General features: G+C 46.4%; 53 protein-coding genes and 1 pseudogene (2 of these 54 cut by a window edge). 45 read left to right on the forward strand and 9 right to left on the reverse strand.

Annotation, left to right across the window (positions count from 1 at the left end; genetic code table 11):
• From AB432_RS14415 to AB432_RS14435, 5 genes are all read left to right on the forward strand, one after another.
• Window positions 1-1,007, forward strand: the 3' portion of a protein-coding gene (locus AB432_RS14415) for a class I SAM-dependent methyltransferase (RefSeq protein ID WP_048032862.1). The gene continues 259 nt to the left of window position 1, outside the view; 1,007 of the gene's 1,266 nt are visible here — the last part of the coding sequence; its start codon lies beyond the left edge, outside the window; its stop codon occupies window positions 1,005-1,007.
• A 2-nt stretch (window positions 1,008-1,009) separates the two neighbouring features.
• Window positions 1,010-3,595: a metallophosphoesterase gene (locus AB432_RS14420; protein WP_048032863.1), complete on the forward strand. Its 2,586-nt coding sequence runs from the start codon at window positions 1,010-1,012 to the stop codon at window positions 3,593-3,595.
• Between the two features lie 291 nt (window positions 3,596-3,886).
• A complete protein-coding gene (locus tag AB432_RS14425) occupies window positions 3,887-4,816 on the forward strand; it encodes an acetamidase/formamidase family protein (protein ID WP_048032864.1) in 930 nt (309 codons plus the stop codon).
• Window positions 4,817-5,532: 716 nt separating this feature from the next.
• Window positions 5,533-5,727 (forward strand): hypothetical protein, encoded by a 195-nt coding sequence (locus AB432_RS14430; RefSeq protein WP_048032865.1) that lies wholly within the window; start codon window positions 5,533-5,535, stop codon window positions 5,725-5,727.
• On the forward strand, window positions 5,724-6,602 hold the full coding sequence (locus AB432_RS14435) for a PhzF family phenazine biosynthesis protein (RefSeq protein ID WP_048032866.1): 879 nt from the start codon (window positions 5,724-5,726) through the stop codon (window positions 6,600-6,602). Before AB432_RS14430 ends, AB432_RS14435 begins: the two co-directional genes overlap by 4 nt.
• Window positions 6,603-6,920: 318 nt before the next feature.
• On the opposite strand, the gene AB432_RS14440 is transcribed toward AB432_RS14435, so the two are convergent.
• Together AB432_RS14440 and AB432_RS14445 are read right to left on the reverse strand one after the other, a co-directional pair.
• Window positions 6,921-8,333 (reverse strand): alanine/glycine:cation symporter family protein, encoded by a 1,413-nt coding sequence (locus AB432_RS14440; RefSeq protein ID WP_048032867.1) that lies wholly within the window; start codon window positions 8,331-8,333, stop codon window positions 6,921-6,923.
• A gap of 43 nt (window positions 8,334-8,376) precedes the next feature.
• The gene (locus AB432_RS14445; RefSeq protein ID WP_048032868.1) at window positions 8,377-9,354 is read right to left on the reverse strand and encodes a glutaminase; all 978 of its coding nucleotides are present in this window, start codon (window positions 9,352-9,354) and stop codon (window positions 8,377-8,379) included.
• A gap of 267 nt (window positions 9,355-9,621) precedes the next feature.
• Here AB432_RS14445 and AB432_RS14450 point away from each other — a divergent pair, with 267 nt between their 5' ends.
• The 7 genes from AB432_RS14450 to AB432_RS14480 all read left to right on the forward strand — a co-directional run bounded on the left by AB432_RS14450 (window position 9,622) and on the right by AB432_RS14480 (window position 16,151).
• Entirely contained in the window at window positions 9,622-10,881 is a 1,260-nt protein-coding gene (locus AB432_RS14450; protein ID WP_048035810.1) for an ATP-binding protein, read from the forward strand.
• 4 nt (window positions 10,882-10,885) lie between these two features.
• Window positions 10,886-11,818, forward strand: a complete 933-nt coding sequence (locus AB432_RS14455) for a response regulator (protein WP_048032869.1) — start codon at window positions 10,886-10,888, stop codon at window positions 11,816-11,818.
• 152 nt (window positions 11,819-11,970) lie between these two features.
• The gene (locus AB432_RS14460; RefSeq protein WP_048032870.1) at window positions 11,971-12,720 is read left to right on the forward strand and encodes an alpha/beta fold hydrolase; all 750 of its coding nucleotides are present in this window, start codon (window positions 11,971-11,973) and stop codon (window positions 12,718-12,720) included.
• 7 nt (window positions 12,721-12,727) lie between these two features.
• A complete protein-coding gene (locus tag AB432_RS14465; protein WP_048032871.1) occupies window positions 12,728-13,327 on the forward strand; it encodes a TetR/AcrR family transcriptional regulator in 600 nt (199 codons plus the stop codon).
• Window positions 13,328-13,504: 177 nt separating this feature from the next.
• The gene (locus AB432_RS14470) at window positions 13,505-14,167 is read left to right on the forward strand and encodes a GntR family transcriptional regulator (protein WP_048032872.1); all 663 of its coding nucleotides are present in this window, start codon (window positions 13,505-13,507) and stop codon (window positions 14,165-14,167) included.
• An 11-nt stretch (window positions 14,168-14,178) separates the two neighbouring features.
• Window positions 14,179-15,516, forward strand: coding sequence for a serine hydroxymethyltransferase (gene glyA, locus AB432_RS14475; protein WP_048032873.1), 1,338 nt, complete (start codon window positions 14,179-14,181; stop codon window positions 15,514-15,516).
• Window positions 15,517-15,662: 146 nt separating this feature from the next.
• Window positions 15,663-16,151 (forward strand): MarR family winged helix-turn-helix transcriptional regulator, encoded by a 489-nt coding sequence (locus AB432_RS14480; RefSeq protein WP_048032874.1) that lies wholly within the window; start codon window positions 15,663-15,665, stop codon window positions 16,149-16,151.
• A 12-nt stretch (window positions 16,152-16,163) separates the two neighbouring features.
• Here the strand turns inward: AB432_RS14480 and AB432_RS14485 are convergent, their stop codons facing one another.
• Window positions 16,164-17,060 carry an NAD-dependent epimerase/dehydratase family protein gene (locus tag AB432_RS14485; RefSeq protein WP_048032875.1) on the reverse strand — a complete coding sequence of 299 codons (897 nt, stop codon included), beginning with the start codon at window positions 17,058-17,060 and terminating at the stop codon, window positions 16,164-16,166.
• A gap of 189 nt (window positions 17,061-17,249) precedes the next feature.
• On the opposite strand from AB432_RS14485, the gene AB432_RS14490 reads away from it, so the two are divergent.
• From AB432_RS14490 to AB432_RS14525, 8 genes are all read left to right on the forward strand, one after another.
• Complete coding sequence (locus AB432_RS14490) at window positions 17,250-18,236, forward strand: substrate-binding domain-containing protein (RefSeq protein WP_082195924.1); 987 nt, start codon at window positions 17,250-17,252, stop codon at window positions 18,234-18,236.
• Window positions 18,237-18,300: 64 nt separating this feature from the next.
• Window positions 18,301-19,269 (forward strand): sugar phosphate isomerase/epimerase family protein, encoded by a 969-nt coding sequence (locus AB432_RS14495; RefSeq protein ID WP_048032877.1) that lies wholly within the window; start codon window positions 18,301-18,303, stop codon window positions 19,267-19,269.
• An 11-nt stretch (window positions 19,270-19,280) separates the two neighbouring features.
• On the forward strand, window positions 19,281-20,339 hold the full coding sequence (locus AB432_RS14500; RefSeq protein ID WP_048032878.1) for a Gfo/Idh/MocA family protein: 1,059 nt from the start codon (window positions 19,281-19,283) through the stop codon (window positions 20,337-20,339).
• A gap of 23 nt (window positions 20,340-20,362) precedes the next feature.
• The gene (locus AB432_RS14505) at window positions 20,363-21,700 is read left to right on the forward strand and encodes an ABC transporter substrate-binding protein (protein WP_048032879.1); all 1,338 of its coding nucleotides are present in this window, start codon (window positions 20,363-20,365) and stop codon (window positions 21,698-21,700) included.
• A gap of 108 nt (window positions 21,701-21,808) precedes the next feature.
• The gene (locus tag AB432_RS14510; RefSeq protein WP_048032880.1) at window positions 21,809-23,119 is read left to right on the forward strand and encodes a carbohydrate ABC transporter permease; all 1,311 of its coding nucleotides are present in this window, start codon (window positions 21,809-21,811) and stop codon (window positions 23,117-23,119) included.
• 12 nt (window positions 23,120-23,131) lie between these two features.
• Window positions 23,132-23,959 carry a carbohydrate ABC transporter permease gene (locus AB432_RS14515; protein WP_048032881.1) on the forward strand — a complete coding sequence of 276 codons (828 nt, stop codon included), beginning with the start codon at window positions 23,132-23,134 and terminating at the stop codon, window positions 23,957-23,959.
• Between the two features lie 19 nt (window positions 23,960-23,978).
• The gene (locus AB432_RS14520) at window positions 23,979-24,470 is read left to right on the forward strand and encodes an SRPBCC family protein (protein WP_048032882.1); all 492 of its coding nucleotides are present in this window, start codon (window positions 23,979-23,981) and stop codon (window positions 24,468-24,470) included.
• Window positions 24,471-24,866: 396 nt separating this feature from the next.
• A complete protein-coding gene (locus AB432_RS14525) occupies window positions 24,867-26,159 on the forward strand; it encodes an NPP1 family protein (protein WP_082195925.1) in 1,293 nt (430 codons plus the stop codon).
• A gap of 215 nt (window positions 26,160-26,374) precedes the next feature.
• Here AB432_RS14525 and AB432_RS14530 read toward each other — a convergent pair whose 3' ends face one another.
• On the reverse strand, window positions 26,375-27,784 hold the full coding sequence (locus AB432_RS14530) for a sigma-54 interaction domain-containing protein (protein ID WP_048032883.1): 1,410 nt from the start codon (window positions 27,782-27,784) through the stop codon (window positions 26,375-26,377).
• A gap of 206 nt (window positions 27,785-27,990) precedes the next feature.
• Here AB432_RS14530 and pdhA point away from each other — a divergent pair, with 206 nt between their 5' ends.
• From pdhA to AB432_RS14555, 5 genes are all read left to right on the forward strand, one after another.
• A complete protein-coding gene (gene pdhA, locus AB432_RS14535) occupies window positions 27,991-29,058 on the forward strand; it encodes a pyruvate dehydrogenase (acetyl-transferring) E1 component subunit alpha (RefSeq protein WP_048035812.1) in 1,068 nt (355 codons plus the stop codon).
• The gene (locus tag AB432_RS14540) at window positions 29,055-30,038 is read left to right on the forward strand and encodes an alpha-ketoacid dehydrogenase subunit beta (protein WP_048032884.1); all 984 of its coding nucleotides are present in this window, start codon (window positions 29,055-29,057) and stop codon (window positions 30,036-30,038) included. Before pdhA ends, AB432_RS14540 begins: the two co-directional genes overlap by 4 nt.
• A 17-nt stretch (window positions 30,039-30,055) precedes the next feature.
• Complete coding sequence (locus AB432_RS14545) at window positions 30,056-31,357, forward strand: dihydrolipoamide acetyltransferase family protein (RefSeq protein ID WP_048032885.1); 1,302 nt, start codon at window positions 30,056-30,058, stop codon at window positions 31,355-31,357.
• Entirely contained in the window at window positions 31,358-32,803 is a 1,446-nt protein-coding gene (lpdA, locus tag AB432_RS14550) for a dihydrolipoyl dehydrogenase (protein ID WP_048032886.1), read from the forward strand.
• 131 nt (window positions 32,804-32,934) lie between these two features.
• A complete protein-coding gene (locus AB432_RS14555; protein ID WP_048032887.1) occupies window positions 32,935-33,285 on the forward strand; it encodes a VOC family protein in 351 nt (116 codons plus the stop codon).
• Window positions 33,286-33,318: 33 nt separating this feature from the next.
• Here the strand turns inward: AB432_RS14555 and AB432_RS14560 are convergent, their stop codons facing one another.
• Window positions 33,319-33,912, reverse strand: a complete 594-nt coding sequence (locus AB432_RS14560) for an NAD(P)H oxidoreductase (protein ID WP_048032888.1) — start codon at window positions 33,910-33,912, stop codon at window positions 33,319-33,321.
• Window positions 33,913-34,156: 244 nt separating this feature from the next.
• Here AB432_RS14560 and AB432_RS14565 point away from each other — a divergent pair, with 244 nt between their 5' ends.
• Both AB432_RS14565 and AB432_RS14570 read left to right on the forward strand, forming a co-directional pair.
• The gene (locus AB432_RS14565; protein ID WP_007721669.1) at window positions 34,157-34,501 is read left to right on the forward strand and encodes a winged helix-turn-helix transcriptional regulator; all 345 of its coding nucleotides are present in this window, start codon (window positions 34,157-34,159) and stop codon (window positions 34,499-34,501) included.
• A gap of 30 nt (window positions 34,502-34,531) precedes the next feature.
• Window positions 34,532-35,515 carry a serine hydrolase domain-containing protein gene (locus tag AB432_RS14570; protein WP_235617692.1) on the forward strand — a complete coding sequence of 328 codons (984 nt, stop codon included), beginning with the start codon at window positions 34,532-34,534 and terminating at the stop codon, window positions 35,513-35,515.
• A 64-nt stretch (window positions 35,516-35,579) separates the two neighbouring features.
• Here the strand turns inward: AB432_RS14570 and AB432_RS14575 are convergent, their stop codons facing one another.
• Window positions 35,580-36,968, reverse strand: coding sequence for an MFS transporter (locus AB432_RS14575; RefSeq protein ID WP_048032889.1), 1,389 nt, complete (start codon window positions 36,966-36,968; stop codon window positions 35,580-35,582).
• Window positions 36,969-37,178: 210 nt separating this feature from the next.
• On the opposite strand from AB432_RS14575, the gene AB432_RS14580 reads away from it, so the two are divergent.
• Complete coding sequence (locus AB432_RS14580; RefSeq protein ID WP_048032890.1) at window positions 37,179-37,658, forward strand: MarR family winged helix-turn-helix transcriptional regulator; 480 nt, start codon at window positions 37,179-37,181, stop codon at window positions 37,656-37,658.
• An 80-nt stretch (window positions 37,659-37,738) separates the two neighbouring features.
• Window positions 37,739-38,233 carry a YdhK family protein gene (locus AB432_RS14585; RefSeq protein ID WP_048035814.1) on the forward strand — a complete coding sequence of 165 codons (495 nt, stop codon included), beginning with the start codon at window positions 37,739-37,741 and terminating at the stop codon, window positions 38,231-38,233.
• Window positions 38,234-38,324: 91 nt separating this feature from the next.
• Here the strand turns inward: AB432_RS14585 and AB432_RS14590 are convergent, their stop codons facing one another.
• The 3 genes from AB432_RS14590 to AB432_RS14600 form a co-directional block, all read right to left on the reverse strand.
• Window positions 38,325-38,789 (reverse strand): GbsR/MarR family transcriptional regulator, encoded by a 465-nt coding sequence (locus tag AB432_RS14590; RefSeq protein ID WP_235617693.1) that lies wholly within the window; start codon window positions 38,787-38,789, stop codon window positions 38,325-38,327.
• Window positions 38,790-38,923: 134 nt separating this feature from the next.
• Complete coding sequence (locus tag AB432_RS14595) at window positions 38,924-40,315, reverse strand: M14 family zinc carboxypeptidase (protein ID WP_053079573.1); 1,392 nt, start codon at window positions 40,313-40,315, stop codon at window positions 38,924-38,926.
• Entirely contained in the window at window positions 40,308-41,504 is a 1,197-nt protein-coding gene (locus AB432_RS14600) for an MFS transporter (protein ID WP_048032891.1), read from the reverse strand. Before AB432_RS14600 ends, AB432_RS14595 begins: the two co-directional genes overlap by 8 nt.
• A gap of 211 nt (window positions 41,505-41,715) precedes the next feature.
• On the opposite strand from AB432_RS14600, the gene AB432_RS14605 reads away from it, so the two are divergent.
• The 16 genes and pseudogenes from AB432_RS14605 to AB432_RS14685 form a co-directional block, all read left to right on the forward strand.
• Entirely contained in the window at window positions 41,716-43,782 is a 2,067-nt protein-coding gene (locus AB432_RS14605; RefSeq protein ID WP_048035817.1) for a sigma-54-dependent Fis family transcriptional regulator, read from the forward strand.
• A gap of 284 nt (window positions 43,783-44,066) precedes the next feature.
• Window positions 44,067-45,317: an MFS transporter gene (locus tag AB432_RS14610; protein WP_048032892.1), complete on the forward strand. Its 1,251-nt coding sequence runs from the start codon at window positions 44,067-44,069 to the stop codon at window positions 45,315-45,317.
• Window positions 45,318-45,538: 221 nt separating this feature from the next.
• Window positions 45,539-46,204 (forward strand): annotated as a pseudogene (locus AB432_RS14620) (SDR family NAD(P)-dependent oxidoreductase).
• Between the two features lie 33 nt (window positions 46,205-46,237).
• Window positions 46,238-47,005 carry an electron transfer flavoprotein subunit beta/FixA family protein gene (locus tag AB432_RS14625; RefSeq protein ID WP_048032893.1) on the forward strand — a complete coding sequence of 256 codons (768 nt, stop codon included), beginning with the start codon at window positions 46,238-46,240 and terminating at the stop codon, window positions 47,003-47,005.
• A gap of 21 nt (window positions 47,006-47,026) precedes the next feature.
• Window positions 47,027-47,995: an electron transfer flavoprotein subunit alpha/FixB family protein gene (locus AB432_RS14630; protein ID WP_048032894.1), complete on the forward strand. Its 969-nt coding sequence runs from the start codon at window positions 47,027-47,029 to the stop codon at window positions 47,993-47,995.
• A 141-nt stretch (window positions 47,996-48,136) separates the two neighbouring features.
• Window positions 48,137-48,439, forward strand: a complete 303-nt coding sequence (locus tag AB432_RS14635) for an aldehyde dehydrogenase family protein (RefSeq protein ID WP_048032895.1) — start codon at window positions 48,137-48,139, stop codon at window positions 48,437-48,439.
• Window positions 48,440-48,497: 58 nt separating this feature from the next.
• Window positions 48,498-48,944 carry a zinc-binding dehydrogenase gene (locus AB432_RS14640; RefSeq protein WP_053079575.1) on the forward strand — a complete coding sequence of 149 codons (447 nt, stop codon included), beginning with the start codon at window positions 48,498-48,500 and terminating at the stop codon, window positions 48,942-48,944.
• A 60-nt stretch (window positions 48,945-49,004) separates the two neighbouring features.
• Window positions 49,005-50,909 carry an alkyl/aryl-sulfatase gene (locus AB432_RS14645; protein WP_048032896.1) on the forward strand — a complete coding sequence of 635 codons (1,905 nt, stop codon included), beginning with the start codon at window positions 49,005-49,007 and terminating at the stop codon, window positions 50,907-50,909.
• A 235-nt stretch (window positions 50,910-51,144) separates the two neighbouring features.
• On the forward strand, window positions 51,145-51,561 hold the full coding sequence (locus tag AB432_RS14650) for a PaaI family thioesterase (RefSeq protein WP_048032897.1): 417 nt from the start codon (window positions 51,145-51,147) through the stop codon (window positions 51,559-51,561).
• On the forward strand, window positions 51,558-52,736 hold the full coding sequence (locus AB432_RS14655; protein ID WP_048032898.1) for a CaiB/BaiF CoA transferase family protein: 1,179 nt from the start codon (window positions 51,558-51,560) through the stop codon (window positions 52,734-52,736). The genes AB432_RS14650 and AB432_RS14655 overlap by 4 nt, the downstream gene beginning before the upstream one ends.
• 171 nt (window positions 52,737-52,907) lie before the next feature.
• Window positions 52,908-54,089: a lipid-transfer protein gene (locus tag AB432_RS14660; protein ID WP_048032899.1), complete on the forward strand. Its 1,182-nt coding sequence runs from the start codon at window positions 52,908-52,910 to the stop codon at window positions 54,087-54,089.
• 25 nt (window positions 54,090-54,114) lie between these two features.
• Window positions 54,115-55,308, forward strand: a complete 1,194-nt coding sequence (locus AB432_RS14665; protein ID WP_048032900.1) for an acyl-CoA dehydrogenase family protein — start codon at window positions 54,115-54,117, stop codon at window positions 55,306-55,308.
• Between the two features lie 86 nt (window positions 55,309-55,394).
• Window positions 55,395-55,718 carry an FAS1-like dehydratase domain-containing protein gene (locus AB432_RS14670; protein ID WP_235617694.1) on the forward strand — a complete coding sequence of 108 codons (324 nt, stop codon included), beginning with the start codon at window positions 55,395-55,397 and terminating at the stop codon, window positions 55,716-55,718.
• A 50-nt stretch (window positions 55,719-55,768) separates the two neighbouring features.
• The gene (locus AB432_RS14675) at window positions 55,769-56,110 is read left to right on the forward strand and encodes a MaoC/PaaZ C-terminal domain-containing protein (protein WP_048032902.1); all 342 of its coding nucleotides are present in this window, start codon (window positions 55,769-55,771) and stop codon (window positions 56,108-56,110) included.
• Between the two features lie 18 nt (window positions 56,111-56,128).
• Window positions 56,129-57,373, forward strand: coding sequence for an acyl-CoA dehydrogenase family protein (locus AB432_RS14680; RefSeq protein ID WP_082195926.1), 1,245 nt, complete (start codon window positions 56,129-56,131; stop codon window positions 57,371-57,373).
• Window positions 57,374-57,500: 127 nt separating this feature from the next.
• Window positions 57,501-57,671, forward strand: the 5' portion of a protein-coding gene (locus tag AB432_RS14685) for a (Fe-S)-binding protein (RefSeq protein WP_048032903.1). It continues 1,875 nt past the right edge of the window; 171 of the gene's 2,046 nt are visible here — the first part of the coding sequence; the start codon lies at window positions 57,501-57,503; the stop codon falls past the right edge of the window.

Genomic DNA, 57,671 nt, shown 5'->3' on the forward strand with positions numbered 1-57,671 from the left:
TTTTTTCCGCTCCGATGAAGCAACACGACGAGCGGGATGCAGAAGGGTATGAGCATGTTTTTTTCATCAACATGATTCACATCGAACGCCTGCTGTATCTGACATTTTTTGAGAAGCACCTGAAGGATTTCACCTTTGAACTCAAGCACCACGCCGATAAAAGCTACGCTTTGACCATCACAACGAGAACGAGTCTGCATCAGCTTCTCCACGTCGTGAGCGTGCTCTGTCTATTCTTGAGTATGTTTGGAAAAGAGCACATCGATATATCCGATAACATCCTGGATAAATACATCAAAAGCATTCATGTCATCGACGCACCTTTTTACATACGAAGTCTGTTCGCTCGCAATTTCCTGACAACCAGAGAGCGCTATCGCAAGTACAAGACCGAGATCGAGAAGACGAGCCGCTACCCCATTCAATTGGAATATGGCAGCACCGGTTTGCAGAGAAGGAACTACATTTCGAGTAAGCTTCCTTTTACGAAATCCATTGTGGATATCGGATGCGGAGAAGGCTTTTATGCGATACCGTTCGCTACCAAGCTGCCGCAGTATTACTATGCCATCGATATCAATGAACAATCGCTGGAATTAGTCAGACGCAGGGCCGTGGAAAAAGAAATCTCGAATCTGATTTTGTTCCGCACGCTTGATCAGTTTTTACAGGATTACAACGGTGAACAAGTAGATGTCATTTTGACTGAGGTCATTGAGCACATGAGCAAAGAGGAAGCGAGAGTGTTCATTAAGCAAATATGCAGTCAATTGGATTTTGACCATTTTATCATTACGACACCGAACTCAGATTTTAATCAGTTCTATGAGCTGGAAGGTTATCGCCACGACGATCATAAATGGGAAATGGGACAAGAAGAGTTCCAAGCATGGATGACCGAGATCATGGAAGAAGCCGGGGTGCAGGGACAATTTGTATCCATTGGTGACGGCGTGAATGACATACACACCACACAAGGCGTCATTGTCCAGCGAAAGGGGGCGTAACGATGCTGATACAGACGCAGGTTCACACGATTTTTATGCTCGTCGGTCCCACCGAATGTGGGAAAACGACCTTTGCCAAGGAAGTACTCATGCCGAGGCTTTCTTTTGAAGATGAACAGAAAAACGCAAAAGCAAATGTCCAATACATTTCCTCAGACAGCATTCGCCAGGAACTGCTGGGCTATGATTACGACAAGTATGATCAGGTGATGCTTGAGGCCAGCGAGCAGGCATTTCAGCTCCTGTTTGAAAAGCTACGCTTGGTGACTTCGTTCCCAATCAACGCCGAATTCGTGGTTGTCGATACAACAGGACTAGCAGAAGACTTCCGTTCGAAAGTCCGCGAAATTGCAGCCGAGAACAATTACCGCTTGGAAGTGATCCTCTTTGATTATCGCAATCGGGAAGATTACTATGCATCCGAGCGGTCAAAAAAATGGATTACCAACCATATTCTCCGGTTAAAGCAAGAGGTGCTCCGGGCATTATCCAAAGAAGGGTACCACAACATTCACCGGATTCGGCACAAAGATTTTTACGTACTAGCAGATGGGGTGGCTAACCCTCGTTATGAGGTCTTGATTGAAAATAAGGATGCCTATCTGGCAACGATCCTTCCCAAAGATCAAACATACATCATCATCGGAGACATTCACGAATGCGTCCAAGAATTAAAAGGTCTCCTGCAAAACTACGGATTCAAGCTTGAGGGCAATCGTCTCATCACGACGGAAAAGGTACAGCATACCAAAATCATCGTAGCAGGGGACTGGATCGACAAAGGAGCGCAAACCAGGGAGATTATCGAGTTTCTATACGAAAATCAACAGCATTTCTTGTTTGTTCTCGGGAACCACGAAAATTTTGTCTACAAATACTTGCGTAAGGAACTAAAAGGGGTAGACCCACAGCTACTGGATACTTATTTTGATTCTACACACGTCCTAGAAAAAGACGCTGAATTAACAGAGAGGTTCAATCACTTGTATAGGCTGGCTCAGCCGTTTTATCGATCGAACGCACTGACTGGCCCGTCCTATTATGTAACACACGCTCCCTGCAAAAAGAAGTATATTGGAAAGCTCGATGCGAATTCGATGCGGCGCCAACGCAATTTTCGGATAGACCGCACGGCTTCATTGGAAGAGCAACTCGCATTTTTGACGGTTGAAGCGGTCAGTAATCATCCGTACCATATTTTTGGACATATCGCGGCCCAAAAAACGTTTCGCCTGAAGAACAAGCTCCATCTCGATACTGGATGTGTGCACGGAAATGCTTTAACGTCAGTCGTGATCACACACAAGCCGTTTTTCAAATCGTTTCAGTCTGAGCATCGGGTGATGACTGATGAGCTGCCGATCTTGTTCCATGCAGAAAAACAAGTATCCGTGGGAGATTTGGAAGAGGAAGAACTCCGTCGACTCCGTTACTGCTCGCAAAATAAGGTCAATTTTATTTCCGGAACGATGCCCCCGGCGGATAAGGATGTGGAGACTCAGGAATTGGAGTCGTTGAAGGCGGGGCTGGATTATTTTGCGAATCGAGGCATTCAGCAAGTCGTGTTGCAGCCGAAATACATGGGTTCGAGATGCAATCTCTATCTCCATCATGATCGCGACAAATGCTTTGCGATCAGCAGAAACGGATATGCCATCAATCAGGTTGATTTGACACCGATATATGACAAGCTACATGCAAGGTTCCGTGAATATATGGAGCAAAATGAAATGGCGATGCTCATCTTGGATGGCGAATTGTTGCCATGGAGTGCAATAGGGAAGGGCTTGATCGAAAAGCAGTTCAAACCAATCGAATCCGCGCTTCGCAGTGAATTTGCATTTTTGCAGGAATACGGTTTTGAAGAGGCGCTTCACCAACTTGTTCACATCTATGACGAGAGCGGATTCGAAAAAGACCAGTTCCACCTATCCAAGAGTGCGCTCACGGAAAAATTCGGTTCGAGCGTGTATCAAAACTACAAGTATGTGCGAGAAATCAAAGAGAGCTACGTTCCTGTCGACAAGCATTTGGAGGCCTATCACATTTACCAAAAACAGATGGAGCTCTATGCTGGAGAAGGGGAGCTTGTCTACAAGCCTTTTTCGATTCTAAAGGCTGTCTATTTGAATGGGGACGAGCAATTGCCGGATTGGAAGACATCTGATATGTATCGCTTTGTAAATGACGATCATTTTCTCGCCATCGATTTGTCTGAGCCGAATGCATATGAACAAGCGGCACGTTACTTTTCCACGATTACACTGGAAAACAAGATGGAAGGCATTGTGATCAAGCCAGAGTTCATCGATCAGAAGGTCGTGCCTGCCATGAAGGTTCGCAATCCGGAGTACTTGGCGATTATTTATGGCTACGATTACCGTTTCCCCCACAAGTACCGCAAGCTTTTCAATCAGAAAAATTGTACGCAAAAGCTCAAGACTTCGATGCGGGAACACAGGCTGGGTCAACGGATGCTTGGATTCAAATTCGACGATATTTCTCCAGAAAATACGGAGTATCAAAAAGTAGTTGCAACCATGCTCTTTGAAGTGGCGAAGGAAAAAGAGATCGATCCGCGCTTGTAAATGAAAAACTGTTCCGTAAAAATAAGGTTGTAGACTGTAAAATAAAGTAGTAGACCGAAAAATAAAGTGTTTCTGTAGTTCTTTATAACAAAACATAAGAACGACATGTAAATCGCATATGTACTTAAATATCAAAATTAGAGAGGCAGTCAGAAGGTCCTGACTGCCTCTTTTTACTTAGGCTATCGATTTCGTTAGCAAAATATTTCGAAAAGTAAACACAACCTCAGTGGGTTTTCCATACATTTCCTGATATATGATAATATGGGGTACAAATTAGGAGGTGTCTATATGGCGGAGTTTTTTATTCACCCAGATCGTTCAACTCTGCACGGTTCTTTTTCAAAGGAGTTCACTCCAATAGTATCAATCAATTCGGGTGACACCGTTCGCTTTGAGACTATTGAAGCCGGGTGGAATACTGGTCCATTTCAATTAGACGGTGTAAGAGAGAAATTCTGCGAAAGAGATCATCTACAAGACAGCGGACATGCCTTGATCGGACCTATCTACATTAATGGAGCAAAAGAAGGAAAAACCTTGGCTATTCGTATTAACGATATTAAGACCGGTAATTGGGGCTGGAGTAGCGGAGGTGGATTTCCGAATACTATTAACAAAAGATTGGGTCTTCACGAGGGACCAGAGTATGTTTTGATGTGGGAGTTAGATGCTTCTAACAATCTAGGGATTAGTAACAAAGGACATAAAATACGGCTCAATCCCTTTATGGGTATTATGGGCATGCCTCCAAATGAGGAAGGGATACACTCCACTTACCCTCCAAGGTTCTGTGGAGGGAATATTGATTGTAAAGAACTTATACCTGGTAGTATTTTATACTTACCGATAGCAGTAGAAGGTGGACTTTTTTCTGTTGGTGACGGTCATGCTGTTCAAGGTGATGGAGAGGTATCCAGTCCAGCTCTCGAATGCCCAATGCAGTTAGTCGATCTAACCTTCACAGTCATTGATCAATGTTTATCGTTCCCAAGAGCAGAAACTCCCCTTAAGAGAATTACCTTTGGATTCCATGAAGATGTACATGAAGCAGCGATGATTGCCTTAGAGGGAATGCTTGATTGGATGCAGGAATTGTATAATTTTGAGCGAAAAGAAGCGTTAAATTTGTCAAGCCTTCTTGTTGATTTGCGTATAACGCAGCTAGTCAATGGTGTAAACGGGGTACATGCCTTATTATCCAAAGAGGCCATACTATAGAAAATAAGATAAAAGAATCTTATCAAGCAAAACTGCCAGTTGGTTCAATAACTGGTGTCTAGAATTCTACTTTGATTTTATTCAGACTTGTACTCTAGTATTGCTAAAGATAAATTTACAATGGAGTATCAGTTATACTACTGAGTCTAACGTGAAAGCCAATAATTTTGAGTGTTTTTAGATAACTGATACTTATTCCTTTTTAGCCTTACAGGTATCTAAACCGGAAGGTTAACCCTGAAACTAAAGAGAAGACAAGAGATAGATTATGTGGAATAATTAGAATGTGCAGTGACCTTTAGGGTTAGCCACCGCAGATCGGCATGAAGCCAACAGATTGTATCTCTTGGACTTTTTATAAAGAGTTGGGGCACTCCACCATTATGGATGGCACTGCACTATTGACACAAACGACTAAGACAGGAATAATCCTGTCTTTTATTTTTTTCTTACGAAAAGTAGATTAAAGCACCATAAGGAAAATATTGGAAATTAAGCAGTAAACCCTTAATATAGTTTGGGAGCGATCTTTGACTCTTGTATTTAATGTGGGTATTGCACCGAATACTTCAATCCTGAGCTTTTAAGAAAGAATGAAAAGACTCCAATCCTTTTTGTATCACATTCAGTTCATAAGTTAAGCCGGCAGCCCCTCGTTTCGCTTGTAGTGTCAACCAGACTTAAATATGTTTCTCCAAATAGGTGGTTGCGGTACGATGTATATGGATACTAATGAACAGGGAGAGCCGGTCTGGAGTGCACATTATGTAATGCCGTACGGAGCGGGAGAGATTGACTTGAATAGTCCTTATTATTCGCGGAGCCCTGACATCCGTCTCATGGCAGCGAGTGAGACGTGCTGTTGCGCACATCGTTTTTTTGAAGATAAGGAGAGGACGAGCGGAACATGAATGTGGAAGTGTATACGTTAAATGCGTTTTCGAAAGGGGAGCGTGGTGGTAATCCTGCAGGTGTTGTCTTAGAGGATGGCCTGTCGCTGGATGCTGCAGATATGCAGCTCATCGCGAAAGAATTGGGCCTTTCGGAGACGGCCTTTATGGAAAAATCCTTGCTTGCGGATTACAAAATCCGCTATTTCACCCCCGCCAGCGAAGTTGATCTGTGCGGACACGCCACGATTGCTGCATTTGGACTCATGCATTCGCTGGGTTTGGCAAAGGAAGGGACCTTCTATACGATAGAAACCAAGGCAGGGATTTTGGATGTCGATATTAGCTCCGAGGGTCTTGTTTATTTGTCACAGGCTTTACCAAAATTTCTCGAAAGGATATCCTGTGAGGAAATAGCACCATCCTTGGGAATGGATACCAAGGATCTGGAAACCGGGTTACCCATCCAAATTGTTTCGACGGGACTGCGGGACATTTTTATCCCGATCCGCAGCAGGAAGCTCTTGTATGAGGTTCAGCCCAATTTTGACGCTATAACCGCCATCAGCGAAAAATATGATGTGGTTGGATATCATCTGTTCACGTTGGATACTCCAGACGATGCTGTTGCGGAATGCCGGAATTTTGCGCCGCTGTACGATATTCCCGAGGAAAGCGCGACAGGAACATCCAACGGTGCCCTGCTCAGCTATTTGTACCAACATGGCCAACGATCTTTGCAGGAAGTAGAGCATGTCATGTTCAGGCAAGGGTATTCGATGGATTGTCCTTCTGAAATCAAGGCAAGTTTGCGCCTGAGCGAGAGCGGTGAAATCAACCAAGTTCGAGTTGGCGGTGCAGTGGCTGGCATTGAACAAAGACATATCATGATATAAGCGGAATTAAATAGCTTGTTTTCAGCCACTATACTATAGGGGCAAATAGGCTAATTCTGCTAATGGCAAGGCGGGGATAGATAGCAGAGGATGTATGCGTGAGCAGATATCTGTCGTTTCCTTTGATTTTGATCGTTTTGCGTTCCTCGGGGCTAACGCAATGCTAGGTCGTTGCGTTGAAGATCGTGAGCGACACATAGTTGCATTGAGCTAACGGGTACGATAGCTCAATAAACCAGGCCAGTCTAATACTTTATTTTCTCTAAACAAAAACGAGAAGCTGCTGACTGAGCAAGCTTCTCGTTTTGATTTGCAGAGCTATTTGTTGGACGATGGAGCAGCATCCCAGGCTTCGATATTATCCACGCCTTCAATACTGTCCTTGTAGAACACAGGATCTTTTCCTGCTTTTTTCTGTTCCAAATAATCATGTAGAGCAGCATAGGCGACTTTTGATAACATGGCGATTGCAATCAGGTTGACAATGACCATGAAGCCCATGAACAAATCGGCCAAATCCCACACAAGCTGTACCTTTGCCACTGATCCGAACAACACCATAGCGAGTACACTCAAACGATACAGCAATAGCCATGCTTTGCTTGTCTTCAAAAACTCGATGTTGGTCTCGCCGTAGTAGTAGTTACCAATCAATGTACTGAAGGCGAACAGGAATACCATAATGGCAAGGAAGCCAGAAGCCCAAGAACCGATATGAATGCTCAGTGCTGCTTGTGACAGCTCAATGCCACTCAGTCCTTGTTGTGTGTATGCGCCGGACAGCAAAATGATAAAAGCTGTGCTTGTACAGATCACGAGGGTATCGAATAGAACACCGAATGCTTGAATCAAACCTTGCTTCACTGGATGGCTTGTTGTTGCTGTAGCCGCAGCATTCGGCGCACTACCCATACCAGCTTCGTTAGAGAACAAACCACGCTTGATGCCGTGCATGAGCGCTGCACCGAGAGAACCGCCGGCGATTTGCTCGAAGCCGAATGCGTTTTTCACAATCAGAGAAAGGACTTCCGGCATTTTCGAGATGTTCAGGATCACAATAAAGAGCGCCATCCCGATGTACAATACAGCCAATACAATGACGATGTACTCAGACATTTTCGCAATGCGCTTCACACCGCCGAAGATGATTGCCGCAAATACGATCGTCATGATGATACCGAGTACCAGTCGATCTGTCCCAAAAGAATTTTCAAAGGCAATCGTGATGGTGTTGGATTGCACGGCGTTAAATACGAGACCAAACGAAAGGGTGATAAGGACAGCAAACAGGGCGCCCATCCAACGTTTGTTCAACCCTTTTTCCATGTAATAAGCCGGACCGCCACGAAAACCGTTCTTATCCTTGATTTTATAAATCTGAGCGAGCGTACTCTCAACAAAGCTGGATGCAGAACCAATAATCGCAATGACCCACATCCAAAATACCGCACCAGGACCACCTAATGCGATCGCAATAGCAATACCCGTAATGTTCCCTGTACCGACACGCGCGGCCATACTAATAGCGAAAGCCTGGAAAGGGGAGATGCCGCCATCGTCTTTCGCTCTCCCTTCTTTAATGGAACGGAGCATTTCTGGCAACATGCGTACTTGCAAAAATTTGCCACGGAAGGTAAAAAACAAGCCTAACGCGATTAGCATGATAATGATAATATAGGACCACAAAAAATCGTTAATAGTAGCTGTTACATCGAGTAAGAATTGTTGCATCGTGTCACCTCGAATTTTGTTATGAATTTTTCCTTAGTATTCTCTAAAAAATCGTTACATCCCATTCCTGAGCCATATGTTTTAACAAAGAAACGCCCGCTACACTGTTTCCACAACCGTCAATGGAAGGTCCAAAAATACCGATTCCACAACCATCTTGAAACGGTGAACGTGGTTTGCGGTTAGGAGGAACCAGTGTCATGATTCCGCCTGAGACGCCACTTTTTGCGGGCAAGCCAACATTCGCGGCGAATTTGCCCGATGCATCGTACATGCCACAGGTGAGCATCAGTGCTTTGGCTAGACGGACGACATCTTTCGGGAGAACTTGTTCGTTGCGCATCGGATGGTAGCCATCGAGTGCCAAAAGGAGACCGATCAAAGCAATTTGCTCGGTGGTTACTTCAATCGAGCATTGGGTGAGATAGACCTCCAAAGCGTCTTCCACTTCGCACGCCAAATAGCCGGTATCCTTTAAATAGTGGGCGAGTGCCCGGTTTCTGTGAGAGTTTTCCCATTCGGAAAGAAACACTTCCTCGTTCACCATTGGTGTAACGCCTGTAATTTTACTGAAAAATGCATACAAGTAGCGCAGCTTATGATCCGGTGTCTGACCAGGGAGGAGTGAAGATGTCGTTATCGCTCCCGCATTGATCATCGGATTAAAAGGCTTACCTGGCTTGTTCATTTCCAGACGGATAATGGAATTGAATGCATCTCCAGTCGGTTCTACATCTACCCGATCCAACACGTAAGGGATACCATGGTAGCAGCAAGCAGCAATAAAACTGATTACTTTGGAAATACTTTGCATCGTGAAAGGAACTTCCCAGTCACCCGCTGTGTGCATTTTTCCTGTAGGCTCGATGATACAAATTCCTAACTGATTCGGATCTGTTCTGTACAAAGCAGGGATATAACTGGCACATTTTCCTTCAGATGCCTTGGAACGATATTGTTCCACCCATTGCTGTAATTCATCCACGAGTAAAACCTGTTGAATCAACGCCTGTCCCCCCAAAAATCGAATACACTGCTCTTACGCGAAGAGGAAGAGAAAGCGCTTCCATGCTTCGCGAAATACATATAATGAACACTTTACAACCACCCTACAAAATAAAACAAAAACTCACAGATTGATTCATGTGAGTGCTCCATTTTTTTTTGAGACTTGTCCTACAGGCGTATCCTCGGTAAAAATAGATAGGGGCATCAAGAAACAACATGGGAAGTGAAAAGCGTGCGTGTTCAAACACAAGTAAAACGAGATTGGTATATATTGGCGCTCATGCTTATTACGGTTCCGTTGGCAGGGGAGTTGAAATTTTATCCCGTCAATGAGACATTTCGAATTAGCTTTGGAGCTCCTACCTTTTTCTTCTTTTTATTACTGTTTCAAAGAATTCCATCTGTTCTCGCTGGTTTTTTGACGGGGATTACGGTCGTATGCTTTCGGATTGTGATTGACCTTATCGCCGGGAATCAATCAGTATGGGAGGCTTCTCTCCAAGCGCACTATTCTAGCTTTTTCTTTTATTTTGCTTATTCTGTTCTGTTTTATTTAACCGGAGTACGCCATTTTCACAACAGGACGATTTTGGTTGGATTGATGGGAATGGTCATCGAGGTATTGGCCGACCTGATTGAGGTTCTCTCGCAACATGTACTGTTAGATACCGTCCTCACATGGGGAGCGGTGCAAGAGATGCTCGTTATCGCTCTGTCCCACAGCTTTATCGTCATTAGTTTTCTCAACATGATGAAGCTGTACGAAGCACAGTCCCGAGAGCAGCAGACAAGAAAACAGAACGAGCGTATGCTGATGCTGATTTCCACCTTGTATGAGGAATCGATTCATCTGAAAAAAACACTGCAAAATGCCGAGAGTATTAGTATGAAGTCTTTTGAGCTATACCAAGGCTTGCAGGAGCTTCATAAGGAACAGGTGCCCACGAATGTAGAGAGATTTGCCAAGCAAGCATTGATTGTCGCAGGCGAGGTTCACGAGATTAAAAAGGACAACCAACGCATTTTTGCAGGGCTTCACAAGCTGATATCCGATGAAAGCATCACGGATTACATGGACATCCATCAGCTCGTGGACATTATCAAACGAAGCAATATGAAGTATGCAACTTTGTTGGAGAAGGACATACAAATCACAGCTTCTATTACGGGGACACATCCGCTCTATCACGTTTTCATGATGCTTTCCCTGATTAATAATTTGGTGGCAAATGCAGTGGAGGCCATCCAGCAAACAGGAGCGATTTCCATTGAAATTGAACGGATAGGTGATCTTGTGGAAATCAGAATCAACGATGACGGACCGGGAGTACCTCCACGGAGAAAGGCTTTGCTGTTCAAGCCTGGCTTTACTACGAAATACGATCAAACCGGCAACCCCTCTACAGGGATCGGACTGTCTTATGTACAACAATTGGTGGAACAATGGCAAGGGGAAATCTCCTTACAGGATGGAGTAGATGGGAAGGGGACAACATTTCTCATGCGGTTACCAATTGATCCGATAACGAAGAAAGAGTGAGAAGATGCTGTTTTATTTAGTTGATGACGATGATGCCGTTCGCCTCATGTTGACGGAAATCATAGAAGACGAGAATCTGGGCGAAGTCGTGGGGGAAGCATCTGACGGCTCGATGGTAGACGGTCATACATTAACCGCACGCAACGTAGATATTATGCTGATCGATTTGTTCATGCCCAACCGGGATGGGATTGAGACGATTCGCCAAGTGAAGCCGACATTCACAGGAAAGATCGTCATGATCTCTCAGGCAGAAACGAAAGATTTGATTGCCCAAGCGTATGCCCTTGGAAGCGAATACTACATTATCAAGCCTGTAAACAAGATCGAAGTCGTAACGATCCTCCAAAAAGTGATCGAGAAAATTCGTCTCGAGCGTTCGATACGGGACATTCACAAATCGCTGAATGCTGTCATGCAAGTGGACCAGCAGCCTTCCGGACAACTTCGTCCGTCACAGGGCAAACCACTTCGCGAGGCGGGGCAGTTTCTGTTAACGGAGTTGGGTATCGCGGGTGACAATGGAAGCAATGACTTGCTAGATATTTTGGACTTCTTGCATGGATACGAACAGACGCATACGTTTAAAAATGGATTTCCAGCCCTGAAAGAGATCTTTGTGGCAGTAGCACAGCACAGGCACGGAGTAGCTGTGGACGATCCACAGGTCGCCAAGGTTGTCAAAGCTTCTGAGCAGAGAGTCCGTCGAGCGATCTATCAGTCGCTGAATCATTTGGCGTCGCTTGGGCTTGCGGACCTCTCGAATTGGAAGTTCGAAAATTACGCTTCGCAGTTTTTTGATTTTACGTATGTGTGGAAGAAGATGGCGGAGTTAAAGAGCAATGCCGCATCGCCGGGTTCAGATATTCGGATCAATATGAAAAAATTCATTCAAGTGCTGTACGCAGAGGCGAAGCGCATTCAGTCGGAGGCGTAATTGTTCTTTGTCTGACGGTAGAGGTAAGTCCTGATCATGTTGATTAGGGCTTTTTGTTTTGTATGGGAGTATCTCGTTTTCATTGACTAAACGTTCATTCAATAATAAACTGGGATTGTATACCAAATCTGCAATTCACGGAGGGATCACCGATGGATTTGTACTATGAGGTTTCAGGGGAAGGAAAACCAGTCATTTTATTGCACAGTGGCGGTGCTGATTTGCGAGATTGGATGTATGTCGCGCCGATTTTGGCGAAGCATTATCAGGTCATCGCTTTCGACGGACGCGGATGCGGGAAATCGCCGTCTCCAACAGGAGTAGCGAACTACGTCGATGATTTGCTTGCCGTTATGGACCATTTTAAGCTGGACGAAGCCACGCTCGTAGGGCACTCAATAGGCGGACGAATTGCAACGGATTTTACGCTGACTTATCCGCAGCGAGTGAGCAAGCTCGTGCTGATTGCTCCTGATTTGACAGGGTATACACCGAGTCAGCCATTCACGGAATGGATGCAGAAAATCCAAGAAACGCCGGATGTTGACCGTATGGTAGAGCTTTCCTTATCGGCCTGCCCGTACCGCGTCGTGATGGGAAGTCCACAGAAGGATCTTCTGACAGAGATGGCGAAACATAATTTAGCAAAAATGTTCGAGTGGGCGACATGGGAGTCTGTATGGCCGCAGCCGCCTGCGATTGAACGGCTCGAAAAATTAGCCAATCAAACATGCTTGATAATCGGCAAGGAAGATGCCCTGGATGCGAAACGGATTACTGAATATTTTAAAGAAGTATTACCAGAGAGAAGGTTTGTTGAGATTACGGGTGCCGATCATAAACCAACGTTGACGCATCCTGAAGAAATCGCTCGCGCTATCACTGAATTTTTGGAGGATTGACTGAACCGTGCCGCGTACCCCAGCTGAAAATGAGCGAATTCGCCAAGCTGCAAAAGACAAAATCCATGCAGCCGCAATGACGCTCTTCATAAAAAAAGGCTACCACGCGACCTCAATCGACGATGTAGCCAAACAGGCCCAGATATCGAAGGGACTTCTTTACAACTATTACAAAGGAAAAGAAGAGCTTCTCGCCGCGATGGTTCAGGTACGGATCGAGGAAGTAAAAGAAGTGATGGAGGCTGCGACTCAGCTTGCAACGCCGCACGAACAACTGCGCCATATTGTCAACGGTGCGCTTGATAACGTCTACCAGCGGCCGGATATCTATCGTTTTTACTTGAATTTGCAAACGCAGCCCGAAGATGATCGGGTACTTGCTTCTTACAGAGAGCAATTAAATGAGGAGTCGCGCAGGCAGTTTGAAGTCCAGTGCCAGATATTCAAACAGTTAGGCGTAAAGCAGCCCAGATTGAGATCGCTCTATTTTTCTTCGGCGCTCCAAGGAGCAATGTTGATGATGACGACTTATCCGGAAGGGTTTCCGGTTGAAGAGATGAAGGAGCAGATGATTCGGGAGTATTGTAGTCCTCCGGAAGAATCATAGCGTTACGTTCAAAATTGAAGAGGATATCCCATTCGTAAATGATTGGTGGGGTAGCCTCTTTTTTCTGTACCGTTGGTATAACTGAAAAGCCCAAAACACAATCCGTTCAAACCGTCTCCATTATATATCTAAATATTTGAAATTGACAGAAATAATCAAAACCAATATATTGGTTTCATGGACACTAACCTCATCAAACAAATCGAACGCCCATCATTACGCGAACAGGTATACCAAGGCTTGAAGAAAGCGATTGTCATGCTAGAGCTAAAGCCAGGACAACGGGTCAACGACAACGAACTGGCGGCTTTATTTGGCGTGAGTCGAACTCCTGTGAGAGAAGCGCTCAAACGGTTGGAGGACGAAGGGCTTATTGAATCCGTTCCCGGCTCTCTCACACGAGTGACACCCTTACTTGAAAAGGAGGCGAAGAACGCGTTTCCAGTTGTTGCGGCCTTGCACGGGTTGGCAGCACGATTGGCGATGCCAGTTGAATCGGAGGTCATCCGTAGTCTGAAGCAATGGAATGAAAAGCTGCAGGTCGCACTCGAACAGCAAGATGTGATCAAAGCGATTGAAGCAGATGACGGCTTTCACGAGGTGATCCTCGAGGCTGCGGGGAATCGTGAAATTTACCTGGCACTTGAGCGAGTTGTACCGAAAATTCGGCGTTTGGAATTTGCTCGGTTCGGTTCTTTAGAAGGGGTGGAGTCAGTAGAACAGCACCGTAGAATCATCGAAGCGATTCGAGACAACAACAGTCAGCTAGCCTCTTCTTTGATGGAAGAAAACTGGATCAACCTTGGCAGATTGCTTACGAACCATTCCAATGATGAATAGGGGGTAATGGCATGAGTACGGTTGAAATGAAGGGGGAAGTACATGATTCGCGTGTTTTGCAATGGGCGCGTTCCATTATCGAAGAGAGTCCGTCCCACCGTCTGATTCAGCAAGAGATCGTGAATGCAGTAAACCGCAATGCGATTTGGCGAGGCGAGGAATGCTTGAATTTGCTCGCACCAGAAGCACCCACTACGCCCATCGTACGTCAACTGCTCGCTTCTGAGGTAGGTACTCGCGCTGCGGAAGGACATATCGGCAGCACGCAGAGATGGTTTGCTGGCACGAAATATATCGATGAAATCGAAGCGTTATGTGTTGAGCTGTTGAAAAAAGTATTCCAAGCCAATTTCGCTGACCATCGATTGGTAGCCAGCATGATTGGGAACATGACGGTCTATGCGGCGTTAACGCAACCGGGCGATACGATTATGACGATCGCGCAACCGTTTGGGGGACATTCCAGCAATCGGGTGGACGGGCCTGCTGGCATTCGTGGTTTGCAAATTGTCGATGTGCCAATGGACCCTGTTGAGCTTACTGTTGATCTGGACGAGTTCGCCAAAGTCGCACGGCAAGTTAGGCCAAAGCTCGTTACCCTAGGCGCGTCCATGACGTTATTTCCATTTCCACTGAAGGAGATGGCTGAGATCGTGAAAGAATGGGGTGGTCGCATTTATTTTGATGGTGCACACCAGTTGGGGTTGATCGGAGGCGGTCAATTTCAGGACCCGTTGCGAGAAGGGGCATGTGTGATGACTGGCTCGGCTGGGAAAACGTTTAGCGGTCCACAAAGCGGCATCATCGTCTGGAATGACCCGGAACTATCTGTACCGATAACAGATGCCATCTTCCCGGCACTTGCCGCTACACATCAAGTCAACCGGGTAGCGGCATTGGCAGCAGCGGCGGCAGAGTTTTTGGCATTTGGCACGGAATACATGGCACAAATTGTGACGAATGCACAAGCACTGGGTAAAGCATTCGATGATCGGGGAATACGGGTGCTTTGCGCACACAAAGGCTATACACGTACACATCAAGTCATTCTGGACGTAAAAGAGTTTGGTGGTGGTTACGAGGTAGGCAAGCGATTGGCTGAAGCGAATATCATCACGAACAAAAATTTGATTCCAGGTGACGGACCAGAGGATTGGGACTTCCCAAGCGGTTTGCGTATCGGGACGACAGAAGTCACCCGCTTTGGCATGAAAGAACAAGAGATGGACACGATTGCAGAGCTGATTGTAAGTGTGTTGTCCGGCAGGGAAAAGCCCGAGGTTGTCCAGTCAAAGGTGATCGAATTGCGCAGATCGTTTAGCAAGATGCAGTACTGCTTCCCAGAATAGAATAGGTAGGATAAACACCGTATGCCGGAGTTCAGGCCTTGGCATACGGTGCTTTTTCGAGTCGTAAGTAGACTCTCATTCTTGACAATGTCATTTCTTTTCGTAAATAATCGATTGATACCATCAAAGAATGGGAGTCTAAACGGATGAGTACAGACCATACAAACTCGGATGTTACCATTGATCATACGACGAAAGAGCTGGCTCTCGTATTTGGCCAGTTAAAGCGGATCGGACATGTTTTCAGTCCTTCGAAAGACCTTCGTCAGAGCGAATTGAATTTGCTTGTTCACTTGACCTACGTAAGTCCCCCAGGCACGAACGGCATCAGAGTTTCCGAGCTAGGCAAGCAGTTGAAAATAACGTCAGCAGCCGTGACGCATGTCATTCAATCACTCGAACAACTTGGGCTTATCACCCGTACCGTGGGACCCAAGGATCGACGCTCCATTCTCGTGGCCCCTACGAAAGAGGGCTTTGATTTTGTGGCAGCGAGAGAGCAAGAGCTGTTTAATCGTTTTCAGCAACTGCATGAGTATCTTGGTACGGATGATGCGCAGGCACTCATACGGATATTAACGAAATCAATCAGATTCCTGCATTCCTATCAGGATAGCGATGAATCACAACCATAGTTCGATGATGGACTATGGTTTTTTGTTGTTTTGATAAGAACCTTGCTCCAGCTCTTTGAGGAGCGAGTTTGCAGAGGGGCTCCAATGTAGCTGTTGTTCCGCGCGTAATCCAGATATCCTCTGGTTGATGCTCGCCCCCCAAGCGGCTGGTCCTAACGCTTTTGCCGCATCCTCATAGCTCCATGATTCCACTTTTTCTATCCCAGCTATTTTTGCGATCGAAGTTATGAGCTCTTTCGTCGTGATCATTTCCTTGGAAGTTGCATTGAATAATGAGCCTGGCTGTGCTCGTAAAAAAGCGCATTCGTATAGTCTCGCCAAATCATCAATATCGATAGTAGACCATGCTGTTTGCCCGTCATCGATATAGTTGGCTGATTGGGAGAGCTTCGTCCTTTGAATCGTTGCTTGGACGAGTCCACCGCCACGACCGTATACAAGTGTAGGACGTATGACGATCGTACGAATATTGCGCTCGGCTGCTCCTAACACTTCCTGCTCCTGGTTCGCTTTCCATTGGAGAAAAGGCAAAGGATTGAGAGGGGAGTTCTCATCCACGACATTATCGTACGTATCGTTATAGATCAGCGTTCCACTCGTATAAATGAATGGCTTCCCTGTGCCTTCCAAACCATCTAGCATGGCCTGAACCGCTGCTACATCCAATTTTTCCATATCAGATGTGTGCGAGATCGCCATATGAATGACACCATCGAATTTTTTAACACTTTCGGTTAGTAGTGTGGTATCCGCAAGATCGCCAACAATAGGGGTGAACCCTTGTGTGAGCAACAGCTCCGCTTTCTCTTCCGATCGAACAAGTCCAGCAACCTGATACCCCAGAGACTGAAAATGCTCGGCGACTACGGACCCGACGTAACCAGTTATTCCTGTAAGGAAAACATTCATGACAAAACCTCCTTAGCATATAATTAATTTAGTAACTAAATTATTTAATAACATTACGGTGATGTCAACAGCGTTTATAATTAACAGAATATTGACAAAACAAAAACAGGGTGTTATTTTCACATTAGGAAAACGTTTACCCGTTACATGGAAAGTGAGTGAAGAACCATTACTGTAACCATTAAAGACATCGCACAACTCGCCAACGTTTCCATCGCGACTGTTTCGCGCGTGCTGAACAATTCCAAGCCAGTCCGTCCAGAGCTGCGGGAAAGAGTTTTGAAAATCGTGCAAGAGACGGGCTTTCAACCGAATGCGATTGCCAGGAGCTTGGTCAGCAAAGAAACCCGCATCATCGGGGTGATGATTCCCGATATCTCCAACAATTTTTACTCCAATCTCATTTATGGGATCGACAGTGTCATTAGCGAGTACGACTACAGCATGTTCTTGGCGATATCCGATGAAGTAGTGGACAAAGAGCTGAAGTACTTGCGCCTGTTCAAAGAAAAACAAATCGATGGTGTCATTATCGCGAGTATTCACTTCCTGGAGGGCAATATCCAGACGCTGCAAGAGATTCAGGTTCCCCTAGTTGTTACCGGCCACGATTTGCCCGGCTATCAGATTCCGACTGTCAACGTCAACAATGTGCAAGCCTCCTATGATGCTACTGCTTATCTCATCTCACAAGGCCACACTAAAATCGCGTGTATATCAGGTCCACTGTGGGACCCGCCGTGCGGTCTGGATCGCATGGGCGGTTACCGAAAAGCCATGCGGGCACATGATTTGCCCATCCATGAAGGATTCGTCGTGGAAGGAGAATTCACAGCCAAGAGCGGTTACGAAGCCATGCGCCGTATTTGTGAGGAAAAAATTCGTCCGACAGCAGTTTTTGTTGCAACAGACCTGATGGCGGTTGGCGTCCTCAATTACTTGTACGACCATGGCATTCGTGTACCAGAAGACATCTCCGTCATGGGCTTCGACAATTTGGAGCTCGCCTCCCTTTCCCGCCCTATGCTCACCACCGTGCAAAATGACCCGTTCATGTACGGAAAAGCCGCAGCAGAGCAATTACTCAGACAAATCCGCATTGAACCCGTAGAGAAAATGAGCACCGTCCCACACCATCTCGTGATTCGCCAAACTGTAAGCGCTTTACTGGAATGAGGTAACAAGTCTCACCATATAAAGGAAGCAAACGAGTTTACGAATGCAAAAGGGGTGAAGAGACATGAAGCTTGGTGTATTTACCGTTCTATTTAGCGAGAAGTCGTTCGAAGAAATGCTGGATCATGTGAGGGCAGCAGGTTTAGAAGCGGTGGAAATCGGCACAGGCTGCTATCCGGGCAATGCGCACTGCAATCTGGATGAGCTGTTGGAAAATCCGGAAAAAAGACGAGCGTACAAAAAAGCAGTAGAGGATCGGGGATTGATAATCAGCGCACTCAGTTGTCACGGCAACCCATTGACACCAGAGAAAAGCTTTGCGCAGCAGTCCCACGATACGTTTGTGAAAACGGTACAGCTAGCCGAGATGCTGGAGGTGCCTGTGGTCAATTGCTTTTCTGGTACGGCAGGTGACCACGAAGGAGCGAAGTACCCAAGCTGGCCCGTTGCTCCTTGGCCCAATGAGTATCGCGACGTGCTCCATTGGCAATGGAACGAGAAGCTTATCCCGTACTGGCGCGAGTGGACTGCTTATGCGACTGAGCATCATGTCAAGGTTGCGTTGGAACTACATGGGGGCTTTCTCGTGCACACACCAGGCACACTGCTGAAGCTGCGGGAACAGGTAGGCGAGGGGATTGGGGCAAACTTCGATCCAAGTCACATGTGGTGGCAAGGAATTGATCCGGTAGCTGCGATCAAAATCTTGGGCAAAGAAAAAGCTATCTATCATTTCCATGCCAAAGACACGTATATTGACCAGGAAAAAGTGAACATGTACGGGTTGACGGATATGAATTCCTACGCCAATCTTCATGAACGTGCCTGGTATTTCCGAACCGTAGGCTATGGGCATTCCCAACAGACGTGGGCGGATATGATGAGTGCACTGCGTATGAATGGATACGATTATGTCGTGAGCATCGAGCACGAGGATGCCATCATGTCGATGGAAGAAGGTTTTCAGCGCGCTGTTCAAAACCTGCAGCAAGTCATCTTGCGAGAACCAGTCCAGAATCTATGGTGGGTGTAGGAGGGGAGAAAATGACGAGTCAACGCAAATGGAAAATCGGAATCATCGGTGCAGGGGGGATTACAGAAGCACACTTGGAGGCGATCAGAGAAGAGCCGCGAGCGGAGGTAGTTGCCATTGCAGATGTTTCCGCAGAAATGGCTGCCTATCGTGCGAAACGGCATGACATTCCACAGGTTTTCACCGAATATGAGACAATGCTACAAGAGTCTGATATAGATGCGATCATTGTTTGTGTCCCGAACTACTTGCATGCAGAGGCCACCAAAAGTGCGCTTGCAGCAGGCAAACACTTGCTGTGCGAAAAGCCGATGGCGATGAATGCCCAGGAAGCAGAAGAAATGATCGAAGCTGCAAAGAAAGCAGACAAAATCCTCATGGTCGCACAAAACAACCGATTCCGAAGCGATTCCCTGCAAGTCAAAGCATGGCTGAAGGCAGGCAAGCTGGGAAATATTTATCACGCCAAAACCGGTTGGGTCAGACGTAATGGGATTCCAGGATGGGGAAGCTGGTTTACGCAAAAAGAAAGGGCAGGCGGCGGTCCGTTGATTGATATCGGCGTACATATGCTCGATTTGACCTTATGGCTCTTGGATCATCCAAAGCCTGTATCCGTCCTCGGGCAAACGTACGCGCAATTTGGGCCTCACAAACGCGGCTTGTCAGAGTGGGGCACGATCGATGATACCGGTAAGTTTGACGTGGAAGATATGGCAGTGGCGATGATCACCTTTGAGAATGGATTGTCGCTTACGCTCGATGCAAGCTGGGCTTCTCACATCGAAGAGGAAAACGTTTTCCTTCAACTATATGGACAAGAAGGCGGGGCATCCCTTCGTTTATTGGATAACCAGTTCACGCTTTATCACGAGTGGAACGGCGTAACTGCCTCGACAGAATTAAAATCAAAGCCTCAAAAAGAGCGCGTACTCCTATTCCGTAATTTCGTAGACGCCATCGAAGGGAAAGCAGAGGTGCTCTGCACACCGGAACAAGCCTTGTACATCAACAGATTGATCGAAGCCATCTACGCATCCGCACAAAAAGGGGAAGCAGTCCGTTTCTAATATGAGCATAGGGGGTTACTTAGATGAAAGTTGCAAACAGACTTACATCCGTTGGACTTACCTTATTAATGGCCATCTCATTGGCAGCATGTTCTTCTACACCTCAGCAAGCATCTACGGATACAGCCCCATCACAGCCTTCAACACCAACCGCACCCAAAACAGAGCCAGCACAGCCCACAGACGAAAAAATCAAGCTTGTCTACGCACGCGGAAAAGACGCGACGGATTCCACCAAAAAGCTCGTGGAAGCTTTCCAAAAAAACCATCCAAATATCGAAGTAGAAATCCGTGAGATGCCTGCCGATTCCGGACAGAGTCATGATCAATACGTCACCATGTTCAGTGCGCAATCGTCCGAGATCGACGTGTTTGACCTCGATGTCATCTGGCCTGCTGAATTCGCACAAGCGGGTTATCTTCTGCCGCTCGACCGCCTGATGGAGCAAGATGGAATCGAGACTGGAAAATATATAAAAGGGGCCATGGATGCCGGGAACTTTGGCGGTCAGCAATGGACTATGCCCAAGTTTATCGACGCGGGACTCCTGTTTTACCGCAAAGATCTCGTATCCGAAGCACCAAAGACGTGGGATGACCTGATTGCCCAAGCGAAAACTACGAAGGGCAAGGGCGGCACGAAGTTCGGCTACCTGATGCAAGCCAAGCAATATGAAGGATTGGTTTGTAACTTTGTCGAGTTTAGTGCATCATACGGTGGGAAAATTTTGGATGAACAAGGAAAAGTAGCGGTCAACAATCCTGCTACGATCAAAGGATTGAAAAAAATGATCGAGGTCGTCAAATCTGATTTCGTCCCAACCAATATCACCACATTCATGGAGCCGGAATCACACACCGCATTCCTCGAGGGGCAGGCACCTTTTATCCGCAACTGGCCGTATCAGTTCGCGCTGGCGCAGGATCAGGCCCAGTCCAAAATCGTCGATCAAGTCGCGATCGCTCCACTGCCAGCAGGAGATGCAGGCTCGGCAGCAGCACTCGGCGGTTGGATGGGCGGAATCAACAAGTTCTCGAAGCACCCGAAAGAAGCATGGGAATTCCTCAAATTCATGACAGGTCCAGAGGGTCAGAAAATATCCGCGGTAGAAGGTGGGCTCGCCCCAACTTACCTGCCAGCCTACGAAGATGCCGATGTTCAAAAAGCCAGTCCGTTGTTTGCCAACAAAGACTTCGTCGATGGCGTAAGTGCTGCTGTATCTCGTCCAACGACTCCGATCTATCCAAAAATTTCGGAAGTAATCCAGATTGAAGTGTCCAAAGCACTCGCGGGACAGCAAACAGTCGAGCAAGCGGTGCAAAACATGGAAACGCAGATGAACGACTTGATGAAAAAATAAGCAGCAACATGTGGCGCTTCCAAGGAGGGCAAACCGGCTTCCTTGGAAGTTGCACAGCGATCAGTCTAACCCAAGCAAGCTTCTAGCGGGAAGGAAGGTGGTGAACGGATGAATCGATCAACCAAAAGGTCTCTTTCAGAAAAACAGATGGGGTATTTGCTGATTTTTCCTGCACTGCTCATCATACTTGTTATCGCGATTTGGCCTGTTATGCGATCCTTTTGGATCAGTCTGCACGATATCCGGTTGAACGACCCGACGAAATCAGAGATTCACTCTTCATATGGACTAGATATGGAACGCTACGTCAGTACGTTACCCAATTTGCTCCGGTATGTGAAGAGGGAGGCGGACTCTGCACAGGGGTCATCAAAGGAAAAACTGAACGCGCTCCAAGCGCAAATCGAACAAATGAACACTTCCCTCAACCAAACAGGCGAGGTCGCGAGCCGATACCAAATGATCGACCAGCTATTGCTTGACTTTAAACCAGTTCCCATAGAACTTAAATATGTGAGCCTCTCGAACGAACAAACAGAGTCTATCAAAACCAGCTTGGCGGAAGTCAGAGCGGTCCTTTTGCAAATGAGTGAACAAAAGCTGCTTTCGAAGCCAGAGGGTGCTCTTGGCGTGATCCAAGGCATTGAAGCTTCGATTATCGAGCCCAACTTTGTTGGTTTTACCTACTACAAGAAGTTTTTAACGGATGCTCGGATGTGGGGGGCTCTGTACAATACGGCGTTTTTTACCGTTATCTCCGTTGCCATTGAACTGGTGCTCGGCATATTGATTGCACTATTGATCAATCGACCTTTTCGCGGTCGGAGTCTTGTACGAGCAACCGTGCTAATACCGTGGGCGATTCCGACTGTGATCTCTGCGATGATGTGGAAGTTTTTGTACGATGGGCAAAATGGCATCGTCGCCTATCTTTTTGAGCAGGCAGGGCTGATCTCGGATATGGGAATGCTGCTAACAACAAAGGCTGGAGCCATGTTTTCCGTCATTTTGGCAGATGTGTGGAAGACGACGCCATTCATGGCCTTGCTTTTATTTGCAGGCTTGCAAACGATCCCGCAAAGCTTGTACGAGGCAGCTTCTGTCGACGGTGCCACCCGCACCCAGCAATTTTTTCGTATTACGCTTCCGATGCTGAAATCAACCATTCTGGTGGCGCTATTGTTTCGTACACTTGATGCGTTCCGCGTATTTGATTTGATTTACACGCTGACTGGTGGGGCACCCGGGAACTCGACTGAGACGATTTCCATCTACGCGTACAAAACGATGTTCGCTCAAATGAGCTTTGGGGAAGGCTCGGCGCTCGCAGTCATTGTCTTTTTGTGTGTGGTATTGATCTCCATCGGCTATGTCAAAATATTGGGAGCTGATCTGCTGAGTGATGGCAGCGGCAAATAAGGAGGTGATTGGATGCGCAAACACACGGGTCCCTTGTTTTACGTGGGTCTACTGTTATTCGTTTTTCTTGTGATGTTCCCGTTTTTATGGATTCTCCTCGCAGCATTGAAGCCACCAGCGGAGCTATTTGGGGAGCGAGCCTTTCATTTTATCATCCAAAATCCTTCGTTTGACAACTTTGTCCGCGTCTTTACGGAAAGACCGTTTGCCCGTTACTTGTGGAATTCGACTGTCGTGGCGACGTTAACCACACTCTACTCCATTACGATCGCTTCTTTTGCTGCATACGCAATTGCCTGGCTGTCCTTTCGGGGAAAGGCGATCATTTTGGGTGTCGTACTGGCTGTGTCCATGTTTCCGCAGATCGCTACCCTTTCACCTATTTTTATGTTCATGCAATCGATGGGCTTAACGAACAGCTACATCGGCCTGATCATTCCTTATACAACTTTCGCACTGCCGCTCGCAATCTGGAATCTGACCATCTTTTTCCGTAAAATACCGAGTGATTTGGGCGAAGCAGCCAAAGTAGACGGCGCGAGCATTTGGCAAACGATGACCAAAGTGTTTTTCCCACTCGCCATGCCCGGGGTTTTTACGACCGCCATCCTCGTTTTTATCGCAGCGTGGAATGAATTTTTGTTCGCCTTGACGTTGAATACACAGGAAGCGATGAAGACTGTGCCTGTGGGAATCGTCATGTTTCAGGGAATGTTTACAATCCCGTGGGGAGAAATATCGGCTGCCTCCATCATTGTGACGATCCCGTTAGTAGTGATGGTGCTGATTTTCCAGAGGCGGATTATCTCAGGATTGACTTCTGGGGCAGTCAAAGAATAAAAGGGAGTCATTCTATCATTTGTCCCGCAACTATGATTGTGATACGGTGGAAGCAGCTCTCAGAAAGCGAGTTGACGGACGCATGAATAATCTCACAAAATTTCAGATTAACAGGCCTGTCCATGAAGTGTTCGAAGCTTTCGTGGACCCGGCGAAAATCGGCAACTTCTGGTTCTCTTCCAGCTCGGCAAGGTGGGAAGTAGGGAAGAACATTACGTTATTCTACGATATTTACAATGCAGAAGTAGGGATTACCGTTCACGAAATCCAAGTGAATAAACGAATCGTTTTCCAGTGGGCGGGAGAAGAAAATACCGTAACGATTATGTTAAACGCGTTGGATGAAGCCAGGACGATCATTGAAGTGAACGAAGAGGGCTTTCAAGAAGATGATCCTATGCTCCTTCAAAAAATGATCGACAATAAAGAAGGCTGGGTGTACGTATTAAGCTGTTTGAAGGGGTATCTGGAGCATGGGATCAAGACATTAAGAGAAGGGCTTGTGAAATAGGTCTGGTCATAGCCCCAGGCTGGGCTTGCTGAAAAATAAAGAAATCGATTGTAACGATTAATCACGAGGAAGAACCGTCAAGAATGCACTGACGGTTCTTTGTGCTGGTTGTCGTCTTCTCGATACTATTCCTTGATTTCACTCCATCTGAACGATCCGTTTACGGCGTCGACGGTTGGCCAATCCTTGCTCGTATCGAGTTTGTAGGCGAGGTGTTTACTTAGAATTAAATCCGTTTATCAACTGGAATATTTTTCATTTACATACTGTTTTATCCATAATATTATCGAGTCAGTCAACGAATCGTTGATTACCAAAAATTTCTAGGAGGGATTCATAATTCATACTAAAAAAGCTATTGCTAAAGCTACTGCCGTTTCTGTTTTTTTACTTTCAATGCTGTTGAATGCTGGGAATGCAAGTGCAGATGTGATTAGTGCGCTGCCGCAGAATGCATCGCAATTAGAACTGGAGTTTGTACCGATATATGACTATGATAAAGATGGATGCTATGCGACCTCAGCAATAACTCCTGAGGGGAGGACGAATCCCGGTCTAGCCCTAGGTGGAGACGTGAACGGGAAATGCCGAGACCCTCGACAGCTCGAAAACTCAAATACCTATTCCAGATCCAAAACGAATAACGGTTGGACTGCGATTATGTATGCTAGCTATTTTGAAAAAGATCAGTCTACTCTTGGTCCAGCGGCGAGTGGACACAGACACGACTGGGAACATGTGGTGGTGTGGATTCAAGATAATCAAATCCAATATGTGTCCCGTTCAGAACATCGTGGTTGGAAAGTAGATCCTCGATCCAATGTATTGTTTGAAAACAATCACCCAAAAGTGGTTTACCACAAAGATGGAGGTTCCACTCATTTTATTCGTCTGGCAAACAGTAATGACGAACCACCTGAGAATTATACAGGTAAATGGTTTTCACCACCGTTAGTTGGATGGGATGGTTATCCGAACGTTCAAGTACGAAATACACTGATGCAAACAGACTTTGGAGACGCAACGATTAAAATCAATGATGAACGATTCAATGACGCCCTTAACAGTGCAAAACCTTCGGGGATTCCTTTTGATGCTTATGCAGATGATTCAAAGCGTAACTTTGTAACATTTTTTGAAGATGATTCAGGCACAGGTCAATCTTTTAGAGATTCAGTCTCAAGAAACTGGGTGGGAAGTTATCCAGGCGGAGCATACTTTGAAGATAAAATTTCTAGTGTCAAATTGGACCCACACACAAGGCTTGTGGGGTATCAACATTCGAATAAGGGTGGATATAGACATACGATCATTAATGATAGTAATGATGTGAAAACCTACGATCTCACTACCTTTAATGATACGATATCGTCGTACGAAATTGATCCACTTCCACAGCATAGTGTAACGTTTTTACAACATCCTTATAATAATAACGGCAATTCAGGATATTACTATACAGAAACAGTCTCACAACCGTCATTCGCCAATAGCCCAATTGGTAGTTCTTTTAACGATATGGCTTCAACTGTGATTGTAGGAGCATATACGAAAGTGGAGCTTTTTGAACATGCAAACTATGGTGGGGCTAAAAAAGAATATGTAAATGATACGAATGCTGAACAGGTATTTATCTTGGAAGGTTTTCATGACAAAGCATCATCATTTAAAATTAGCAATACACGCTGATTTGGAGAAAAGGTATGTTTCAAAGAAAGATTTGTAGGACAGAGCTCAAAACACCTTGCAAGTTTAAACAACCAGTCGTCGGAATTCAACCGGCAACTGGTTGTTTCGTTTCATCGGGAAACCTTCCAGGCAACAACTTCAATGTTGAACAGGTCTTGAATTACAGAAAGGTAGTAATCTATACGTTTGGCTTGTACCGGGTTTTTATTTTTGCACTATTTGATTCCGAGGCTACGTTTTTTTCGCACGAGCGTGGATATGTTCACTTGCAACTTATCCGCACATTGCTGCATGGTGTCGGTCTCTTTCAAGAGGCGTTGGATATACGCACGTTCAAACCGTTCGACTGCTTCTTTTAGCGGCAACAGCTCATCCATTTTGGCGAGATGGAGCGGCAGGGCTGTCTGCTGGGTATTGCGAATGGACGCAGGCAACTGATCAAATGTAATTCGCCCATTTTCACACATGTGGAAAGAACGTTCCACCACATTTTTCAACTCGCGTGTATTCCCCGGCCAATCATAATCCATCAGCGCCTCCAACGCATCTGTTTCGATCCGCATTTCTTGCTGGTACTTCCATTCGAGCTTTTTCAAATAGTAGAAAATGAGAGCCGGAATATCCTCGCGGCGCTCACGCAAGGGTGGAATGGTGAGGGCTAGTACGTTTAGCCGGTAGAACAAATCCTGCCGAAAACGCTTTTGTTCGACCATCGCTTCCAAGTCGCTATTGGTGGCAGCGATGATTCGCATGTTAACCTGACGTGATGTTTTTCCCCCGAGTCTGCGAATCCGCCCATCCTGCAAGACATTCAAGAGCTTCACCTGTAAAGGAAAAGGGAGGTCTCCAATCTCATCGAGAAAAATGGTTCCTCGATCCGCGAGTTCAAACAATCCCTCCTTCGATTGACTTGCCCCCGTAAAGGCGCCTTTCTCATAGCCAAACAATTCAGACTCGAGCAAATGCTCGGGAATGGCCCCGCAATTTATCTTAATGAATTCCCCTGTACGTCCGCTTTGGGCGTGAATGTAGTTCGCCATGACATCCTTACCGACACCAGACTCGCCTAGCAAGAGAACGGGGGAGTCGTTGGTCGCAAATCGTTTGGCGAGTGAAGTGATTCGATGCATGAGCCCACTGCGATAAATGATCTGCTCATCAAAGTCACCATCGGTTTGGATATGCTGCAACGCTCTTTGATACGCGGAACTGATTTGACGTGTTTCCTCCAGCTCCTTCTGAAGCTGATTCAACTCTGTTACGTCACGTACATTTCCTACCACAAACAATAATTCCTGGTTTGGATCGAGCAGCGGGGTAGCCGTATTGATCGCTTGCCTTCCGTTCGCATAATCGATCACGACACTATGCGTTTGTTTTGTCAAAATCGTACGTACAGCAGAAGAGTCAGGAACCAGATGCATTTCTTTTTGCTCCATAAAGCTAAAATTATTCAAGATGTCGGCTGGAACTCCCGTGATGTTCAAGTACGCCTCATTGTAGAGCAGGACGTAGCCGTTACGGTCACAGATCGCCAATCCATCGTGGGACGTACTGAATATGGTCGTCAGCAATTTTGCGAGCTCATGATTGTCACTGGCCTGGAAATACTTGGTTTGATACATCGAAGTCCTCCTAAATAGGCTTGTAAACGGAATAATCAGAATTAATCATTCGTGTGCAATAATGCATATGCAAAAATGATCATTCTCGAAGTGTTTTGTTGTGAAATCGCTTTCAATTGTTTGGCATGCTACTTGCTCTTCTATAGGGAGGAAAGCAGAAGCAAGATGAGCAGAATCACATGATCGAAAAAGAGAGGGATGATTCCATGTCTTCATTATATCAGGTATTGAGTCCAACGGGTGAGCTGGTAGGTGATCTCAAGGGGCAATTAGACGAGGCGACGATGATCAAGATGTATGAAAATATGGTGCTTGTTCGCCAGTTTGACCGCAAGTCGATTAACCTGCAACGACAAGGAAGAATGGGCACGTATGCTCCCTTTGAAGGGCAGGAAGCTTCGCAAGTCGGCAGCGCGATGGCATTGACACCTGGAGATTGGCTTTTCCCAACTTATCGAGACCATGCGGCAGCGATCGTCCATGGTCAAACCATGGCACGAGTGTTCCTCTATTGGATGGGTCACATGGAAGGGAGTATCAGCCCGAAACATTTGCACATCATGCCGCCATGTGTACCGATCGCGACTCAAATGGTTCATGCGGTAGGGACTGCTTGGGCGAGCAAGCTGCAAAGCGAAAAGCATGTCAGCATCGCCTACTTTGGTGACGGAGCAAGCTCAGAAGGCGACTTTCATGAGGCATTGAACTTTGCAGGCGTGTTTCAAACACCGACCATCTTCTTCTGTCAAAATAACGGCTTCGCGATCAGTGTTCCGTTTTCCCAGCAGTCTGCATCGAAAACAATTGCACAGCGTTCGGCCGCTTATGACATCCCTGGGATTCGGATAGACGGCAATGATATCTTCGCTGTTTGGCTGACCATGAAAGAAGCCATGCAACGTGCGTTAGAAGGTAAGGGACCGACGTTGATTGAAGCGGTGACATTCCGCTATGGTGCACATACAACCGCAGATGATCCGAAGAAATACCGGGATCAAGAGAGCTTGTCCGAGGAATGGCGTCAAGAGCGCGACCCACTCCAACGAGTGCGTGTGTATCTGGAGAATCAAGGGTTGTGGAACGAAACGAAGGAAGCAGATCTGATAGCACGGGTGAATGAACAGATCGACGCAGCTCTTGTCGAAGCAGAGAGCTATCCGAAGTCCAAACCGGAAGACATGTTCAAGCACGTCTACGCTGAACCATCGTGGATGGCAACCGAACAGGAGAGCGAGCTCGTCAAGCCATCGAAGCAGGAGGGAATCCCGGCATGAAACGCAAACTGACAATGATTCAAGCCATTACGGAAGCCACGGATCAAAAATTGGCAGATGATTCACGCATCATGCTGCTTGGCGAGGATATTGGCGTGAATGGTGGCGTGTTCCGGGCGACTGAAGATTTGATTCACAAGTACGGTCCGGACCGTGTAGTGGACACGCCGCTTGCTGAGGCAGGAATCATCGGGGCGGCGATCGGCCTTGCCATGAACGGGAAAATTCCTGTGGTCGAAATTCAATTCCTTGCCTTTATTTATCCGGGCTTTGAGCAAATTGTTTCTCATGCTGCGCGCATGCGCTATCGGACTCGCGGACAGTATCATGTACCGATGGTCATACGCACGCCGTACGGGGCGGGGATTCGCGGTCCTGAGCTGCATTCGGAGAGTGTCGAAACGTTTTTTGCCCATGTGCCGGGCTTAAAGGTTGTGGCACCAAGTACACCGTATGATGCAAAAGGCTTGTTGATTGCAGCAATGGAAGATCCTGATCCGGTTATTTTTTTGGAGCCGACCAAGCTCTATCGCGCATTTAAACAAGAAGTACCGGAAGAAATGTATCGTGTGCCGATCGGAAAAGCGAAGGTCGTCCAGGAAGGCTCGGATGTATCCATTTTTGCTTGGGGAGCGATGCTTCGTGTCGCAGAGGATGCTGCGAAACAGATCGAGCGCGAAAACGGCTTGAGCTGTGAAATCATTGATCTGCGCACGCTCTATCCATTGGATCGGGATACGATCATCGCCTCGGTCAAAAAGACTGGACGTGCAGTTGTCGTACACGAAGCGCATAAGACTGCTGGGTTGGGTGCAGAGATCATCTCCATAATTAATGATGAAGCATTGATCTACATGAAGGCTCCCGTGAAACGGATTACCGGATTTGACGTGCCGGTCCCGCAATTCAGCATTGAGGATGACTACTTGCCAACGACTGAACGCGTGAAGGACGGAATTATGGAAACGGCTACGTTTTAAGAGAAGGAGCGAGTCATATGGTTGAGTTCAAGCTTCCTGATGTTGGAGAAGGTATGCATGAAGGAGAAATCGTAAAAGTGCTGGTTCGCACGGGTGAATCCGTGCAACAGGATCAGCCGCTGCTGGAGGTGCAGACAGACAAGGTGAATGCCGAGTTGTCCGCGCCAGTGACTGGCATCATACGTGAAATTTTCATATCGGAAGGGGAAACAGTAGAGGTTGGAACTACCCTTCTCGTTATAGATGCAGGTACGGAAGCAAAGGCGGAAGAGACAAAGCTTCCAGAAAAGGTCGTAAACCCGGATAAGACAGTCAATTTTGCACCAGCTCGTGCTGATCACCGCCGCTCATTGGCTACGCCATACGTTCGGCAGTTGGCACGGGAGATGAAGCTGGATATCGAGTTGGTTACGGGTACAGGAGCAGCAGGGCGTGTGACGGAAGAAGATTTGCGCCAATTCGCCAATCGACTGCAAAAATCAGCACCAGCTAAGTTTCCGACGTCGGCTACTGGCAATGAGCGTCAGTTGGAGGAAAGTACAGTGCCGATTGGGACTGAACCAGTTGTTCAGCCGAAAACAGGTACCGCTACTCGTGCAGCCACCTCATCGCAGGGAGATATCGAACGGCTACCGCTAAAAGGCATCCGAAAAAAGATTGCCGAGCATATGGTGAAATCAGTCACAATCATCCCGCATGTTACTTCTGTTGATGAGCTGGAGATGGATCAGCTGCGTGCTTTGCGCGAAAAGATAAAGCCACATGCGGATAAACGGAATATCAAGCTGACCTTCCTGCCGTTCTTTATCAAAGCGCTGGTCATTGCACTGAAGGAATTCCCGACACTGAACGCATCGATTGACGAACGTACGAATGAAATCCTGCTCAAGCGCTTTTACCATATCGGCATTGCAACCGATACGCCTGAGGGCTTGATCGTACCAGTCATCAAGGATGCAGACCACAAATCGATTTTTCAACTCGCAGAAGAAATCGATCAACTGGCACGCTTGGCTCGCGAAGGCAAACTGACCATGGAGCACATAACAGGTGGCACCTTCACGATCAGCAATGTAGGTCCAATCGGGGGACTGCAAGCAACGCCAATCATTAATCACCCCGAAGTGGCGATTATCAGTCTGCACAAAATGGAGAAGCGCTGGGTCGTGCGTGAGGATGAAGGGGTCATTCGCTGGATGATGAACCTGTCACTTTCGTTTGATCATCGCCTGATCGATGGCGTGACGGCGGTACGTTTTACCAACCGGATCAAGGAGCTGCTGGAAGATCCGAATCTATTGTTTGCGGAGATGGTATAGATGGTAGTCGGCGAAGTAGCAGTCGAAACAGATGTGGTTGTCATCGGTGGTGGGCCAGGAGGTTATGCAGCCGCTATTCGTCTCGGACAACTGGAGAAATCGGTCGTTCTGATTGAAAAGGAAGTGCTGGGTGGGGTCTGCTTGAATCGCGGATGCATCCCGTCGAAAGCTTTGATTCATACAGCAGGCGAATACCACAAGCTAAGTAGTCTGAATAAGCTTGGAATCCAACTGCCGACGGGGAAAGCGACCTTCCATATGCCGAGCTGGCAAACGTGGAAGTCTTCTGTCGTTGATCAACTGAACAAAGGCGTCGATTATCTCTGTCAGGCCAATAATGTTACAGTCGTGAAGGGGAAAGCGACATTTCTCTCGAGTGATCGGATTGGTGTAGAGACGGGTAATGATTTTGAAACGTACAAATTTAAACAAGCGATTATCGCGACAGGATCACGTCCATACATTCCATCGTTTTTGAAAACAGATGGAGAATACATTCTGGATTCTACCGATATGCTGGCACTGGATGAAGTACCGGAAACACTGGCCATAATCGGCGGTGGCTATATTGGTATGGAGCTCGGGATGGCGTTCGCCAAGCTTGGATCGCAGGTGACTATCATTGAGGCAACCGAGCACATTTTGCCGCAAACAGCCGCCCATCTTTCTCAGGAAGTGCTTAAGCAGGCGAAACAGCTCGGGATGACGGTAAAGATCGCGACAAAAGTAGAGCAGGCTGAGGTAGCAAACGGAAGCGTTACACTCGTATGTACTTCGGAAAAGAACGGTTCCGAAAGTATCACCGTACACAAAACGCTCGTCACTATAGGGCGAGTGCCTAACACAGGTGAACTCGGACTTGCGCAGGTGGGAGTAGAAATGGACGAGCGCGGCTATATTCCCGTGACATCGACTGGCAGTACAAACAAGTCGCATATTTATGCCATCGGCGATGTCACACCTGGCCCTGCGTTAGCCCATCGTGCAACGAAGCAAGGGATTGTGGCAGCCGAGGTGATCGCAGGGCTACCTAGCAGCGTAGATTCCCCGTATGTACCTTATGTGATTTTTACTGAGCCGCAAATAGCTGGCGTGGGGATGACACGCGAAGAGGCAGAGCTTCAAGGGCACAAAGTCAAGGCAGCGGTGTTCCCTTATCGGGCGAATGGCAGAGCACTCGCCATGGATGAAGGAGAAGGCTTTGCAGAAGTGATTGTGGATCAAGAAAGCCATTTATTGTTGGGAATGCACGTTGTAGGTGCTGATGCATCAAACCTGATCGGGGAAGGTGTATTGGCACTTGAGCTTGCTGCACGTGTAGAAGATGTGGCGTTAACCATGCATCCCCATCCCACATTAAGCGAGGTATGGCTGGAAGCTGCCGAAGCGGTATTAGGCCATGCCATTCATGTCGTAAACAAATCAAAAGTAGCTGTGAGCAAATAGGTTTATCGTGAAACCTTAAAGTCTAGTGACGGATAGTCTTGACAATGATCAGCCTCGGAGCCTGTCAAGATTAGCACTTGCATGAATGTGCTACGCTTGAATTAATCTCGTGCAAAGGATGTGTGGTCATTATGAAATTGAATCACGTCAATCTTACCGTTACGGATGTTCCAGCTGCTTCGGATTTCTTGGAGAAATATTTTGGTTTGAAAAAGTTAGATACGTCGGATGATGCCCGTGGCGATAATTTTGGCGTCCTATTTGACGATAATGGCCTGGTGTTTACCTTGATGAAGGGGGCCGAAGTCCAATATCCCAAGACATTTCATATCGGCTTCATCCAGGAGAGCGAAGAGAAAGTAAATGAAATCAATCAACGCTTAAAAGAAGATGGTTTCAAAGTAGCAGCGCCAGTAAGATCGCATGGTTGGACCTTCTATGTGAAAGCTCCTGGTGGATTTACAGTTGAGGTACTTGCATAACGCGTATACACATAGTCGACAGCCTTCTTTTTCTCACAAGAAAAGGGGGCTCTCTTTTTTTCCATAATGGAATCCCAATTGATAAGCACGATCCAACAACTGCTCGATATGCGCAGGATTTTGCGCCAAGGTGTCATAAAGGATCTCAACCCTCGAATCGTCTATTCCGACGTAACTGGAGATTCCGACATTGAGGTGATGTGCCATCATTTGGTCATAACTTCTTTTTTGAAAATGATCCTCAGGAGCTGCTGCGAGACCGATCCACAATGCATGCTTATGATGTAGTTTACGTGAACCATAAGCAAACCCATTGTTCCAGACGCGATCGATATATCCTTTTAGCATGGCAGGCATGCTGAACCACCAGATCGGAAAAATAAAGGCTAGCGCGTCGTGCTTTTTCATGCGCTCCATTTCAATCTCGACCTCTTCGGAATATTTCTTATCGCCATTGTTCCAATCTGGCTCATCTTCCTCCCATAAAACAGGGTGAAAACCACTGCGATGTAAATCTAAAACTTCCACCTCATGTCCTGCATCTTTTAGGCCCTGAACGAAACGTTCTGCAACGGCAAAGGTCAAGGAATTGGTTCGTGGATGGGTAACAACTGTCAGTACTCTCATTTTCATACACCCTCTATTTCTGTATTAATTTGTACACCAAAATCTTTTTGATGGGGTTGATAGCAAAACTCCATGGACTGTCAGATGGGCGCCCATCTTCTATGGTGCTGGTATATCCGAATCATGCACCATATAATGGAATGTGAAAAGTACGCACTTTTTTGTGCTTTTGATACCAAAAAGTAACATAGGAACAAAAAGGTTCCTGAAAAAATCATAAGCAATGAGGGAGGACAGCCAATCGATGAGACCAAAGCTCAAACATACATACCAGATTCCTTCTGAAGCAACGCTAGATGTTTTAGGCGGTAAATGGAAAACCTTGATTTTATGTCAGTTATACTACGGCCCAAAAAGAACGAGTGAATTGAAAAAACAAATGCCGGATATTAGTCAAAAAATCCTGACACAGCAGCTTCGCGAGCTAGAAGAGGACGGAATTGTCATCAGGACTGTGTACAGCCAAGTACCGCCAAAGGTCGAGTATGAATTGAGTGAATTGGGTGAAACGCTCAAACCAATTATGGATCTCATGTGTGAATGGGGCGAGCGTTACCTACGGGGGGAAATACCGGGGAAAGAGTCTTAAATACTGATCGGTCGAAGGAGGAACAATCACGTGCATTCACCTTTGTTTCCACTTGCAGACCCTGCAAAGATGCGTTTAGATACAGAGCTTTTCATGGAACTTGACAGAAAGATCAGAAAAGAAAAAGTCGTCAGTTGCCTTATCATTCAAGAGGGGTATCTGGCTTACGAATATCATAAAAACAAGAAGCAAGCGCAAAAACTTCAAAAGATCAATTCTTGCACCAAAAGCTTTATCTCGGCGCTTATCGGGATTGCATTGGAGCAAGGACTGATCGCTGGTTTAGATACACCTATCACTTCCTACTTTCCCTATTTAGAGCAAAAGTCTGTCGATCCCGTTAAACGTTCCATTACCTTGTTTCATTTGCTCACGATGACACCCGGCTTTGATTGGCCAGAGTTCGGTGAGTGGCAATCATTTCCCATGATGCTCTACAGCCCCGATTGGGTGCGATTTGTGCTGGATCGGCCACTGCTGGAACAACCGGGAGAGAAGATGAATTACAATTCTGGTTGTTCACATTTATTGTCTGCCATCCTGCAAAAGGCAACAGGAATGAGCACATATGAGTTTGCTAAAAAGCATCTCTTTCAACCTCTGAACATCGAAGATTCGTATTGGTATTCTGACAGACAGGGGATTCATAACGGAGCTGACGGATTACGACTTACTTCGCGTGATATGGCAAAGCTAGGGTTACTCTATCTGCAAGGCGGTCAATGGCAAGAAAAGCAAATCGTTTCAGCAGCGTGGGTTCAAGAATCGATTCAGCCAAAATTTCGGACATATGAGAGGATTGGGTCTTACGGCTTGCATTGGTGGAGCGACAGAATCGATCCAAGCAAGGATTGGACAGAGGACAACTACTATTATTTTGCCCTTGGCTTTGGGGGGCAGTACATACTGATTGTTCCTTCAAGAAAAATGGTTGTTGTATTCAGCAGTGAGCTGTACGACCATTCATTGCGGCCGCTTGCTTTATTCAGACAGTACATACTTGCAGCGAAATAGAACGAAAACCAGTTCAGGACACGAGCAGGTCCTTCGAACTGGTTTTCCTATTTACAGAAACATTTTACATGGACGTTTCGTCTGTATGGACAAGAGTTTTACTGGCATGGAATTGCAGGCGATACAGCATCCAGACTCCCATGATGAGAATGGCTAGCAGGAGGAAGATGTTGCTGTACACAGATGCTGCCGGGTTTGTTACCAGCGGATTGATCTTCATCGCTGCCGTTTGGTTGTCCAGTGCTTTTCCAATCAGGCTCATAGCAACGGCACCTGAGATGAAGTTGAGCATCGAGAATAGTCCCATGCCGACGCCTGTCTGTTCTTTCACGAGAGTTCTCGAAAGTGTATTGGACAAGGCAATTTGCATGAAGGTTTGACCGACATTGCCCAAAATAAGAATGACAGCAATGGCGATTGGCGAGATGCCGACGAAGGTCGAGAGCAGGCTGAAGCATATGAGCATAAAGAAAGCAGCAAGCGAGACAACAAAGAAGTTCCCGCGTTCATCTGCGAGCAGACCGCCTTTGCGACCCATGAGTGCAGAGGCAATTGCGGCAGGGAAAAGTACAAATCCAATGCTCCCGGCAGACAACTGATTGAGTGCGCTCAAAAATTGCGGGGTCATGAACATGACGCTAAAGCTCAAGGCTGTCGAAATAAAAGCGATGAACAAGCCTACTGAAAAGTTTCGATTGCGGAATAATGCGGGTTGAAGAAAGGGATGTTCGGCAGTCCGAATCCGCACGATGAACATGGCCAGCAGCACAATACCTCCTGCGAATAACAGTCCGCTGCTCTCGGTAATCGACAGAAGAAACAAGGCAACCGTTGAAGCCAATAGTCCTCCTCCGAGAAAGTCAATCGACCCAGGGGCTCCCTTTTCATCGTCCAAATATTTGCGGAAGAACGGGAGAGTAAGGAGCGGCAGCAAAGAAATAAGAAACAGCATGCGCCAGCTTCCAAAGCTAGCCATTAGTCCCGCCACCACCGGACCAAACGCATTTCCCAAGGCAAGTCCGACAGCAGAAGTACCGAGAGCTCGTCCTCGTTGTTCAGGGGCGAAATAGCGAATCGGAATAATCATGGCGGTCGCTGGCAGAACAGATGCACCAGAGGCTTGCAGGATGCGTCCAAGAATGATCATCCAATATTCCGTGGCGAGCATCCCTGCAATAGAGCCGACAGCGAAAATGAGGAGACCGTATGTCAGAAGGTCCTTGAGCCTATATTGGTCAGCGAGCTTGCCAAAAACAACCGAGCCGATGGCATAGACGACCATGTACCCTGTCATAATCCAACTGACCTGCGATGGCATCAGATGGAATTCCTGTGCAATTTCCGGTAAAGCAACATTAAACATCGTTCCATTCATGACCGAAAAAATCAAGGTGACGACAAGGACTCGAAGGAGCTTGTTGCTATTCTCCATGGCAAAATCGGAGTGGTTCATGTGTATTCCTCCATTTCCAGGGTAGTTCTCAAAGGCATTCAGGTCGCACAATGTTGCATATAGCGTAAGATTCGCTACAATAATGAGAATACCGACGAAATTAGTGCGTGAACCTCATAGTGAGCTACCTCACTAAAAAACTATAAAATAGTGAGTAACCTCTGTAAATGAGGGTATTCGTTTTTCGCACAATTGTCAAGGAGGTCTACCATGCTTACCAATCAAATCAGTCCACCAGCGATTGATATTATTCACATTCTGATTCGAGCCACCTATTCTATTCAGCGAGAATTCGAGACCAAATTGGCTGCGCTTGATATTCCCTACCATATCTCTGGGCCAAGGCTACGTTTGCTTTCTATCGTTTCAGAAGCCGGAAAAATTCGCATGAACGAGCTCGCCGCAAAATTAGGTGTAAAGCCGCGCACGGTCACGGATTTTATTGATGCCTTGGAGCGTGACAAGCTGTTGGTGCGGAGCCCTGATCCGACTGATCGCCGTGCTACCTTGATCCAGCTCACGGAATTAGCCCAATCCAGCATTGATCAAGTTTTGGCCCTGCAAGCGGATATTGCCGAAAGTATACTCGAGGATTTGCCAAGTGAGCAGCGGAAGCAATTCTACGCTCTGCTTTTACAGTTGATTGAAAACAAGGATTTGTCAATTCCGTCCAAGGATGCATTCAAGTAAAGCTGGATGTTAGTGGATAAGGAAGGTCTTGTGTACCCATAATACCTTTGACAGACAACAAAGAATTCGGGGTGTTTAGAATGAAAAAATGGAAACTGTTATCGCTCATGCTGATTACCGCGATGGGGTTAAGTGCATGTGGCGGTCCTGCTGCACCGGATGTGCTGGAGCAAGTAGAGGTTGTACCGAAACCTACGTATACAGTAGGGAGTGAAGTCATCCTGAAAGCAAGTCACCAACCGGGAATGCAAGGGGCGAAAGCAAAAATTGTGGGGGCTTACGACACAACGGCCTATTCAGTGACCTATACGCCTACAACGGGTGAGCCCCCTGTGAAGGGTTATAAATGGATCATTCAAGAAGAAATCAAGAACCATATCAAGCAACCGTATGATCCGGGAACGGAAGTCGTCTTGAAGGCCGATCATGTGAAAGGGATGCTCGATGCATCAGCAAAGCTTGATACGGCAAATACAACCACGGTCTATATGATCGATTACACTCCCACGACAGGGGGAGGAGAAGTTAAGAACTACAAATGGGTAACGGAAGATGAGCTATCACCAGTCAAATGATCGATGCCATCCTTATATGAAAAAAGGCAGCCGTGGCTTTTTCAGTGCCAAAGCTGCCTTTCTGCTTTTCCATTGATCGAGCTGTGAGAGGTTACATGCGACGAGACTTCCACTCAGCGAGCATTTGGTTGAGAGATTCTCTGTATAGGTCAATTGCTTCCAGCGTCTCATGGAATCGTTGTATAACTAGCTCACTTTGCTTCAAACTTTCCATTTGCATTCCTTTTTCTATGACATTCTTTAATGATAGGATTCGCTCTAAACCCTGTATAAGCTCTTCCTCAATTGCGTCTGGTGCCATGATGTAATAGCTCACACGGTCGCCTGTCACACTCTTTTTTTCCGCGAATCCAATTTTCAAAAGCATGCGCATATTGGTAGACACGCTTCCTAGACTGACTTGTAATGTAGTGGCAATCTGCTCAGATGAAAGGGGTTCCTGAGAGACCATCAACAGTCCAATAATCCGGCCAGCAATTCTGGATAATCCTTGATTTTCGTGATGGAGAGCCATTTCTTCAATCAATTGCATCGTTTCTGCCGTTAATTTATCCAACTTTATGACTCCTTTTTCCTCGTTTTGCCCGATTTCCATGCTTTAGTCTATTATACTACCATTAGTCATCGCTTTCTTCAGAAAATACCAAAAGAAAATGCGCCTGCTCTGCTGACAGGCGCTCACGTCATTCTTTATTTTAGTGGCGTGGCAGTACTTTCATGGGTTTGACGAAGATATTCCATTATCATCAAGGCAGAACCTAGCTGGACACCGCACAATTCGCGCAGCGGACGCATCGACCAGTTAAAAAAGGAGAGCAGCTCCTGTAAGCCTTGATCCAGCCATTTTTCTGAATCTGCTCGAATCTCTGAAAGGGTGATGTTGTCGGGCTGGGCGTCCAGCATGCGAATCAGCATGCTGCAGCAGCATAGAGAACTCCATAAAGTGCGTAATTTCAGGTCAAACATTTCCGCTACTGTTGCGAAGCGTGCTAAAGATGCCTCACTTTCAGCTGATTGTAAATGATGGGATCGAATTTCCTCCATACCGATCAGAAAATCCTCTACAGATCGCTGAAATCTGGTTGGTACCGTTATGAATGCAAGTGCGCTTTGGTACTGTTTGGATAAAAAAGCAATCTGTTCACCTTCTTGTTTGGCTATTTCTAGCGTAGCATCCTTGTAGCTATGAGTGGTTTCAGATTTATCTCCCATCCTTGGGTCCGTAAACAACGATATTTCCGAAACAAGGCAAAAAGTACGGTAACGTGCCCCAGCATAATCGCGGGATGAGCCACCCATGAGGATTGCTTTCGCAGGGTCTTCTCCAGTAGGCAGGATACTTTGGTAGTAATCGTACATAGCAGACAGCTCAGGCAACTGATAAAAACCGGCTTGGATAGGGGGCATGAATGGTGCCTCCGGTTCGCCGATCATCAGCGGTAATTGATGATCCTGGGTCAGCTTTATGATCTGTTGGCACAATGCGTCGGGAAGAGGGGTCGATACATAATAAAACGTTCCAGTTTGATCGGAGCTGTGCAAGCTGTTGAGGAAATGGGGCTTGGCTTCATCAATCGCCCGCATAAATGCTACGGTTTCAGGAATGGGTTCGCTGAAGCTGAACGTTTTATACGCATACGGGAATGTCCATTCAACTTGTTCGAGCATACTGGGACGATAGTAGCTGCGGATGTAACGATCTGGAGAAAATGGGCCGCCGTACCAACCTTCATTCAGTCGGCAACCATCTACATCGATTTCTTTGATGATATAAAAGGTATAATCCATTTGCTCTAATAGGGCAGTATCCTCACATAGCTTTTTGCTGAGATACTCTAGCGATAGAGCTCCAATCGGCTCATTTGGATGCGGACAACCGACAAACAGCGCGCGATGTTGTCCATTTCCAATTCGCAGCATGAGGATTGGGTGACCTTCTGTTGAGTGACCGATGGTACTGAGGGTCACAAGATCTGGATAGGCGGCTGCTAATTCACGGGAAGAGGTGTCCAAATCCTCAATGGTTAGAAAATGTGAAAAATCAGGCATTTCTTGCAGCAGTCTTTGAATGAAATCAGTCAAGCTCCTCACTCCTTTTGATATGGGTAAGAAAGGATGAAACAAGTGCAATTCCCGCACCTATTAGCAACAAGGAAAAACCGGCTTGAAAGGAGAACGCCTGAATGAATGCGCCCATCGCGATTGGTGTAAAAATACTTGCCAGTTTTCCTCCGGTTAACAGAATTCCACTAGCAGTGCCCAAAGCATCTGAGGGAATGATACGCATGGTAAGTCCAATAATGGGTTGAGTGGTAAGGGACAGAAAAAACAAAGAGATCGACTCAAACAACAGAAACTGGTTGACATTGTCAGATAGGATCATAAGCGTAAAGAGAATCGTTGAGAACAGAAGGGACGGAATGACCATCGATCGAAACTTTTGATGAAAATAACGGTCAAACAACCAACCTCCTGCCAAATAGCCAAGCATGGAAATGAGAAGAGGAAGCGATGCGTATAAGCCTGATTGGGTAATAGCGAGATGTTTTTCCGTGGTTAAGTAGGTAGGTACCCATGTTAAGCATCCAACCATCACGATTTGAATTCCGCAGAGCATACTTGTTAGTTTCCACAAATGCCCGTTACGGAAAAGAGACAAAAAAGGGATGGGGTTCGACTCTGATGATACTGAGCATGATGGTGATTCATTCACGAAAGGACGGGGAAGGAATATCCAGAGAATGGGGGCCAAGAGCAGTCCGATTAATGCTGTAACAAAAGTAGCTTCCTGCCATCCCAGTATCGCAATCAATGGTGCTACTAGAAAAGGGGCAAGTCCAGTCCCAATTGGTTCGGCTGATGAAACGATGGATACTGTGGTCGTACGGATGTTTGCAGGTGTTCGTTCGGCAATCGCTTTTAACATAGCAGGCATTAGGGGGGCATCGATAAACCCCAACAAAAAACGGACAACGAGTAAGGCTGCAAAACTTGTGACCGCCCCTGTAAGCGTAGTCAATATTGCCCACAGTACCAAGTTGATTACAATAATTTGCTTCGATCCTCGTTTATCAGCAATGATCCCTCCTGGAATGGTAAATATCGCGAAGCCTAAAAAATAAACACTGACGATTGCACCTTGCTCCACTGGATTCAGCTGAAATTCCTCTCCAATAAGTGGTAGTGCAATAATGATGCTGTACGAGCCAAGTACCCCTACGAGTATAGTGACAAACAAGAGCACAGCACTGATCGAAGTTGCTTTTTTCATGTGCATCACTTCCTAAAAGATGTTATGAGTATTATATTAAGTATTTTCAGTTATTTTAGTCAATACTGAAATTACTGAAATGAGTGCCACTTGAAAAAACTCCTAAGCCAACAGGGAAACCATGTTACAATAGGAAAAGGGATTTGTTTCCACTATAAAAGATGTGATAGAAATGAAAACAGCCCAAAATAAATGTATGGAGTTGAAGGAAATGCCCCAGCTAAGGGATATCATTACTCCCGTACATGAGTGTCTCTCCCCCGAACATACCTTGTCTGACGCTATTCAATTCGTACAGCGGACTAAATGGGATACGATTCCTGTTACCGATGAGTATCAAAAATTGCATGGAGTACTGACCAGAAGCAGCCTCAATCAAGCCATTCTGGATGGACAACCATTGACGAGCGTCATTCATCCACTCATTAAAAAAGACGTCATTTGGACTCACATTGACAGTTCGGTCAGCGACATCCAGGAAATCATTCAAAGAGCAGAAGTAGGGAACATCGTCATTTTGAATGATGACCACCAAGTGACCGGAATGCTTACCAAAACGGACATCATTTTCACATTGTTTCGAGCTACAAGTTCTTTGAAGGATCAACTAGAAGAAATTCTGGTACGATCAGAGCTCGGCGCGATCATCACAGATGATTCTGAACGGATCACCTTCGCAAATCAGAAAATTTGCAAAATGACAGGGCTGACACAAGTAGAACTGCTCCAGCGTGAGGTAACTTCGCTCATTTCAGGTATTCAATTAGAGTCCATGGAGCCTTCCGATCATTATCGGCTACAACTAGGGAATAGTCATGCCGTTACCCGTATTTCTCGCTTTGGGAAAAAAGGGTGTATCCTTTTGTTTCAAGATGTATCACAAGTGGAAAAAATGGCCCAGGAGTTACAGAGCGTAGTCAAATGGAAGAGTATTTTGCAGACGGTCATCGATAATGCGTACGAAGGTCTTATCATGATCAATGAATGGAAAGAAGTTAACTTCGTGAGTCCATCCTTACTTGAACTTTTTGAGTTTGAAGAATCGCAGATTTTATACAAGCCAATCCATGACGTCCTCCCTCAATTGGGACTCGACCGCGTCATGAAATCAGGTCTACCGGAATATAGCGAGATGATGCAGGTAAAAGGCATTCGATATACCGTGCATCGCGTCCCCATTATGCAAGACGACGAAATCATCGGGGTTATCGGAAAAATCTCCTTCCGTGGCCTGCACGAAATGAAAGAAGTTGTACGTAGACTGGAAAAGAGTGAAAAAGAAGAGAAGCAAACCCCACAAGTGCAGCACGAGACCTCCCGCTTCTCATTTGAGCAGATTCTCACACAAGACCCCCAGATGGAGAAAATTATACGTAGCGCCATGAAGTCAGCCAAAGGAAATTCGACTGTTCTGATCAGAGGCGAAAGTGGAACCGGAAAAGAGCTGTTCGCCCATGCGATCCACAGCATGAGCTGGCGCAGTAATGGCCCTTTTGTAACGGTCAATTGCGCCGCGATCCCAGAGCATTTATTGGAATCAGAATTTTTTGGATATGAAGAAGGAGCCTTCTCGGGTGCCAAGCAAAAAGGTAAAAAAGGGAAGTTTGATTTGGCAAATGGGGGAACTCTGTTTCTAGATGAAGTAGGAGATATGTCGCTGCAACTGCAGGCGAAAATGCTTCGTGTCCTCCAAGAAAAGGAATTTTATCGGGTGGGTGGAACAGAGCGCATCCAAGTCGATGTACGCATTATAGCAGCAACGCATCGTTCCCTGGAGGAAATGGTCAGAAATGGGGAATTCCGAAACGACTTGTTCTATCGATTAAACGTCATCTCTTTTGAAATCCCGCCACTGGCGAAAAGGAAAAAAGATATTTTGGTGTTTATTCCTTTCTTCATGGAAGAATTAAATCGCTTGAACGGGACAAGCATTACGGGAATTGACCCGCTTGCCGAAAAAGCCATGATCGATTACGATTGGCCGGGCAACGTACGTGAACTTCGAAATGTCATGGAGCGCGCGATGCTGTTCAGTGAACACGGAAAAATCGAGCTGGCAGATTTGCCCGAATACATGTTGGGTCATGGAAAAAATGAATTCACCGCATTCTCATTTGATTCAGAGAGCTCCCTTATGGAAAAGGCAGAAAGAGCGGCCGTACAACAAGCGTTGGAGCAATCGGGCGGCAACAAATCCAAGGCTGCCAAATTACTGGGAGTAAGCAGATCCGTGCTATATGATCGTCTGAAAAAATACCAATTAACGGTACAAGAGTAAAGCGTGGATGACTTCTGGATGGGACGGAAGTCATTTTTTTATGCCAACTTGTCTGTATTATCTACATCTGTCTGTAAGGTGTGTTTCATCACTATACATAACAACATCCAGCCAAAAGGAAAGGAAGAGAAAGTAAAGAATCATGTGTGGTTGGCATGACATTTGCTATTTCTGAATATTGCGTCTAATTAAGGGTTGTACCCGAAAGGAGGAAACCCTACCAACTCATCTTGCTATTTTCCCCGTTTTCAATAACAGCTAAAGAATGGAAGGGGAGTAATTACATGCGCTGGATTGTCCTAACACTCTTGTTTTTTGCTTATGTCATCAACTATGCGGATAAGGCGATCATTGGATATGCAGCTGATCCGTTGATGAAGGAGCTTGGCTTGAATAGTGCCCAATGGGGAATGGTCGGAAGCAGTTTTTATTGGTTGTTTGCCATCTCAGCTTTATTAGGAGGGACATGGTCAGATCGTATCGGGACTTCGAAAATGATCGTGGTTCTATTGCTTGCCTGGACAGTTCTGCAGTTTGGTTCCTACGCCATTATGACATTGCCGATGCTGATCTTGTATCGGTTAATGCTGGGAGCGTTTGAGGGGCCGTTTACTCCGGTAGCGATGAGTCACGCTGCCAAATGGTTTCCTCCCGAAAGACGAGGAATAGCGTTTGCTGTCATCGTCTCTGGTGCCAGTGTCGGCGGAATTATTTCAGCGCCGATTCTTGTTGCCCTGATAGAAAAGTATGGCTGGCGGTTGACGTTTGCACTTTTAGGTGTCGTCAGTCTGGTTTTGGTTTTCGTCTGGTTGTTTGTGGATCGAAAAAACAAGAATCATCCAAGTAATCAAACGGCTCCATCCCATGTGAAAAAGTTGAGATGGGCTGATATAGCTCCCGTATTGCGTAATCCCGCTTGTTTTCTGACCCTCGCTTTAGCGTTCTCTGCGCTGTGGCTCTCCACTTGGTTACTCGTTTGGCTGCCACTGTATATGACAAAGGTACTGCAACTAGAGCCAATGAACATGGCTTATGCAGTCGCTGGAAGCGGTATTGCAGCCACCGTCATGGTATTGCTGCTCTCATCCATTTCAGATCGCATTTATAAGAAAACCAATAGCTATTTCAAATCGCGGGTTCTGGTACCAGGGATCGTCACGCTCATCGGTGGCCTTTTTCTAGCTATGATGCCTGCTTTTGAGTCTTTTATCTGGGTTTATCTTGCTTTGTGTCTAGCCAAAACATCGAGTTACAGTAATGCTGCTGTAGGTCCGCAAATATTGATTAAGCTCATGCCTGAACGCGCTGGTTTCATGACGAGCATTTTTTCGTTCATTACTAATATGGCCTCCATCGTTGCTCCGGTTATAACAGGGATCTTAGTGCAAGCAGCAGGTAATAACCTTGTGCTCGGATTTCATTACTCACTGTACGTCATTGTGGGGCTTTTCATCGTAACGGGGATTCTCTTTTTGTTGTTTGTCAGACCGGATCAACCGTCCAAAGAAGTTCCACCTCATGTAGAGACCGTATAAGATGTCTGAAAAAAAGATGGTTTGGTTGGAATGCCTGTTTGAAAATCAAACAATCCGACAGCTTTCGTATTGATTTTTTCCTATGAAACTACTTGTTTGCGTTGGCATGACATTTGCTATTTCTCTTTTACAAAATCGAGATGTAAGGAGAGACAGCAATGAGTCTGGTAAAGGTTGAAAAACGAGAGAGAATCGCGATTGTCACTATCAACAATCCACCGATGAACGCATTACGTGCTGCGGTCAAAGAAGAGTTGCGCATCACTTTCGCTGAAGCGCTGGGCGGACAGGTTCTCTACGTAAAACAAACGTCGTCGAAGAAGCCAATTTCAGGTCAGCATGAGACCAAGGTGTGGAAAAATTCGGCAAGACAATGGCGGTTGTTAACTGCGCAGGTATCGGCGGGTCCCAGAAAACGTATGGCAAAAACGGCCCATTCGATCTCGTTCTGTTTACCAAAATTATTCATGTCAACTTGATCGGAACCTTTAATGTCATTCGGTTAGCGGCTGAGAAAATGAGCGAAAACGAACCGACCGAGCAAGGGGAAAGAGGTGTAATCGTCAATACAGCTTCTGCTTCTGCCTTTGAAGGACAAATAGGAGTGCTTCGAAGGGAGGAGTCGTTGGGATGACGCTGCCGATTGCAAGGGATCTATCCTCGTATGTCATTCGTGTCGTAACAATCGCACCAGGTCTTTTTAGACGCCCATGCTAGGCAGAGCTCCCGAGCATCTCAAGCAAGCGCTAAGCGCCATGGTGCCATTCCCGCAGCGTTTAGGACAGCCGAATGAATTAGCCCATCTCGTTCAAAGCATTATCGAAAACCCGATGTTAAACGGGGAAGTCATCCGTTTAGATGGTGCACTGCGAATGCAGCCGAAGTAAACGAAAAGAAACGAAGCCAGGAGGAGAACATAGATGAACATTTTAGTCTTGTTAAAACAAACCTTTGATACCGAAGAAAAAATCGTGATTCAGAACGGGCAGATCAATGAAGAAGGCATCGAGTTTATCGTGAATCCTTATGACGAGTATGCTGTCGAGGAAGCAGTCAAGCTCAAGGAAGAAAACGGAGCAGAGGTCACCGTGATCACCGTTGGCCCAGAACGTGCGGAGGGCGCACTTCGAACCGCAATTGCGATGGGAGCGGATAAAGCGATACTCGTCGATCCAGGTGAAACCGAAGCTGATGAATATACGATTGCTCGCTTGATCACAGCAGCCATCAAGGATCAGTCATTTGATTTGATTCTTGGGGGCAATATGTCAGTAGATACGGGGGGAGGACAGGTTGCGATTCGGGTTGCAGAGGCCCTGGGTATCCCACATATATCCACGATTACGAAGCTTACAATCGATGGCGACAGAGCTACGGTCGAAAGAGACGTAGAAGGCGATATGGAGGTCATCGTAGTAAGTCTTCCATTCTTGGCGACAGCTCAGCAAGGGTTAAATGAGCCGCGCTATCCGTCTTTGCCAGGCATTATGAAAGCGAAGAAAAAGCCAATGGAGCGCTTGACTCCGGAAGATTTGGCTCTCGCCATTGATGAGAGAAAGGCCCGCACAACGATTGTCGAGCAGTATTTACCAGCCAAGAAGCAAGCAGGTCGCCTAATGAACGGAGAAATCAAGGAACAGGTAACCGAATTGGCACAGCTGCTGCGCACAGAAGCGAAGGTCATATAAAGAAAAAGGAGAGGATTCATCATGAGCAAAAAGGTTCTGGTGTTTACCGAAGTAAAGGACGGAAAATTACGAAATGTATCTCTCGAGGTGCTAACTGTCGCGAATCAGGTCGCGGCAGGAGGAGAAGTCATCGCGGCGCTGTTCTCGCCGAATGCGGAGGCGTATGTGCAGGATATCAGCAAATACGGAGCCACTACCTTGTATATAACGAAAAACGAAGCGCTATCTACGGGTACTTCTGAGGCGTATAGCCAAGCATTTATGCAACTCATTCACGAAGTGCAACCAGACGCCGTCTTGGTTGGTCATACCTCATTGGGAAAAGATATCTCTCCAAGAGTGGCAGCCAAATGCGGAGCGGGACTCATTTCAGATTGTACGGCTGTAGAGACAAACGGAGAGCAAATCACGTTTGTTCGTCCGATCTATGCGGGGAAAGCGTTTCAGAAAAAGAACTTCCAAGAAGGAATGGTGTTCGCAACCCTGCGCCCCAATAATTTTGAAATCATAGAGACGGCGGTGCAAACTACACTCGTAGAATTTCAGCCAGAAATCACTGATCTTCGTACCATCATCAAGGAAGTCGTGCGAAAAACAGCAAGTGGTATCGATCTCAGCGAGGCCAAGATCATCGTCGCGGGTGGGCGTGGTGTGAAAAGCGCGGAAGGCTTTCAACCACTGCAAGAATTGGCTCAAGCACTTGGTGGAGCAGTGGGAGCCTCCCGGGGAGCTTGTGATGCCGATTACTGCGATTACTCCTTGCAAATCGGACAAACAGGAAAAGTAGTAACACCCGATCTGTATATTGCGTGTGGCATCTCAGGTGCTATTCAACACTTGGCGGGGATGTCAAATTCAAAGATAATCGTGGCCATTAACAAAGACCCGGAAGCCCCAATCTTTCAAATTGCCGACTACGGAATCGTGGGAGACTTGTTTGAAGTCGTTCCACTGTTGACGGAAGAATTGAAGAAAGTGCTCGTATCGTAATGATTTCAAACAACTCCCCTCAAACAAATGACGATTTATCTACAATAAACAATGATTTTCTTTTGGTATGATCCTTGCTTTTGTATAGAATGATTATCTAGACATCCTTTCCTCACAACGAATGATCGGAGGGCATTCTTGATGGTTGATGTTACGGAGCAAATTCAGCAAGTATTCGAATTGCAAAAGAAACAGCAGCATGTTGCCAAAGGAACAAGTGCCGCAGAACGTATCCAAAAATTACAGAAACTAAAAACAGCCATTCGTACGCATACGCCAGCTATTTTACAAGCGCTCCAGCAAGATTTGGAGAAGCCCTCTTTTGAAGCCGTGACAACAGAAGTACTCGGCGTTATTCAGGAGATTGATCGGTTTATCGCCAACTTGGAACAATGGATGCAGCCTGTCGAAGTCGATACGCAAAGCGTGGGGCATTGGCAGTAGCGAAAGAGCTGGGAGCAGTGGCTGTCGTAAACAGCAAGCAAGTAAACGCCCAGAAGCGGTGCGCGAAATAACAAAAGGCGGTACGAACGTCTCCATTGAAGCGCTTGGTATCCAAGAAACGTTTTTAAATGCGCTCTTGAGTCTCACAAAACGGGGAAGACATGTCCAGATTGGCATGAGCTCGAATCCGAACGGCGGTCTTACTCCCGTCCCTATTAACTTTTTGCTCCGGCAAGAAGCGCAGATTATCGGGTCGATCGGCATGCCTTTGCCTGAATTTTCAACGATGCTTCGTTTAGTGAAAAGCGGGCGTCTTGCCCCTGGGAAACTGGTCACGAAAACAATCTCCTTGGAAGAGAACCATGCATCTTTTGAAGAAATGAATACGTATGCGGGTGTAGGAGTTACGGTGATTAACAAGTTCTTGGATGAACTGCCGTGCTTTACGGACCATCGCTCTTGCCGTAGCGATGGCCTTGGTGTTTTTCCAAATGTATACAAATAGGGGCCCATGGACAAAATATCCGATGAATATTCAAAAAAATAAACCTTTGGGGGTATAGAAATGGCAGATTCGAAAATTAATCAGTCATTGCCGGCGACGCCTTTTACTAAAAAAGCACAGGAGGCCGTTTATGCCTCTCTCCATTTTGAAGACAAACAAGATTTCGAGGATGCAAATAGAGGCTACCTCGCTCCCATCGAAGCAAAAGTCATAAAAAATGAGGCTGGAAAGGTCGTTTGGGACATCGAAAAACTCGGGTTCCTTGATCAGCCAGCACCCGATACCGTAAATCCTAGCTTGTGGAGAAATTCTCAGTTGCATGCGATTACAGGGTTGTTCAAAGTACTAGAGGGCGTTTATCAAATTCGTGGACAATCTATCGTCACGACGTTTTTCATCGAAGGTAAAGAGGGAGTTATTGTTGTTGATACGTTAGCAGGGGTAGAATCTATGCAAGCCGCCATGGAGTTATATTATCAGCATCGTCCAAAAAAACCGGTTACCGCCATTATTATCAGCCAAAGTCACGGAGATCATTTTGCTGGTACCGAAGCAGCACTTCAGTATGCGAAGAATCCCGACATCCCGATTATCGCACCACAGCATTTTACAAAAGAAGCACTGAGCGAAAATGTGCTGCTTGGTACGATTATGGCTCGTCGTGCTGGGTATCAATTTGGTAAAAATCTACCCGTCAGCACTACTGGAACAATTTCTGTAGGGATTGGCCCTGTAACCAATTCGGGTAAGTTCAGCTTTGCACTGCCTACGGTTGATATCGTAAACGAGACACAGACCATGGAAATAGACGGAATCACCTTCGAATTTTTATTAACGCCAAATACAGAAGCACCTGCTGAAATGCATTTCTATATCCGCGATTACAAAGCATTGTTTGTCTCGGAAAATGCCAATAAAACCATGCATCAAATCTACACCGTTAGAGGAGCAAAAACGCGAGATGCTTTGCTATGGGCAAACACCCTGGATAAGACGATTGACTTGTTTGAGGCAGAAGAAATTGATGCCCTGTTAATGATCCATGCTTGGTCAGTATGGGGCAAAGAAAACGCCATTGCGCATCTGAAAATGCAGCGTGATCTGTATAAATACATGCACGATCAAACGGTGCGTTTAGCCAATCACGGATATACAATGGAGGAAATAGCAGAAACAATCAAGCTTCCCGACACCTTAGATAAATACTGGGGAAATCGAGGGTACTATGGAACGCTTAAGCATAACGTAAAAGGAATCTACAATTTTTATCTCGGCTACTACAGTGCGCATCCTTCTGATTTGGACCCGCTGCCACAGGTGGAAGCTGCCGAGAAATATGTTCAGTACATGGGTGGGGCAAGTAACATTTTGCAGCAGGCAAAAGCTGATTTTGAAAAAGGAGAGTATCGCTGGGTGGCGCAAGTACTCAAGCATGTGGTCATGGCTGATCCCACTCATACAGAAGCGAAGAATTTGCTGGCCAATGCGTTTGAACAATTGGGGTATCAAGCCGAATCCGCGAACTGGCGAAACATGTATTTGGTTGGGGCCGAAGAGCTGCGCAATGGGGTCAATAAGGACAACTCTTCAGTTGATGTATCGGGAATCATTACCTACATGCCCATTTCCGATTTCTTAACCCTGTTAGCCGTGAAACTTAACGGCCCAAAAGCAGATGGCAAAAAGCTCACGATGAATGTAACGATCTCAGATTCAGACCAATCGTTTGTGATGTATCTGGAAAATTCCGTTCTCGTGAACAAAGGAAATAAGCATGACACTCATCCAGATGTTACGATAGTTACGGATCGAATGAACTTCTTTGCATTGATGCTTGGTCGTCTACCACTCGATCAAGCTATGGCAACGGGAAAAATAGAAGTATCCGGTGACGCGACTCATATCAAAGGGTTTTTAGCATTATTGGATGACTTTGATCCATTTCCCGCTATTGTGACACCTTAATAGGAGCCCGTGAGTTGACCCTTGAGCCATCAAGGGTTTTTTGTTTTGGTTTTCGAGTGTCATTTTGTATAGATTTCATACAACTGTTGTAGATATGTACGATTTACTTGCGCATAGAACTTACATCGCGTGCATTTCATTCAAATATGTACGAAGCTTCTTTGGCATGGCATTTGCATATCTATATAAACCAATACAGATGTTGTCTTAGTAAACAGCAAAGCGAGGTGAGAGTATGTCCATTACAGAACGCCCAAAAAGGATAGAAGCAGGATTCGAGCAACATATTGGCATGCAACTTAGGCGTATGGAAAAAGGTCATATGGTAGTTGAGCTGCCCATTACGCCTGAATTGTTGAATGCCGGAAATTTGTTGCACGGAGGTGTCGTAGCGAGCTTGCTCGACCACGTGATTGGTTTGACAATCCGCACGCATACGGGGCATCGCTTGGTCACGGTCAATTTAAACATTCATTATTTGGCCTCTGCCAAAGAGGGTGATCTCATCGTCGGAACAGCAAAAATCCGCCATATAGGCAAAAGTCTTGCAACAGGCGAGGGAGAAGTACGAAACGGTACAGGCAAACTTCTGGCGATAGCCAGCGCTACCTTTAAACAGTTACCAAACAATCTGAATGAGGTGAAAGAATGAGCTTGTTACGAGGCTATAAAGTGCTAGATTTCTCGACTTTACTGCCGGGGCCTTTTGCCACGACTATGCTGGCAGATCTGGGAGCAGAAGTTCTTCGCGTGGAATCGTTCACCCGACCTGACAGTATCAGACAAGGCAAGCAAGTAGATGGGGGAGTAACGGCAGCCCATGGCTATTTGAATCGCTCGAAATCTTCTATCGCACTGGATCTGAAAAAGCAAGAGGCCGTAGAAATCGTGAAAGAGCTCGTGAAAGAATACGACATTGTCCTTGAGCAGTTCCGTCCAGGGGTCATGGAGCGACTCGGTCTTGGATTTGAGACGCTGCGAGCGATTAACCCACGACTAATCTACTGTTCCATCACCGGATATGGTCAAAATGGACCGTACCAAAATCGACCTGGGCATGACAACAACTACTTGTCCATTGCAGGAATCAATGATTACTCCCGGCGCAAAGGATCGCCTCCGTCTCCGCATGGTTTTCATATCGCTGATATTGCGGGTGGTTCGCTTCATTCCGTGATCGGGATGCTGGCAGCTTTACTGCATCGCGAGCGGACGGGTGAAGGTCAATACATTGATGTCAGCATGACGGATGCTGCATTCGTACTCAATACGATCCATGGTGCTGGTTATCTTGCGTGCGGAGTGGAGCCTCAGGCAGAGGCAATGCGGTTAAACGGTGGGAACTTTTACGACTACTATGAAACAAAAGATGGGCGGTATTTTTCTGTAGGAAGTATCGAACCCCAATTCCGCAAGCTGTTGTGCGAGGCAATAGGAGGCCAGGATCTGTTGCCATTGTCTTTCAGCGAATCTCCAGATGATGTCCAAGCTTTCAAAGATTATGTTCGTAACGCGTTTCGAGCGAAAACCTTCGCTGAATGGACAGCTATTTTTCAGGAGATGGAAGCGTGTGTTGAACCGGTACTCACTTTTGCAGAAGCGTGCGAGCATCCGCAATTGAAGGCGCGTGAGATGATTGTGGATGTACCGAAACCGGACGGAACAACACAGAGACAATTTGGTTTTCCAATCAAATTTTCCGCAGCCCAGCCAGAATATAAGCATATCGGAAGCAAACTCGGTGAGCATTCTATTCTGCTACTGAAAACTCTGGGGTATACCGACGAACAAATTTCAGTGCTTAAGGAAAAAGAGGTATTTGTATAGGAGAGGTGTATGGATTTTATACAGTTCATCATTGCTTTTGTATTCAACACATACACAATGTACAAGGAGACTTTGAGAGAGTCGATCATTGGCGATAAAACGTGTTGGCACGACTTTTGCTTTACCTAATAGATGTGAAAAGTTCAGTGATCGTCCAAAGGGGGAAGAAGCATGAGTCGAAAAACAAAAGTCATCGGAGTATATATGGTACCGTTTACAAAGCCTGGCTCGCATGAACCGTATGAAGTGATGGCATCCAAAGCAGTCAAAGGTGCAATAGAAGATGCGGGTATTCACTATTCTGACATCCAACAAGCTTATGCGAGCTACGTATATGGAGACAGTACATGTGGTCAACGAGCTTTGTATACGGTCGGGATGACAGGGATTCCGATCATTAACGTCAATAATAACTGCTCTTCCGGTTCTACTGCGCTATTTTTGGCGAGGCAAGCAGTCGAATCGGGTATGGTAGATTGCGCATTGGCAGTTGGTTTTGAAGAAATGAAACCAGGCGCATTGGCAAGTGTCTGGACAGATCGGACTCCTCCGTTAGGGTGGGCACAAAATCGCTTGAAAGAGCTGTGGCCAGACGTGCCGGATTCCACTTCGAACGCGATTAAGTTTTTTGGAGCAGCAGGAAAGGAATACCTTGAAAAGTACGGAGCCAACCCAGATATTTTTGCCAAAGTATCTGTGAAAACGAGAAGTCATGCCATTCAGAATCCTTATTCGCTTTTTCATAAGCCGCTGACGGTGGAAGAGGTATTGAACGCTCCAGTCTTAATGCCGAATTTGACACGGCTGATGGCTTGCCCCCCAACCTGCGGAGCTGCGGCAGCGATTGTGTGCAGTGAGGCCTTCGCGATCAAGCACGGGATTACCAATGCTGTAGAAATTGTGGGGCAGGCGCTCACAACAGACACCGATGTGACACATGAGTCTCTCCTCAATCTAGTTGGAGCTGATATGACCCGCCGGGCAGCAGATCAAGTCTATGAAATGGCCGGGATCGGTCCCGATGAGGTCAACGTAGTAGAGCTCCACGACTGCTTTACTCCCAATGAGGTTATTACCTACGAAGGCTTGGGACTGTGTGAAGAAGGCGGGGCCGAAAAGTTCATCCGCGATGGACATAACACATACGGTGGAACCTACGTTGTCAATCCATCAGGCGGTTTAATGTCAAAAGGTCATCCATTGGGAGCAACTGGTCTGGCACAATGCACCGAGCTAGTTTGGCAGTTGCGTGGCCAGGCGGACAAGCGGCAGGTCGAGGGTGCGCGTGTCGCTCTCCAGCATAACCTGGGCCTTGGCGGGGCGTGTGTCGTTACGATGTATCGTATCGGCTAATCAATCGTACTTGGAGGGATTATTGATGTCACAAACCATTCCGGCATCGAAGCCAGCGACATTTGATTTATTTAAAAGAAATCGCCCTTTTCTTACACAAGAGCACGAGATGTTTCGCAGCTCTCTACGCAAGTTTCTCGAGAGGGAAGCCGTACCGAACATTGAGAAGTGGGAGGAAGAGCAATACACCCCACGTGAGTTTTATCAAAAAATGGGCGAGCAAGGGTTTCTATGCCCGCAAGTTGCACCTGAGTACGGCGGACTTGGACTCGATTTTGGTTTTAACATGGTTTTGGCCGAAGAATTGAGTCGGGTTGGAGTAGGCGGCTTGGCAAGTATGAGCAGTTCCATCATCGTTCCCTATTTGGAACGCTATGGCACCGAGGAGCAGAAGAAAAAGTACTTGCCCAAATGCGTATCTGGTGAGATTACGACAGCGATCGGCATGACGGAACCAGGCATCGGCTCCGACTTGGCGGGAATGCGGACAACTGCCGTGCGAGATGGAGACCACTATATCATCAATGGACAAAAAACATTTATCTCTAATGGAATCAATGCAGGGCTATTCTTCATTTGCGTCAAGACAGACCCAACAGCTACACTTGCTCATAAAGGGATCAGCATCCTTTTAGTTGAGGACGGTACACCGGGTTTTTCTTGTGGTCGCAAATTGAAGAAATTGGGGCAGCATTCTACGGATACGGCAGAGCTGGTTTTTGAGGATGCACGTGTCCCTGTATCCAATCTGCTTGGTGAGGAAGGCAAGGGCTTCTACTACCTGATGGATAAGCTGCAACAAGAGCGGATTATGATCGCAATTGGCGCGTTAGTTGTGGCTGAAGAGATGCTCAAGACGACCATGACTTACGTAAAAGAGCGACACGCTTTCGGTAAACCAATCAGTTCCTTTCAAAATACACAATTCGAGATGGCGGAGATGGCTACGGAAATTTCCATGGCTCAGACCTTTGTCGATGATCTGACCTACCGGCATATGAATGGCGAAAATGTATCGACGCAAGTCTCCATGGCGAAGTGGTCGATCACCGAAATGGCACGACGTATGTCCGTTAGATGCTTGCAGCTTCATGGAGGATACGGCTTCATGGAAGAATACGCCATTGCTCGTCGATACCGTGATGTCGCTGTCATGCCGATCTACGGTGGTACGACAGAAATTATGAAAAACATTATCGCAAAAAATCTCGGGATGTAGGCGTAATACTGTCCGCAGAGTTTTGGTGGACGAAGAGAAAAGAAAGAACAACTCAACCGGTTAATCGATGCAAAGTCAGAGAGCTATTGTACGCCCTTGATAATAATCAGTCCATTGACGTTGAGGACGGGTTCATTCCCCCAACGTTTCCCACTGTCATCGAATTTTGGGGTTCTCAAACGTCCGTCTCAATGAATTTGGGTCTGAAAATTGAAAAAGTTCTCCGCGGTGGACAAGAATATGAGTACTTAGGCAAAATCCGAATCGGGGATGACATAACGGTTTATGGAGAAGTCGAGGACGTATACACAAAAGCGGCCATGAACTTCGTCGTCATCAAAAAAGAGTTCGTCAATCAACATGGTGAAACCGTTGTCGTTGGACGTTCGACCATCATCGAAAGACATTAGGGGGATGAACATGATCGGTAAAACCATTCGAACCGCTATATAAAGAAGAAATAACGCATAGCCAGCTCGTCCGATATGCCGGAGCCTCAGGTGACTTCAATCCTATTCACACGGTAGTGCCCGTTGCCGAAAAAGCGGGGCTTGGTGGCGTCATCGCACACGGCATGATGATCATGGGTTTTGTCGGGCAAGCAATCCATACGTGGTTTCATGCAGATGATCTCTTGAAGTTCTCCGTTCGGTTTCGAGGCATGACGCGACCGGGAGAAAAAATCATCGTAAAAGGCTCCGTTGTAGCTGAAAAGGAAGATCGTTGGCTATGTGAAGCAGAAGTCGTCAATGAAGCAGGAGAAGTGAAGGTCAGTGCCCAGTTTGAAGTTAGAAAAGGATAATAAGGGAGGGTATCAAACATGATCAGTTTTCAGGTTTCAGAGGAAATCAAAGAGGTAATCTCCGCGATTTATCGATTCGTTGAAGTAGAAATTGACCCTCTTCGCAAGAAATATCAAAAAGAGCTGGAAAATGAAAGATATTTTTATGACGAGAATGGCTTGCTTTCACCTGGGGTACAAGAAGCGCTGAAACAAGTTCGCTTAAAATCAGCAGAAGCCGGATTCTATACGATGTTTGGTGAGTCAGAGCTGGGGGGATCGGGAGATGATTTTGGCCCGATTTCTGTCGCTCTGATATATGAAGCTATCATGAAAAAATACGGTCTGGACCCGTTAGTCATGGAAATGTTCCCAGCGGGTCTGTTTACAGGCGGACTCACACCAGCACTGTTGGGGATGCACCCTGATACCAAAGCCGAGTTATTGCCCGGTATCTCTAGAGGCGAAATTACGTTATGTTTCGGACTGAGTGAACCAGACGCAGGCTCTGATGTATGGGCGATAAAGACCAAAGCCGTGAAGGATGGGGAACACTGGGTTCTGAATGGGACGAAGCAGTGGATTACCAATGCGCATTACGCCAAATACGGGATCATTTTCGCCATCACCGATCCCGAACTAGTGGAAAAAAGAAAGGGCGGAATTACCTGCTTCCTTGTCCCGTTTGACGGAAAAACATGTGTAGCAACCTCATCCATTCCGTATATGGGACACCTGGGCTCGCGGATCGGGATCATTTCCATAGAAAACGCGCGGGTTCATGAAAAATATATCATCGGCGAATTGAATCAAGGTTTCGGTAAAGCCTTGCACGGCGTTGATGTGGGAAGGGTAGTTATGGCAGCGACATGTGTAGGTGCGGCACAGTGGGCGCTGGACAAAGCGATCCAATACGCAAATGAACGCAAGACCTTCGGCGTCACAATAGGGAACCATCAGGCGATACAAATGATGCTCGCTGATTGCGCGATGGAGATCTATGCCGCACGTAATATGCTGCTGCATTGCGCGTGGAAAATGGAAAATCAAGAAAAGCTCCCGCTCAAGGAAATCTCGATGATCAAAGCTTATTGTACGGAAATGTTGCAGAAAGTTGTCGACCGATGCATACAAATCCACGGGGGCATGGGCTTAACGAATGAAATGAAGCTGGAAAAAGTATGGAGATGGGCAAGAACCTTGCGAATTCCTGACGGTACGACGGAAATCCAAAAGCGTACGATTGCCCGACGCTTGCTCCAAGGCGATCAAAGCTTTCAGTAGAATCTGGAGGAACCAGATGAGATTTCAAGGGAAAGTAGCTATCGTCACTGTAGGCTTCCCAAGCAATGAATCGGTGCATGAAAAGTTGCTCCGATTCATTGCTGGTCTTACTTGAGGAGGTTCATCCATGTTATCCTTCCTAAACTTTGTAGCATTTCTCGCCATAACAGGGTATGCCACATATTTATTCGTACAAATCGTGTACAGCCGAATCGCCTTTATCAAGCTCGGCAAAAAAGCAAACCTGAAGAAGGATGCCGCGATACGCATCCAAGAATTTCTCACGCAAGTATTTGGC

Source organism: Brevibacillus brevis (genome assembly GCF_001039275.2).
GTDB classification, from domain to species: Bacteria; Bacillota; Bacilli; order Brevibacillales; family Brevibacillaceae; genus Brevibacillus; species Brevibacillus brevis_C.

Excerpts from the sequence above, each read along its gene's own strand:
- AB432_RS14420 (WP_048032863.1), top strand. The coding sequence starts at position 1,010 with ATGCTGATACAGACGCAGGTTCACACGATTTTTATGCTCGTCGGTCCC.
- AB432_RS14425 (WP_048032864.1), top strand. The coding sequence starts at position 3,887 with ATGGCGGAGTTTTTTATTCACCCAGATCGTTCAACTCTGCACGGTTCT.
- AB432_RS14430 (WP_048032865.1), top strand. The coding sequence starts at position 5,533 with ATGTATATGGATACTAATGAACAGGGAGAGCCGGTCTGGAGTGCACAT.
- AB432_RS14435 (WP_048032866.1), top strand. The coding sequence starts at position 5,724 with ATGAATGTGGAAGTGTATACGTTAAATGCGTTTTCGAAAGGGGAGCGT.
- AB432_RS14440 (WP_048032867.1), bottom strand. The coding sequence starts at position 8,333 with ATGCAACAATTCTTACTCGATGTAACAGCTACTATTAACGATTTTTTG.
- AB432_RS14450 (WP_048035810.1), top strand. The coding sequence starts at position 9,622 with ATGCTTATTACGGTTCCGTTGGCAGGGGAGTTGAAATTTTATCCCGTC.
- AB432_RS14455 (WP_048032869.1), top strand. The coding sequence starts at position 10,886 with ATGCTGTTTTATTTAGTTGATGACGATGATGCCGTTCGCCTCATGTTG.
- AB432_RS14460 (WP_048032870.1), top strand. The coding sequence starts at position 11,971 with ATGGATTTGTACTATGAGGTTTCAGGGGAAGGAAAACCAGTCATTTTA.
- AB432_RS14470 (WP_048032872.1), top strand. The coding sequence starts at position 13,505 with ATGGACACTAACCTCATCAAACAAATCGAACGCCCATCATTACGCGAA.
- glyA (WP_048032873.1), top strand. The coding sequence starts at position 14,179 with ATGAGTACGGTTGAAATGAAGGGGGAAGTACATGATTCGCGTGTTTTG.
- AB432_RS14480 (WP_048032874.1), top strand. The coding sequence starts at position 15,663 with ATGAGTACAGACCATACAAACTCGGATGTTACCATTGATCATACGACG.
- AB432_RS14485 (WP_048032875.1), bottom strand. The coding sequence starts at position 17,060 with ATGAATGTTTTCCTTACAGGAATAACTGGTTACGTCGGGTCCGTAGTC.
- AB432_RS14495 (WP_048032877.1), top strand. The coding sequence starts at position 18,301 with ATGAAGCTTGGTGTATTTACCGTTCTATTTAGCGAGAAGTCGTTCGAA.
- AB432_RS14500 (WP_048032878.1), top strand. The coding sequence starts at position 19,281 with ATGACGAGTCAACGCAAATGGAAAATCGGAATCATCGGTGCAGGGGGG.
- AB432_RS14505 (WP_048032879.1), top strand. The coding sequence starts at position 20,363 with ATGAAAGTTGCAAACAGACTTACATCCGTTGGACTTACCTTATTAATG.
- AB432_RS14510 (WP_048032880.1), top strand. The coding sequence starts at position 21,809 with ATGAATCGATCAACCAAAAGGTCTCTTTCAGAAAAACAGATGGGGTAT.
- AB432_RS14515 (WP_048032881.1), top strand. The coding sequence starts at position 23,132 with ATGCGCAAACACACGGGTCCCTTGTTTTACGTGGGTCTACTGTTATTC.
- AB432_RS14525 (WP_082195925.1), top strand. The coding sequence starts at position 24,867 with ATGCTGTTGAATGCTGGGAATGCAAGTGCAGATGTGATTAGTGCGCTG.
- AB432_RS14530 (WP_048032883.1), bottom strand. The coding sequence starts at position 27,784 with ATGTATCAAACCAAGTATTTCCAGGCCAGTGACAATCATGAGCTCGCA.
- pdhA (WP_048035812.1), top strand. The coding sequence starts at position 27,991 with ATGTCTTCATTATATCAGGTATTGAGTCCAACGGGTGAGCTGGTAGGT.
- AB432_RS14540 (WP_048032884.1), top strand. The coding sequence starts at position 29,055 with ATGAAACGCAAACTGACAATGATTCAAGCCATTACGGAAGCCACGGAT.
- AB432_RS14545 (WP_048032885.1), top strand. The coding sequence starts at position 30,056 with ATGGTTGAGTTCAAGCTTCCTGATGTTGGAGAAGGTATGCATGAAGGA.
- lpdA (WP_048032886.1), top strand. The coding sequence starts at position 31,358 with ATGGTAGTCGGCGAAGTAGCAGTCGAAACAGATGTGGTTGTCATCGGT.
- AB432_RS14555 (WP_048032887.1), top strand. The coding sequence starts at position 32,935 with ATGAAATTGAATCACGTCAATCTTACCGTTACGGATGTTCCAGCTGCT.
- AB432_RS14560 (WP_048032888.1), bottom strand. The coding sequence starts at position 33,912 with ATGAGAGTACTGACAGTTGTTACCCATCCACGAACCAATTCCTTGACC.
- AB432_RS14565 (WP_007721669.1), top strand. The coding sequence starts at position 34,157 with ATGAGACCAAAGCTCAAACATACATACCAGATTCCTTCTGAAGCAACG.
- AB432_RS14575 (WP_048032889.1), bottom strand. The coding sequence starts at position 36,968 with ATGAACCACTCCGATTTTGCCATGGAGAATAGCAACAAGCTCCTTCGA.
- AB432_RS14580 (WP_048032890.1), top strand. The coding sequence starts at position 37,179 with ATGCTTACCAATCAAATCAGTCCACCAGCGATTGATATTATTCACATT.
- AB432_RS14585 (WP_048035814.1), top strand. The coding sequence starts at position 37,739 with ATGAAAAAATGGAAACTGTTATCGCTCATGCTGATTACCGCGATGGGG.
- AB432_RS14600 (WP_048032891.1), bottom strand. The coding sequence starts at position 41,504 with ATGAAAAAAGCAACTTCGATCAGTGCTGTGCTCTTGTTTGTCACTATA.
- AB432_RS14605 (WP_048035817.1), top strand. The coding sequence starts at position 41,716 with ATGCCCCAGCTAAGGGATATCATTACTCCCGTACATGAGTGTCTCTCC.
- AB432_RS14610 (WP_048032892.1), top strand. The coding sequence starts at position 44,067 with ATGCGCTGGATTGTCCTAACACTCTTGTTTTTTGCTTATGTCATCAAC.
- AB432_RS14625 (WP_048032893.1), top strand. The coding sequence starts at position 46,238 with ATGAACATTTTAGTCTTGTTAAAACAAACCTTTGATACCGAAGAAAAA.
- AB432_RS14630 (WP_048032894.1), top strand. The coding sequence starts at position 47,027 with ATGAGCAAAAAGGTTCTGGTGTTTACCGAAGTAAAGGACGGAAAATTA.
- AB432_RS14635 (WP_048032895.1), top strand. The coding sequence starts at position 48,137 with ATGGTTGATGTTACGGAGCAAATTCAGCAAGTATTCGAATTGCAAAAG.
- AB432_RS14645 (WP_048032896.1), top strand. The coding sequence starts at position 49,005 with ATGGCAGATTCGAAAATTAATCAGTCATTGCCGGCGACGCCTTTTACT.
- AB432_RS14650 (WP_048032897.1), top strand. The coding sequence starts at position 51,145 with ATGTCCATTACAGAACGCCCAAAAAGGATAGAAGCAGGATTCGAGCAA.
- AB432_RS14655 (WP_048032898.1), top strand. The coding sequence starts at position 51,558 with ATGAGCTTGTTACGAGGCTATAAAGTGCTAGATTTCTCGACTTTACTG.
- AB432_RS14660 (WP_048032899.1), top strand. The coding sequence starts at position 52,908 with ATGAGTCGAAAAACAAAAGTCATCGGAGTATATATGGTACCGTTTACA.
- AB432_RS14665 (WP_048032900.1), top strand. The coding sequence starts at position 54,115 with ATGTCACAAACCATTCCGGCATCGAAGCCAGCGACATTTGATTTATTT.
- AB432_RS14680 (WP_082195926.1), top strand. The coding sequence starts at position 56,129 with ATGATCAGTTTTCAGGTTTCAGAGGAAATCAAAGAGGTAATCTCCGCG.